The 56,148-nt window shown below is 63.3% G+C and carries 55 protein-coding genes and 1 pseudogene (2 of these 56 running past the window's edge); 25 read left to right on the top strand and 31 right to left on the bottom strand.

Annotated features, from left to right (window positions below; translation table 11 throughout):
- Positions 1-2,028 carry the 3' portion of a transglycosylase domain-containing protein gene (locus tag AC0L2K_RS18965; protein WP_473532034.1) on the top strand. Its footprint begins 225 nt before the window's first position, so the window shows 2,028 of its 2,253 coding nt (coding positions 226-2,253); its start codon lies off the left edge, out of view; its stop codon occupies positions 2,026-2,028.
- 104 nt (positions 2,029-2,132) lie between these two features.
- Complete coding sequence (locus AC0L2K_RS18960) at positions 2,133-2,885, top strand: SDR family NAD(P)-dependent oxidoreductase (protein WP_027153080.1); 753 nt, start codon at positions 2,133-2,135, stop codon at positions 2,883-2,885.
- A 66-nt stretch (positions 2,886-2,951) separates the two neighbouring features.
- Here the strand turns inward: AC0L2K_RS18960 and AC0L2K_RS18955 are convergent.
- Positions 2,952-4,720 (bottom strand): annotated as a pseudogene (locus tag AC0L2K_RS18955) (cation:proton antiporter domain-containing protein).
- 198 nt (positions 4,721-4,918) lie between these two features.
- A complete protein-coding gene (locus tag AC0L2K_RS18950; RefSeq protein WP_027153079.1) occupies positions 4,919-5,368 on the bottom strand; it encodes a baeRF12 domain-containing protein in 450 nt (149 codons plus the stop codon).
- Between the two features lie 437 nt (positions 5,369-5,805).
- On the opposite strand from AC0L2K_RS18950, the gene cysG reads away from it, so the two are divergent.
- The 6 genes from cysG (at position 5,806) to AC0L2K_RS18920 (ending at position 11,496) form a co-directional block, all read left to right on the top strand.
- Positions 5,806-7,257, top strand: a complete 1,452-nt coding sequence (cysG, locus tag AC0L2K_RS18945) for a siroheme synthase CysG (protein ID WP_473532033.1) — start codon at positions 5,806-5,808, stop codon at positions 7,255-7,257.
- Entirely contained in the window at positions 7,254-7,559 is a 306-nt protein-coding gene (locus tag AC0L2K_RS18940) for a DUF2849 domain-containing protein (protein ID WP_023797424.1), read from the top strand. The genes cysG and AC0L2K_RS18940 overlap by 4 nt, the downstream gene beginning before the upstream one ends.
- A 47-nt stretch (positions 7,560-7,606) precedes the next feature.
- Positions 7,607-9,277 carry a nitrite/sulfite reductase gene (locus AC0L2K_RS18935; RefSeq protein WP_023797425.1) on the top strand — a complete coding sequence of 557 codons (1,671 nt, stop codon included), beginning with the start codon at positions 7,607-7,609 and terminating at the stop codon, positions 9,275-9,277.
- The gene (locus AC0L2K_RS18930) at positions 9,252-10,016 is read left to right on the top strand and encodes a phosphoadenylyl-sulfate reductase (protein ID WP_128173486.1); all 765 of its coding nucleotides are present in this window, start codon (positions 9,252-9,254) and stop codon (positions 10,014-10,016) included. The genes AC0L2K_RS18935 and AC0L2K_RS18930 overlap by 26 nt, the downstream gene beginning before the upstream one ends.
- A 188-nt stretch (positions 10,017-10,204) precedes the next feature.
- A complete protein-coding gene (locus tag AC0L2K_RS18925) occupies positions 10,205-10,741 on the top strand; it encodes a DUF934 domain-containing protein (protein WP_473532032.1) in 537 nt (178 codons plus the stop codon).
- Positions 10,742-10,875: 134 nt separating this feature from the next.
- A complete protein-coding gene (locus AC0L2K_RS18920) occupies positions 10,876-11,496 on the top strand; it encodes a DJ-1/PfpI family protein (RefSeq protein WP_473532031.1) in 621 nt (206 codons plus the stop codon).
- A gap of 140 nt (positions 11,497-11,636) precedes the next feature.
- On the opposite strand, the gene AC0L2K_RS18915 is transcribed toward AC0L2K_RS18920, so the two are convergent.
- Together AC0L2K_RS18915 and AC0L2K_RS18910 are read right to left on the bottom strand one after the other, a co-directional pair.
- The gene (locus AC0L2K_RS18915) at positions 11,637-12,659 is read right to left on the bottom strand and encodes a fatty acid desaturase (RefSeq protein WP_128171074.1); all 1,023 of its coding nucleotides are present in this window, start codon (positions 12,657-12,659) and stop codon (positions 11,637-11,639) included.
- 134 nt (positions 12,660-12,793) lie between these two features.
- On the bottom strand, positions 12,794-13,027 hold the full coding sequence (locus tag AC0L2K_RS18910) for a hypothetical protein (protein WP_023797430.1): 234 nt from the start codon (positions 13,025-13,027) through the stop codon (positions 12,794-12,796).
- A 239-nt stretch (positions 13,028-13,266) separates the two neighbouring features.
- Between AC0L2K_RS18910 and grpE the strand changes: the two genes are divergently transcribed.
- On the top strand, positions 13,267-13,902 hold the full coding sequence (grpE, locus tag AC0L2K_RS18905; protein WP_091595557.1) for a nucleotide exchange factor GrpE: 636 nt from the start codon (positions 13,267-13,269) through the stop codon (positions 13,900-13,902).
- A 119-nt stretch (positions 13,903-14,021) separates the two neighbouring features.
- Positions 14,022-14,654 carry a trimeric intracellular cation channel family protein gene (locus tag AC0L2K_RS18900; RefSeq protein ID WP_023797432.1) on the top strand — a complete coding sequence of 211 codons (633 nt, stop codon included), beginning with the start codon at positions 14,022-14,024 and terminating at the stop codon, positions 14,652-14,654.
- 100 nt (positions 14,655-14,754) lie between these two features.
- Here AC0L2K_RS18900 and olsB read toward each other — a convergent pair whose 3' ends face one another.
- The 11 genes from olsB to sppA form a co-directional block, all read right to left on the bottom strand.
- Positions 14,755-15,642: a l-ornithine N(alpha)-acyltransferase gene (gene olsB / locus AC0L2K_RS18895; RefSeq protein WP_084833614.1), complete on the bottom strand. Its 888-nt coding sequence runs from the start codon at positions 15,640-15,642 to the stop codon at positions 14,755-14,757.
- Between the two features lie 165 nt (positions 15,643-15,807).
- Positions 15,808-18,096 (bottom strand): ATP-binding protein, encoded by a 2,289-nt coding sequence (locus AC0L2K_RS18890; protein ID WP_473532030.1) that lies wholly within the window; start codon positions 18,094-18,096, stop codon positions 15,808-15,810.
- A gap of 192 nt (positions 18,097-18,288) precedes the next feature.
- A complete protein-coding gene (acuI, locus tag AC0L2K_RS18885) occupies positions 18,289-19,278 on the bottom strand; it encodes an acrylyl-CoA reductase (NADPH) (RefSeq protein ID WP_023797435.1) in 990 nt (329 codons plus the stop codon).
- A gap of 53 nt (positions 19,279-19,331) precedes the next feature.
- Positions 19,332-19,844, bottom strand: coding sequence for a signal peptidase II (gene lspA, locus AC0L2K_RS18880; protein WP_473493279.1), 513 nt, complete (start codon positions 19,842-19,844; stop codon positions 19,332-19,334).
- A gap of 2 nt (positions 19,845-19,846) precedes the next feature.
- Positions 19,847-20,698 carry a TrmH family RNA methyltransferase gene (locus AC0L2K_RS18875; protein WP_473532029.1) on the bottom strand — a complete coding sequence of 284 codons (852 nt, stop codon included), beginning with the start codon at positions 20,696-20,698 and terminating at the stop codon, positions 19,847-19,849.
- Positions 20,699-21,736, bottom strand: a complete 1,038-nt coding sequence (locus AC0L2K_RS18870) for an RsmD family RNA methyltransferase (RefSeq protein ID WP_473532028.1) — start codon at positions 21,734-21,736, stop codon at positions 20,699-20,701.
- An 89-nt stretch (positions 21,737-21,825) separates the two neighbouring features.
- Positions 21,826-22,311 (bottom strand): DUF1772 domain-containing protein, encoded by a 486-nt coding sequence (locus tag AC0L2K_RS18865; RefSeq protein WP_287064736.1) that lies wholly within the window; start codon positions 22,309-22,311, stop codon positions 21,826-21,828.
- A 145-nt stretch (positions 22,312-22,456) separates the two neighbouring features.
- A complete protein-coding gene (gene lhpI / locus AC0L2K_RS18860) occupies positions 22,457-23,431 on the bottom strand; it encodes a bifunctional Delta(1)-pyrroline-2-carboxylate/Delta(1)-piperideine-2-carboxylate reductase (protein WP_128247352.1) in 975 nt (324 codons plus the stop codon).
- A gap of 134 nt (positions 23,432-23,565) precedes the next feature.
- On the bottom strand, positions 23,566-23,898 hold the full coding sequence (locus tag AC0L2K_RS18855; RefSeq protein WP_027153064.1) for a LapA family protein: 333 nt from the start codon (positions 23,896-23,898) through the stop codon (positions 23,566-23,568).
- An 81-nt stretch (positions 23,899-23,979) separates the two neighbouring features.
- Positions 23,980-24,264 carry an integration host factor subunit beta gene (locus tag AC0L2K_RS18850; RefSeq protein ID WP_023797441.1) on the bottom strand — a complete coding sequence of 95 codons (285 nt, stop codon included), beginning with the start codon at positions 24,262-24,264 and terminating at the stop codon, positions 23,980-23,982.
- A gap of 68 nt (positions 24,265-24,332) precedes the next feature.
- Positions 24,333-25,286 (bottom strand): signal peptide peptidase SppA, encoded by a 954-nt coding sequence (gene sppA / locus AC0L2K_RS18845; protein ID WP_473532027.1) that lies wholly within the window; start codon positions 25,284-25,286, stop codon positions 24,333-24,335.
- Positions 25,287-25,608: 322 nt separating this feature from the next.
- Between sppA and lptC the strand changes: the two genes are divergently transcribed.
- The 6 genes from lptC to ptsN all read left to right on the top strand — a co-directional run bounded on the left by lptC (position 25,609) and on the right by ptsN (position 30,991).
- A complete protein-coding gene (gene lptC, locus AC0L2K_RS18840; protein WP_473532026.1) occupies positions 25,609-26,322 on the top strand; it encodes an LPS export ABC transporter periplasmic protein LptC in 714 nt (237 codons plus the stop codon).
- The gene (locus AC0L2K_RS18835) at positions 26,309-26,935 is read left to right on the top strand and encodes an LptA/OstA family protein (protein WP_473480973.1); all 627 of its coding nucleotides are present in this window, start codon (positions 26,309-26,311) and stop codon (positions 26,933-26,935) included. Before lptC ends, AC0L2K_RS18835 begins: the two co-directional genes overlap by 14 nt.
- The gene (gene lptB / locus AC0L2K_RS18830; protein WP_287064733.1) at positions 26,935-27,753 is read left to right on the top strand and encodes an LPS export ABC transporter ATP-binding protein; all 819 of its coding nucleotides are present in this window, start codon (positions 26,935-26,937) and stop codon (positions 27,751-27,753) included. The genes AC0L2K_RS18835 and lptB overlap by 1 nt, the downstream gene beginning before the upstream one ends.
- A 286-nt stretch (positions 27,754-28,039) precedes the next feature.
- Complete coding sequence (gene rpoN, locus AC0L2K_RS18825) at positions 28,040-29,566, top strand: RNA polymerase factor sigma-54 (protein WP_473532025.1); 1,527 nt, start codon at positions 28,040-28,042, stop codon at positions 29,564-29,566.
- A gap of 269 nt (positions 29,567-29,835) precedes the next feature.
- Positions 29,836-30,420 carry a ribosome hibernation-promoting factor, HPF/YfiA family gene (hpf, locus tag AC0L2K_RS18820; protein ID WP_023797447.1) on the top strand — a complete coding sequence of 195 codons (585 nt, stop codon included), beginning with the start codon at positions 29,836-29,838 and terminating at the stop codon, positions 30,418-30,420.
- Positions 30,421-30,526: 106 nt separating this feature from the next.
- Positions 30,527-30,991, top strand: a complete 465-nt coding sequence (gene ptsN, locus AC0L2K_RS18815; RefSeq protein ID WP_023797448.1) for a PTS IIA-like nitrogen regulatory protein PtsN — start codon at positions 30,527-30,529, stop codon at positions 30,989-30,991.
- Positions 30,992-31,082: 91 nt separating this feature from the next.
- Here ptsN and AC0L2K_RS18810 read toward each other — a convergent pair whose 3' ends face one another.
- Both AC0L2K_RS18810 and AC0L2K_RS18805 read right to left on the bottom strand, forming a co-directional pair.
- Positions 31,083-31,340, bottom strand: coding sequence for a BQ00720 family protein (locus AC0L2K_RS18810; RefSeq protein ID WP_023797449.1), 258 nt, complete (start codon positions 31,338-31,340; stop codon positions 31,083-31,085).
- A gap of 63 nt (positions 31,341-31,403) precedes the next feature.
- On the bottom strand, positions 31,404-31,829 hold the full coding sequence (locus AC0L2K_RS18805; RefSeq protein ID WP_473532024.1) for an Hsp20 family protein: 426 nt from the start codon (positions 31,827-31,829) through the stop codon (positions 31,404-31,406).
- A 143-nt stretch (positions 31,830-31,972) separates the two neighbouring features.
- Between AC0L2K_RS18805 and AC0L2K_RS18800 the strand changes: the two genes are divergently transcribed.
- Positions 31,973-32,914, top strand: a complete 942-nt coding sequence (locus tag AC0L2K_RS18800; protein ID WP_023797452.1) for a nucleoside hydrolase — start codon at positions 31,973-31,975, stop codon at positions 32,912-32,914.
- A 240-nt stretch (positions 32,915-33,154) separates the two neighbouring features.
- Here AC0L2K_RS18800 and AC0L2K_RS18795 read toward each other — a convergent pair whose 3' ends face one another.
- From AC0L2K_RS18795 to AC0L2K_RS18775, 5 genes are all read right to left on the bottom strand, one after another.
- Positions 33,155-33,769: a LysE family translocator gene (locus AC0L2K_RS18795; protein ID WP_128173494.1), complete on the bottom strand. Its 615-nt coding sequence runs from the start codon at positions 33,767-33,769 to the stop codon at positions 33,155-33,157.
- A 113-nt stretch (positions 33,770-33,882) separates the two neighbouring features.
- On the bottom strand, positions 33,883-35,331 hold the full coding sequence (locus AC0L2K_RS18790; RefSeq protein ID WP_473532023.1) for an amidase: 1,449 nt from the start codon (positions 35,329-35,331) through the stop codon (positions 33,883-33,885).
- Between the two features lie 5 nt (positions 35,332-35,336).
- The gene (locus AC0L2K_RS18785; protein ID WP_473532022.1) at positions 35,337-36,248 is read right to left on the bottom strand and encodes a ribokinase; all 912 of its coding nucleotides are present in this window, start codon (positions 36,246-36,248) and stop codon (positions 35,337-35,339) included.
- Positions 36,249-36,394: 146 nt separating this feature from the next.
- Positions 36,395-37,273: a methylated-DNA--[protein]-cysteine S-methyltransferase gene (locus AC0L2K_RS18780; protein WP_128247361.1), complete on the bottom strand. Its 879-nt coding sequence runs from the start codon at positions 37,271-37,273 to the stop codon at positions 36,395-36,397.
- 221 nt (positions 37,274-37,494) lie between these two features.
- Positions 37,495-37,989 (bottom strand): DUF2244 domain-containing protein, encoded by a 495-nt coding sequence (locus tag AC0L2K_RS18775; RefSeq protein WP_091595586.1) that lies wholly within the window; start codon positions 37,987-37,989, stop codon positions 37,495-37,497.
- A gap of 22 nt (positions 37,990-38,011) precedes the next feature.
- Here AC0L2K_RS18775 and nth point away from each other — a divergent pair, with 22 nt between their 5' ends.
- Complete coding sequence (gene nth, locus AC0L2K_RS18770; RefSeq protein WP_128169893.1) at positions 38,012-38,815, top strand: endonuclease III; 804 nt, start codon at positions 38,012-38,014, stop codon at positions 38,813-38,815.
- On the opposite strand, the gene AC0L2K_RS18765 is transcribed toward nth, so the two are convergent.
- Complete coding sequence (locus AC0L2K_RS18765; RefSeq protein WP_128247362.1) at positions 38,809-39,264, bottom strand: DUF2214 family protein; 456 nt, start codon at positions 39,262-39,264, stop codon at positions 38,809-38,811. The two genes, nth and AC0L2K_RS18765, sit on opposite strands and share 7 nt — an antisense overlap.
- 140 nt (positions 39,265-39,404) lie before the next feature.
- Here AC0L2K_RS18765 and AC0L2K_RS18760 point away from each other — a divergent pair, with 140 nt between their 5' ends.
- Both AC0L2K_RS18760 and AC0L2K_RS18755 read left to right on the top strand, forming a co-directional pair.
- Complete coding sequence (locus tag AC0L2K_RS18760) at positions 39,405-39,635, top strand: YdeI/OmpD-associated family protein (RefSeq protein WP_128247363.1); 231 nt, start codon at positions 39,405-39,407, stop codon at positions 39,633-39,635.
- Between the two features lie 201 nt (positions 39,636-39,836).
- Positions 39,837-40,376, top strand: coding sequence for a GNAT family N-acetyltransferase (locus tag AC0L2K_RS18755; RefSeq protein ID WP_128169895.1), 540 nt, complete (start codon positions 39,837-39,839; stop codon positions 40,374-40,376).
- A gap of 51 nt (positions 40,377-40,427) precedes the next feature.
- On the opposite strand, the gene AC0L2K_RS18750 is transcribed toward AC0L2K_RS18755, so the two are convergent.
- Positions 40,428-41,213 carry an IclR family transcriptional regulator gene (locus tag AC0L2K_RS18750; protein WP_128169896.1) on the bottom strand — a complete coding sequence of 262 codons (786 nt, stop codon included), beginning with the start codon at positions 41,211-41,213 and terminating at the stop codon, positions 40,428-40,430.
- Positions 41,214-41,405: 192 nt separating this feature from the next.
- Here AC0L2K_RS18750 and AC0L2K_RS18745 point away from each other — a divergent pair, with 192 nt between their 5' ends.
- The 5 genes from AC0L2K_RS18745 (at position 41,406) to AC0L2K_RS18725 (ending at position 46,642) form a co-directional block, all read left to right on the top strand.
- A complete protein-coding gene (locus tag AC0L2K_RS18745; RefSeq protein WP_473532021.1) occupies positions 41,406-42,383 on the top strand; it encodes a Bug family tripartite tricarboxylate transporter substrate binding protein in 978 nt (325 codons plus the stop codon).
- A 129-nt stretch (positions 42,384-42,512) separates the two neighbouring features.
- The gene (locus tag AC0L2K_RS18740) at positions 42,513-43,049 is read left to right on the top strand and encodes a tripartite tricarboxylate transporter TctB family protein (RefSeq protein ID WP_023797463.1); all 537 of its coding nucleotides are present in this window, start codon (positions 42,513-42,515) and stop codon (positions 43,047-43,049) included.
- Positions 43,050-43,053: 4 nt separating this feature from the next.
- Positions 43,054-44,577 (top strand): tripartite tricarboxylate transporter permease, encoded by a 1,524-nt coding sequence (locus AC0L2K_RS18735; RefSeq protein WP_091595598.1) that lies wholly within the window; start codon positions 43,054-43,056, stop codon positions 44,575-44,577.
- 15 nt (positions 44,578-44,592) lie between these two features.
- The gene (locus tag AC0L2K_RS18730; protein WP_287196178.1) at positions 44,593-45,777 is read left to right on the top strand and encodes a CaiB/BaiF CoA transferase family protein; all 1,185 of its coding nucleotides are present in this window, start codon (positions 44,593-44,595) and stop codon (positions 45,775-45,777) included.
- 13 nt (positions 45,778-45,790) lie between these two features.
- Positions 45,791-46,642 (top strand): citryl-CoA lyase, encoded by an 852-nt coding sequence (locus AC0L2K_RS18725; RefSeq protein WP_023797466.1) that lies wholly within the window; start codon positions 45,791-45,793, stop codon positions 46,640-46,642.
- On the opposite strand, the gene AC0L2K_RS18720 is transcribed toward AC0L2K_RS18725, so the two are convergent.
- The 7 genes from AC0L2K_RS18720 to AC0L2K_RS18690 all read right to left on the bottom strand — a co-directional run.
- The gene (locus AC0L2K_RS18720; RefSeq protein ID WP_128173503.1) at positions 46,618-47,127 is read right to left on the bottom strand and encodes an NUDIX hydrolase; all 510 of its coding nucleotides are present in this window, start codon (positions 47,125-47,127) and stop codon (positions 46,618-46,620) included. The two genes, AC0L2K_RS18725 and AC0L2K_RS18720, sit on opposite strands and share 25 nt — an antisense overlap.
- 128 nt (positions 47,128-47,255) lie before the next feature.
- Positions 47,256-47,552 carry a hypothetical protein gene (locus tag AC0L2K_RS18715; RefSeq protein ID WP_473523542.1) on the bottom strand — a complete coding sequence of 99 codons (297 nt, stop codon included), beginning with the start codon at positions 47,550-47,552 and terminating at the stop codon, positions 47,256-47,258.
- Positions 47,553-47,873: 321 nt separating this feature from the next.
- Entirely contained in the window at positions 47,874-49,328 is a 1,455-nt protein-coding gene (locus tag AC0L2K_RS18710) for an HlyD family type I secretion periplasmic adaptor subunit (RefSeq protein WP_473523543.1), read from the bottom strand.
- On the bottom strand, positions 49,325-51,085 hold the full coding sequence (locus tag AC0L2K_RS18705) for a type I secretion system permease/ATPase (RefSeq protein WP_473523544.1): 1,761 nt from the start codon (positions 51,083-51,085) through the stop codon (positions 49,325-49,327). Before AC0L2K_RS18705 ends, AC0L2K_RS18710 begins: the two co-directional genes overlap by 4 nt.
- Positions 51,086-51,163: 78 nt before the next feature.
- Positions 51,164-52,405, bottom strand: coding sequence for a CAP domain-containing protein (locus AC0L2K_RS18700; protein WP_287230406.1), 1,242 nt, complete (start codon positions 52,403-52,405; stop codon positions 51,164-51,166).
- A 590-nt stretch (positions 52,406-52,995) separates the two neighbouring features.
- A complete protein-coding gene (locus AC0L2K_RS18695; protein ID WP_287239819.1) occupies positions 52,996-53,688 on the bottom strand; it encodes a response regulator transcription factor in 693 nt (230 codons plus the stop codon).
- 10 nt (positions 53,689-53,698) lie between these two features.
- Positions 53,699-56,148: the 3' portion of a DUF4118 domain-containing protein gene (locus tag AC0L2K_RS18690; protein ID WP_473532020.1), read on the bottom strand. It continues 268 nt past the right edge of the window; only the last 2,450 of its 2,718 coding nucleotides appear in the window; its start codon lies off the right edge, out of view — the gene reads right to left on this strand; its stop codon occupies positions 53,699-53,701.

The following is a 56,148-nucleotide window of genomic DNA, read 5'->3' as shown; positions in this document are numbered from 1 at the left end:
GTGCTGGCCATCTGGGGCGGAATCGCCGCCGCCGGCATCGTCGTCTATTACGGCGCGAAAATGCCGGCGGCCACCACCTGGGCCATCCCCGACCGCGCGCCCAATATCAGGATCGTCTCGGTCGACGGAAAACTGCTCGCCAATCGCGGCATGAGCGGCGGCGAAGCCGTCGGCCTGCATGAAATGTCGACCTATATTCCCGAGGCCGTCATCGCCATCGAAGATCGCCGCTTCTATTCGCATTTGGGCATCGACCCGATCGGTCTGTCCAGAGCCATGGTGGCCAACGTTGTCGGCGGGCGTTTTTCGCAGGGCGGCTCGACGCTGACCCAGCAATTGGCGAAAAACCTGTTCCTGACACCCGATCGCACGCTGGAACGCAAGGTGCAGGAAGTGCTTCTGGCGCTCTGGCTCGAGCACAAGCACACCAAGGACCAGATCCTCGAAATGTATCTCAACCGGGTCTATTTCGGCTCCGGCGCCTATGGTGTCGAAGCGGCCTCGCGCCGCTATTTCGGCAAGAGCGCGCGCGACGTCACGTTGCCGGAGGCCGCGCTCCTCGCCGGCCTGTTGAAAGCGCCGTCGCGACTGTCTCCGGCGCGTGACCCGAAGGCCGCCGAGCGGCGCTCGCAGCTTGTTCTCGCCGCCATGCGCGACGAAGGCAAGATCAGCGCCAAGGAACTGACCACGGCGATGAGCGCGCCGGCGTCGCGGGTGGCATCCTACTGGACGGGCTCGGAAAACTACGTCGCCGACGCCATCGTGGAAGAACTGCCCGACCTGATCGGCGACGTGCGCGGCGACATCATCGTCGACGCCACCGTCGACCTGACGCTGCAGAAGCTCGCCGAACAATCGATCCGCCGGCTGATCGACGGCAGCGGCAAAAAGCTCAATGCCAGCCAGGGCGTGCTGGTGTCGATCGACAATTCCGGCGCGGTACGCGCCATGGTCGGCGGCTATGATTATTCGACCAGCCAGTTCGACCGCGCCTCGGAGGCGCGCCGCCAGCCCGGCTCGGCGTTCAAGCCCTTTGTTTACATGGCGGCGCTGGAAGCCGGCCGCACGCCCGACAGCGTGCGCAATGACGCGCCGATCAAAATTGGCAAATGGACGCCCACCAATTACGGCGGCAAGTATTTCGGCAAGGTGACGCTGGCGACGGCGCTGGCGAAGTCACTGAACTCGGTGGCCGCCCAGCTGACCATGGAAGTCGGGCCTGACGCGGTCGTCGAGGCGGCGCATCGCATGGGTGTCCAGTCCGACCTCACGGCCAACACCTCGATCGCGCTCGGCACCTCCGAAGTGACACCGCTGGAACTGACGTCGGCCTATGTCCCCTTCGCCAATGGCGGCTACCGGCCGGATGTCCATTTCATCCGCCGCGTGACGACAGCCGGCGGCAAGGTGCTCTACGACAACAATGGCGGCGCCCCGCGCGTCATCAAGCCCGAGATCGTCGGCATGATGAACTCTATGATGATGGGCACCGTTGAAATCGGCACTGCCAGGAAGGCGGCCTTTGCCTGGCCGGCCGCCGGCAAGACCGGCACCAGCCAGAATTCGCGCGACGCCTGGTTCATCGGCTATACCGCCAATCTCACCACCGGAGTCTGGTTCGGCAATGACGATGGCGGTCCGATGAAGAAGGTTACCGGCGGCGCGCTGCCGGCGCAGGCCTGGCATGAATTCATGGTCGCCGCGCACGAAGGCGTGCCGGTGCGGCCGCTGCCCGGGACATGGCGGTCGACGCCTGCCGATACGATCGTGCAGGACGAATTACCGCCCAACACGGCGCAACCGGCGCCGGTGCCGTCCGCTTCGGTTGGCCAATCCGCGCCGTCCGCCCAAAAAGCGTCGCCGCCTCGCGCTGTGCGTCCCGCCGAAACGGTCGATGCCGGCGGCTTCGGCATGCCGGGCGGTGGCGGCACCACCGCATCGATCAAGCGCCCGGTGCCGCCCGCCGATGTCGGCGGCCCGGTCAAGAAGCGGCAGACCTCGATCCTCGACATCCTCACCGGCGGCTGACCCCTCGTCATCACTGCCGTGTTCCGCTACATCTGCGATTTAAAAGTGCTAGAGCGTACTTTGTGCGTCCAAAGGGACGCACGTCGCCCTAGAGAGATCGCGAAATGGCTGAGACCGACACCAGAAAGACCATCGTGCTGACCGGCGCCAGCCGCGGCATCGGCCATGCCACAGTCAAGCGCTTTTCGCGTGAAGGCTGGCGCGTCATCACCTGCTCGCGCCAGGCCTTTGCCGAAGACTGCCCGTGGCCGGCCGGTCCGGAAGACCACATCAAGGTCGATCTCGCCGACCAGGAGGATGTCGGCATCGCGATCTCGGAAATCCGCCATCGGCTGGAAGCGCATGGCGGCCAGCTCCATGCGCTGGTCAACAATGCCGGCATCTCGCCGAAGCTCAAGGACGGCAACAGCCGCATGAATTCGATCGACACGCCGATGCATGTCTGGCGCGACGTGTTCCAGGTCAACTTCTTCGCACCGATCATGCTGGCGCGGGGATTGTTCAGGGAATTGGCGTCGGCCAAAGGCTCGATCGTCAACGTCACCTCGATCGCCGGTACCCGCGTGCACCCCTTCGCCGGCACCGCCTATGCGACGTCGAAGGCCGCGCTCGGCTCGCTGACGCGCGAAATGGCGCATGATTTCGGCCCGCACGGCATCCGCGTCAACGCCATCGCACCCGGCGAGATCGACACGGCGATCCTGTCACCGGGCACGGAAAAGATCGTCGAGACGATTCCGCTACGGCGGCTGGGAACCACGGCCGAAGTCGCCGACATCATATTCTTCCTGTGCTCGCAGCAGGCTTCCTATGTGACGGGCTCGGAAATCCACATCAATGGCGGCCAGCACGTGTGAGCTTTTTCACCCTTACCCTCTCTAGTTCTTCACGGGGAGAGGGTAAGGGTGAGGGGCGGCGCCGGCTTAGGCTGCTGAAGGCGCTTTCGGTGCCGCCAAAACCTCTTCCACGATCCCACGCGCGATCTCACGCTCGCCCATGATGACCGTATCGGCTCCGAGGCCCTTGAGATGCTCGACCTCGGCATCGGAGTGGGCGCGGGCGATGACGTTGATCTTCGGGTTGGCGGCGCGGGCGCGCAGCACGATCTGTCCCGCCTCGAAGGCGTTGGGGATGGCGAGGATCAGCCGCTTCGCGCCCTCGGGATTGGCTGCGGCGAACACCTCGCTATTCGCGGCGTTGCATGACACGGTTTCGATGCCATCGTCCCTGAGCTTCGCCAGCGTCTTGTCGGCATCCTCGATGACGAGGAAGGGCAGGGCGGCCTTCTTCAAGGACGCGCCGACGAGGCTGCCGACACGGCCATAGCCGACCAGGATGGAGTGGCCGGTAAGCGGTGTCCTGGGCGGCGGGCCATCCTCTTTCACAGGTGCCGCAACCGAAGCCAACTGGCCTGGCTCCGTCGCGGGGCCGATCGGCTTTGCCTCATCGAGCGACGCCGCCTTGCCGGCGCGCCTCTCCAGCCATGGTTTCATCCAGTCGACGGCAAGGAACATCAGCGGGTTGAGGACGATCGACAGGATAGCACCGGCGAGGATGAGGTCGCGTCCTTGTTCGGGCAGCAGCTTCAGCCCGACGCCGAGCTCGGCCAGAATGAAGGAGAATTCGCCGATCTGGGCCAGGCTTGCCGAAATCATCAACGCGGTCGCGATCGGATAACGGAAGGCGACGACGATGACGAAGGCGGCCAGCGATTTGCCGATGACGATGATGGCCAGCGTCGCCAAGATCGGCCAGCCATTGCTGACCAGGCTGAACGGGTCGAACAGCATGCCGACCGAAACGAAGAACAGCACGGAAAAGGCGTCGCGGAGCGGCAGCGATTCCTCGGCCGCCCGATGGCTGAGTTCGGATTCGCTCATGATCATCCGGCAAAGAACGCGCCCAGCGCCAGCGAGACGCCGAATAGCTTGGCCGCGCCGAAGGCGACCCCGAGCGCGATGGCCAGCACCGCCAGCCGGAACAATTCACGCGACCCGGTATGGGCGACGTAGTGCAGGATCCAGGGGATGACCCGGCGGCCGACCACCAGCATAACGACGACAAAGGCCGCGACCTTGGCCAACGTCATGCCGACGATGCCCCAGACGCCGAAGCTCGCCGGCAGCGACAGCAGACTGCTATGGCTCTCCACTTGCTGCTGGCCACCCAGCACGCCGGCCAACGCCGGCAGCAATACCAGCGCCAGCACCATGGCCAGATCCTCGACAATCAGCCAGCCGACGGCGATGCGGCCGCGCTCGGTCTCGATCAGCCGCCGCTCCTGCAAGGCACGCAGCAGCACAACGGTCGAGGCGACGGAAAGCGCCAGCCCGAACACCAGCCCCGCGCCCATCGACCAGCCGAGCATCCAGGCAAGGCCGGCGCCGAGCGCCGTCGCGAAGCCGATCTGCACGATGGCGCCGGGCCCGGCGATGGCGCGGACCGACAACAAGTCCTTCAGCGAGAAATGCAGGCCGACGCCGAACATCAACAGGATCACGCCGATTTCGGCCAGTTCATTGGCGAGGCCGGTATCGGCGACGAAGCCCGGCGTGTTCGGCCCGACCAGGACGCCGGCGACGAGGTAACCGACCAGCGGCGGGATGCGGAAGCGATTGGCAATTGCGCCGAAGACGAAAGCCAGCCCCAAACCGGCGACGATGGTGGCGATAAGCGGCGTGTCATGCGGCATTGTCTATGGAGCGCCTTTCAAAATTACGATGTCGGAAATGCACCGCCCGAAGCAGCCGCCTTGCAATATGGCGGCCCGGATGGCCGCGCGGCAACCCGCAAATGCCATGGATCGACGACAAGGGTGGCAGAAGGCGGGTCGCCTCGGGCTGGCAATGGTTGCTGCTAAAACGAGATGGCCTGCGCGCCTGATGCCCGATCAGGCGGCCTGCAGCAGGTTTTCGATGTCGACGATGGTGTGGTTGGTCAGCGTCTTGGGAATTTCCGCTGTGATTTTCTCGGCAACTTCCTTGTGCAGTTTTCGACGCATGTCACCCAGTACCTGCGGCGGTGCGATCAGCACCATCTCCTTGAAGGCGCCGCGATGCGCGAGCTTGTACAGCCGCTCGGCAACTTCGTCGGCGAAACGCTCCTTGCCGAGGCGATGCCAGTCAGTGTCCTCGACTGCGCTGCGGTGGACGGATGGGCCGTCGCTGTACCGACCCGGGCGGTCCGAACCTTGCTCTCGCGTTGCCGGATTTTCCTGTTCCATCTCCTGCACGACCTGAAGGTCGGGATATTGGGTGTCGCCGCGGTTCTCGAGGAACAGTGCCTTCTCGCCGTCGGCGACCACGACCCACAGTCCGCGTTTCAGCTTGAGGTTGTTCACCGGAGCGCTCCTTTTTCTGTTTTTCATGGTTTTCCAGGCCCCGTCTCTGGAGCCATTGCCGCAGCTGGACAGCCAGGCTCGGATTCGCACAGGCAAACGCGCGCCGAGGCAGGAATGTTCCGGTGACGACAAGCACGGCGAGCAAGCCAACCAACGGGGATGACGGTGCTCAGCGCATGTCGGCTTTAATCTACTAGATTGGTAGAATTTAGAAAAAAGTCTTTTGTAATATCTCTCGCTTGTCGCTAGAACGGCCGCAGATCAAGGCTCGCAACAGCGGCTTGGATCCGCTCCACTCGTGGGTGTGGAATTTTTTTCTCCTGCCTCTGGTGCTTGCGGAAAAGCGATTGCTTCGCACGAAGCGATGCGCGAGTGCGTTCCTTCTGTTTTTTCGCGCCCGCGCGTAAAACCGACAGCGTATTCAGGATTCCGCTCGTATGCCGCAGGCCCCCGCCAAGCTCAACGCCTTTCCCGTCTTTATGCGGGTTGCTGGCGAAGCTGTGGCCATCGTCGGCGGCGGCGAGGAGGCTCTGGCCAAGGCGCGGCTGATCGGCCAGTCGAGCGCCGTCTTGCGCATCATAGCCGATGCCCCCGAGCATGATTTGCTGGCCTTCATCGCCGCGAATGGCGCCGTCCACATCGCTGCCGCCTATGAGGCCGCGCATCTCGAAGGCGCGGTGATGGTGTTTGCTGCCAGCGGCAACGAGGCGCTTGACCGCCGCGTTGCCGAGGATGCGCGCCGGCTGGGCATTCCGGTCAATGCCGTCGACCGGCCGGAGCTGTGCGATTTCTTCACCCCGGCGCTGGTCAACCGCGCGCCGGTCGCCATTGCCATCGGCACGGAAGGGGCCGGACCGGTGCTTGCCCAGATGCTGCGCAGCCGCATCGACCGCATGCTGTCGCCGTCGCTCGGGCCGCTTGCTTCGCTTGCTGCCTCGTTGCGCGGCACTGTTGAGAGATTGCTGCCGAAAGGCAATGCCCGCCGCCGCTTCTGGAGCGAGTTTTTCGGCGGCGCGCCGGCCCGCGCCATGGAGGCTGGCCAGCTTTCGCAGGCGCACGGTGCCGCCGTCGACCTGTTGCTTTCGAACGCGCCGGCATCGGGTCACATTGCCCTGGTTGGCGCGGGTCCCGGCGCCGAAGACCTGCTGACGCTGCGCGCCCACCGGCTGCTGATGGAAGCCGATGTCATCGTCTATGATGCGCTGGTGCCGGAGGCGATCGTCGCCATGGGCCGTCGCGACGCCGAGCGTCTGCCGGTAGGCAAACGCAAGGGCTGCCACACCAAGAGCCAGGCCGAGGTCAATGCGCTGCTGATCGAGCTCGGCCGCGACGGCAAGCGGGTCGTGCGGCTGAAATCCGGCGATCCGCTGGTGTTCGGCCGGGCGGGCGAGGAAATGGCAGCGCTGCGCGATGCCGGCATCGCCTATGAGGTGGTTCCGGGCGTCACCGCGGCCTTCGCCGCCGCCGCCGATTTCGAGCTGCCGCTGACGCTGCGCGGCGTGTCGTCGTCGATGGTGTTCACCACCGGCCACGACCTCAAGGGAAATTCGCTGCCCGACTGGGCCAAGCTCGCCATTTCTGGCGCCACGGTCGCCGTCTATATGGGCCGCTCGGTCGCCGCCGAGGTTGCCGGCCGGCTGATCGAGGCCGGCCTGTCGCCGGATACGGCGGTCGCCGTGGTCGAGAATGCCAGCCTTGCCAACCGCCGCCGTTTCCACGGCACGCTCGCCGACCTGCCGTCGCTGGAGATTCGCGCCGACCTTACCGGTCCGGTCATGACCATCATCGGCGATGCGGTTGCCGGCGCCAATTTTGAACGTTCCGAGCCGCTGGCGGCACACAGGCATGAAGGCGCGGCCCAAACTGCCGCCGAAGGAGCTGAACGATGAAAGTCCTGACTGCAAACCGCCTCGCCGACGGCGAAGCCGTCTGGTACGCCAATGGCGGCTGGGCCGAGACCATCGACAATGCCGATGTCGCCTATGACAAGGCGGCTGAAGACCGGCTGGAGGCGATCGGCGCCACGGCCTCTGCCAATAATGAAGTGGTCGACGTCAATCTGATCGACGTGACCGTCGCCAATGGTGTCGTCGAGCCGGTCCGGCTGCGCGAAAAGATCCGCGCCGCCGGCCCGACCAACCGCAACGACCTGGGCAAGCAGGCCCGCCCGGTAGCCGCCCGGGCGGCGTAAACGACCACATTGAAGACAACGGGCGGACGCGCCCGGAAAGACCAGACATGTACCGTTACGATGAGTTCGATCACGATTTCGTCCAGGCCCGCGTCGCCGAGTTCAGCGATCAGGTCGCGCGGCGGCTTGCCGGCGAGATCACCGAGGATCAGTTCCGGCCGCTGCGGCTGATGAATGGCGTCTACCTGCAGTTGCACGCCTACATGCTGCGCATCGCGGTGCCTTACGGCACGCTGAACAGCAAGCAGTTGCGCATGCTTGGCCACATCGCCCGCAAATACGACAAGGGCTACGGCCATTTCACGACGCGCCAGAACATCCAGTTCAACTGGCCGGCGCTGTCGGACATTCCGGCGATCCTGGCCGATCTGGCGAGCGTCGAGATGCACGCCATCCAGACCAGCGGCAACTGCATCCGCAACGTCACCGCCGACCACTTTGCCGGTGCCGCCGCCGACGAGGTGGCCGATCCGCGTCCCTATGCGGAAATCCTGCGCCAATGGTCGTCGGTGCATCCGGAATTCTCGTTCCTCCCGAGAAAATTCAAGATCGCGGTGACCGGCGCGGAGCGCGACCGCGCCGCCATCCAGACGCATGACATCGGCCTGCATTTGAAGAAGAACGCTGCCGGCGAACTCGGTTTCGCCGTCTATGTCGGCGGCGGCCAGGGCCGTACGCCGATGATCGCCAAGAAGATCCGCGACTTCCTGCCCGAGGCCGACCTTCTGTCCTATTGCACGGCGATCCTGCGCGTTTACAACCTCTACGGCCGCCGCGACAACAAATACAAGGCGCGCATCAAGATCCTCGTCCACGAGACCGGCGTCGAGGAGATCACCCGCCAGGTCGAGGCCGAATGGCAGCAGCTGAAGGATGCGGATCTAAAACTGCCGGAAGCCGACATCCGCACCATCGATGCCTATTTCGCACCACCGGCGCTGGTCGAACGGCCGGAAGGCGACGAGGCCGTCAAGCTCGCCCGCCTCGATTCGAAGAGCTTTTCGGAGTGGCTCGACCAGAACGTGGTGACCCACCGTCACCCCGATTATGCCGCCGTGACCATCTCGCTCAAGGCCATTGGCGAAGCGCCGGGCGACGCCTCCGACAGCCAGATGGAAGCGGTCGCCGACCTTGCCGAAAAATATGCTTTCGACGAGCTGCGCGTCAGCCATGAGCAGAACCTGATCCTGCCGCATGTCGCGCGGGCCGACCTCAAGGCGGTCTATGACGCGCTGGTCGACATCGGACTGGCGACGGCCAATTCCAACCTGATATCAGACATCATCTCGTGCCCGGGCCTCGACTATTGCGCGCTGGCCACGGCGCGCTCGATTCCGGTGGCGCAGGAAATCTCGCGTCGTTTCGCTTCGCTAGAGCGGCAGCGCGAGATCGGCGAACTGAAGCTGAAGATTTCCGGCTGCATCAATGCCTGCGGCCATCACCATGTCGGCCATATCGGCATCCTCGGCGTCGAGAAGAAGGGCGCCGAACTCTACCAGGTGACGCTCGGCGGCTCGGCCGACGAGAACACCTCGGTCGGCGAGATCATCGGCCGCGGCTTCAGCTCGGCAGAGATCACCGACGCCATCGAGCAGATCGTCGAGACCTATCTCGGCCTCCGGCTCGACAGAAACGAAAAATTCATCGACGCCTACCGCCGTGTCGGTCCCGCGCCGTTCAAGGAGGCGCTCTATGCTGGCGAAGCCAAGGCCGCTTGATCGTATTGTCGACGCCGAGGCCGGCATCGCCGCCGAAGCGGCGGGGCTCGATGCGCTCTATGGTCATCTGAAGCCGCTGGAGATCATCGAGCGGTCGGCCCGGGAATTCTTTCACGGTGAAATCGCCGCAGTTTCGTCGTTCGGGGCGGATTCTGCAGTGCTTCTGCACATGATCGCCAAGATCGACCGGACGCTGCCGGTCATCTTCCTCGACACCGGCAAGCACTTCGAGGAGACGCTCGGCTATCGCGACGCGCTGGTTGCCGATTTCGGGCTGACCGATATCAGGGTGATCACGCCCGAAGAAGCGGCGCTCGAACGGATCGATCCGGCCGGTAATCTGAACGAAACCGACACCGACGCCTGCTGCGGTGTTCGCAAGGTCGAGCCGCTGGCGCGCGGCGTCGAGCCGTTCCGCGCCTGGTTCACCGGCCGCAAGCGTTTTCAGGCGACGACGCGAGCATCCCTGCCGGTGTTCGAAGCGGTCGGCTCGCGCATCCGCATCAATCCGCTGGCGCATTGGACGACATCAGACCAGGCCAACTATATGCGCGCGCATGCGCTGCGTGAGAATCCACTGGTCGCCTATGGCTATCTATCGATAGGCTGCTTCCCGTGCACGCAGCCGGTGCAGCCGGGCGAGGATGCACGCAGCGGCCGCTGGGTGGGGCACGCCAAGACAGAGTGCGGCATCCATTTGTCGGGGCTGGAGAAGTCGCTGACCGACGCATCGCTTTAGGGTATGTCGATATTCAGGTGAGGCTGGCCTTGCGAATGGCGGCTTCCTGCGCTTCCGGTGCTCACGTACCCAAAGTACGCTCCGCTCCGGTTCTCGGAAGCCACCATTCTCGGCTCGGCCTGTCCTGAATCTCAACACACCCTCGAGCGTTTTCAACTTTAGAATTTTGGGGACTTGGGAATTTCTCGATGAGTGAATCGATAGTGAAAAACGCCACCCGCCTCTGGACCCCGACAGGTTTTAGCGAGGACGAGTGGAGTCATGCCGAGAGCGCCGACGCACTGTCCGGCAATGGCCGCTTCATCCTGCCGCTGCAGGTGTTTCTCGACCTCGATCCGGCGGTGCGCCGGTCGGCGAAGGAGCGCCTCGGCGTGCTGCTTCAGCCCGGCGATCAGCTCGAAAAGATCGCGGACCTGCTCGACCAGATATCGCTGGTGGCGCTGGCCTTCCCGGCTTTCAGTGACGGCCGCTCCTTCTCCAAGGGCGAACTGCTGCGCAGCCGCTACCGTTTCGAGGGCGCGGTCCGCGCCACCGGACAGGTTCTGGTCGACCAGCTTCCGCATATGCTGCGCCTCGGCTTCGACGAGTTCGAAGTAACAAATCCAGTGTTGCTGAAACGGCTCGAGGAAGGCCGCACCGGCGGTCTGCCGCTGTCCTACCAGCCGACCGTGAAGCCGGAGGCCAAAGGCCCCAAATATTCCTGGCGGCGGGTGCGCACCGGTTGATCTCCCCACCGAGCAAGTCGCATCTGGTCGGACCACTTTGCCGATTCAATCTTTTATTTTCGGCATCCGCCCCTTAAGATACGGCCTATTATTTCGTGATCCGAAATAATTCGCCACCAAGGGAGGAACCGGGAATGGCTGGTAAGAAGATATTGATGCTCGTTGGCGAGTTCAGCGAGGAATACGAGATTTTCGTCTTTGAACAGGCCATGCATGCGGTCGGCCACACCGTGCATGTCGTGTGTCCCGACAAGAAGGCAGGCGATATCCTGAAGACGTCGCTGCACGACTTCGAGGGTCACCAGACCTATACGGAAAAGCTCGGCCACGACTACATCCTCAACAAGACGTTTTCCGAGGTCAATCCGGCTGAATACGATGCCGTCTATGCGGCAGGCGGGCGCGGGCCGGAATATATCCGCATCGACAAGCGCGTGCAGGCGCTGGTGCGGCATTTCCACGAGACCGGCAAGCCGATCTTCACCATTTGCCACGGCGCGCAGATCCTGATGGCGGTCGACGGCGTGCTGCGTGGCAGGGAAGTCGCGGCGCTGCAGTATTGCGAGCCGGAAGTCACGCTCGCTGGCGGCACCTACATCGATGTCGCGCCGACCGGCGCCCATGTCGACGGCAATCTGGTGTCGGCCAAGGGCTGGCCGGGGCTGGCCGCCTTCATGCGCGAATGCCTGAAAGTGCTTGGCACCGAGATCCACCACGGCGAGATCCTGATGCGCGAGGAACGCAAGGCGGCTTGAGTCGGGCCTTGGAAACCGCCGCACCTGTGGTGCGGCGGCTCTACAGCGCCGCGTCCTTTTGGGACGCGCAAAGGACGCTGTAGAACTTGATTCTGCGCATGATCCTTCCGAAAATCGATTTCGATTTTCGGGTGATGCTTTTACGCAGTCATCCGCGCTTCGCGAAACGACACCAGCTTGCTGCGGCTCTCATCCCACAGCGCCAGCTTGACGCAGCGCAGGCTGTCGAGAAGCGTGACGCGGCCGATTTCGCGCAGTTCCGGATAGTCCCTCAGGACCTCCTGGAGCCGATAGCACGGCACCTTGGCTGAGAGGTGATGCACGTGATGGACGCCGATATTGCCGGTGAACCAGTTCAGCACCGGCGGCAGGTCATAATAGGACGAGCCGTGCAGGGCCGCATGCTGGAACTCCCATTCGGAGTCCTTTGCCCACTCGGTCTCCTCGAACTGGTGCTGGACGTAGAACAGCCAGATGCCGGCGGAGCCGGCGAGAACGACGATGGGCAAGTGGACAACCAGGAACGCTTCGAGGCCGACGAACCAGACAAGGGCGGCGGCGGCGACCGCGATGGCCGCGTTGGTGGCCATCGACGACACCCAGGGCGTGAGGCCGCCTCGCATCATGCCGACTGGCAGTCTCTGTTCAAAGATGAATAGCCAAATAGGGCCGAGGCCGAACATGACGAGCGGATGGCGGTAGAGGCGATAGGCAAGGCGGCCCCGCCAGGACATTTGCCGATATTCCGCGACAGTCAGCGTCCTGATGTCGCCCGTGCCGCGCTCATCGAGATTGCCGGCGCTGGCGTGATGGGTTGCGTGGGCACGCCGCCAGCAATCGTAAGGCGTCAAGGTCAGGATGCCCAGCCCGCGGCCGATCCAGTCGTCGGCGGTGCGATTGGCGAAGAACGAGCCGTGGCCGCAATCGTGCTGGATCATGAAGATCCGCACCAGAAAGCCGGCGGCCGGAAGGATGAGGATCAGACCCCACCAATGGCCATAGGCATAGGCAGCCGAGGACAGTGCCCACAGCGTGGCAAAGGGGATGAGGGTGATGGCAAGTTCGACGGCGCTGCGCCGCCTGTCAGGTTTCTTGTAGCGCGCCAGGATCTTCAACCAGGCACGCTTGCTGTTCGCTACAGCTTCGGGGGAAATCATGTTCATCAGGAAGCATAGACGGACCATTTCGTCGCCGCAAGCCAGGCATCACGCAAAGTTACTGCGGGTAATTGTCGCGCGACGCGCAAGCTGCGGCAAAAGGCATGCCAATGGCGCGCAGCGACAGGCGTGTGTGTTGTCTATCGCCGGTTGCCACCGGCGGCTACGCTGCTTTCGATGCCGTCCAGGCGGTCAAGCAATTCCCTGAAACGATCGGGAATGTCGTTCTCCGTCCGGAACGCCGGCAACGCGCGCAGAAAGTGCATCGTTGCCTCGGTGCCGAACTGGCGCCTGATGCCGGCCGCCAGCCTTTCACGTCTTTCGTCATCGTTGGGGGCGCCATTCTTACGGTCGCCGTCGTTGCGGGTCGCCATCTCAAAATCCTGTGTCGGTTTCGAAACTCTTCCAGCAGACGAATGGTTCCCCTATCGCAGCATCTTGGCAAGCAAAGCCGGTGGTTACAGTAAAATTTGAATTAATATCGAAAGGTCCCCATGATGCGTCGTCAAAAGCGCGAGCGGCCTGTCCAGTATCGCTTGCCCCTTGATTTTTGGCCGCCAAACCTCGATATCGGGCACAAAATCCACATCATTTGAAATGACGGGAAACGGCGATGAGCGACCAGGCAAAAGACGAACGCGCGCCCGATGAAGCCGAGACGGCCGGGGCTGCCACCGAACACACGCAAGGCAGCGCCGACGGCGACTATGAAGCGCTTGTGCGGCTGCTGAAGGAAAACGACGAGTTGAAGGACCGCGCGCTCCGCGTCGCAGCCGAGATGGAGAATCTGCGCCGCCGTACCGCCCGTGACGTGCACGATGCACGCGCCTATGCGGTTGCCAATTTCGCCCGTGACATGCTGTCGGTATCGGACAATCTGCGCCGCGCACTGGATGCGATCCCGGCTGAGTCCAAGGCGTCAGGTGATGCCGGTTTGAAGTCACTGATCGAGGGCGTCGAGCTCACCGAGCGCGCCATGCTATCGGCGCTCGAGCGGCACGGAGTGAAGAAGCTCGAGCCGGAAGGCGAGAAATTCGACCCGAATTTCCATCAGGCGATGTTCGAGGTGCCCAATCCGGAGGTGCCGGCCAACACGGTGGTCCAGGTCGTGCAGCCAGGCTATTCGATCGGTGAGCGGGTGTTGCGGCCGGCCATGGTCGGGGTTGCCAAGGGCGGTCCCAAGCATGTGGCAAGCGAAGCGCCGGTCGAGCCAGGGCCGGTGAATGAGCAAGCTGAGAAGGATGCGTAAGTTAAGGGAATAGGGCAGTAGGAGCAGTAGGGGCAGTAGGGTAAAGGAGCCGTACCAATCGTACGGCTTCGTGCTATTCATACATCCCTATTCACCCGCTCTCCTACTCCGCTATGCCCTTGAACCCGATCGAGCTTCTCGACTATGCCGGTGTCGCCGTCTTCGCGGCGACCGGTGCGCTGGCCGCTTCGCGCAAGCAGCTCGACATCATCGGCTTTCTGTTCCTGGCCAGCGTCACCGGCATCGGCGGTGGCACGTTTCGTGACGTCATCCTCAATCTGCCGGTCTTCTGGGTTACCAACTCTGGCTATGTGCTGATCTGCGCGGTGGTGGCGATGCTTGTCTTTTTCGGGGCGCACCGTCTCGAATCCCGCTGGAAATTACTGCTCTGGCTCGACGCCGTCGGCCTCGCCGCGTTTTCCGTGATGGGTGCCGCCAAGGGCCTGGCCATCACCGGCTCGCCGGTCGTGTCCGTTGTTACCGGCGTGCTCACCGCCACGTTCGGCGGGATCTTGCGCGACCTGCTGGCCGGTGAGGCTTCGGTGCTCTTGAGACCAGAAATCTATGTCACCGCCGCCCTTGCGGGCGCCATCCTGTTTACAACAGGCGATCTCGCCGGACTGCCGCCGCTCGCCTCGGGCCTGGTGGGCTTCATAGCCGCTTTCTGCGTGCGTGGCGGCGCGCTTAAGTTCGGCTGGGCCTTTCCGTCCTACAAGAGCCGGCCCGGCCGGCGGCCGGAAGATATTCCGTGAAATGAGGGCGAGTAGCGAATAGGGACAACGATCCGCAGCGAATTGGCGGAACTCCCGCTACTCGCTACTCGCTACTCCCTATTCGCTACTCATTGGAATCTCATGCGGCGAAGCGCTGGGCTTCCCCGCCATAATAGCTGACGTAGCGGGCGCCGATCTCCTTGACCGGCATCACCACGAACACGTCGACCGTCGAGAATTCGCGGTCGATGACGCAGCCGTCGCCGATGCGCGCGCCGACGCGCAGATAGCCCTTGACCAGCGGTGGCATCGCCGCGATCGCGGCCTTGGCGTTGACCGCCTCGATCGGCATCAAATCCATGGAACAGTAGCGGCCGGCGACGGCGCGCACGTCCCAGGCCGAATTCGTCCGGCAGTGATGGGCGAGATAGGTCAGCGCTTCGGCGTGTGCCGCCGGCACGGTGCCGGGGAACGAGGCGCAACCGGTCATCACGCCGATCCCATAATGGTTGATATAGGCCCAGATACCTTGCCAGAGCGCCTCGATGGTGCGCTTCGAGCGGTATTCCGGCAAGACGCAGGAGCGGCCGAGCTCGAGGAAACGCTGGCCGGGATGGCGGGCGATAAGATTGGTCAGCTCAAACTCGCCCTCGGAATAGAAGCCGCCGGCCGCTGCCGCGATCTCCTGCCGCAACAGGCGGTAGGTGCCGACAATGCGGCGATGCTCGGGACCGGACAGCGAGGTGTCGAAGACGAGCAGATGATCACAGAGCGGATCAAAATGGTCGGCGTCGCGGCGGTCCTGCACCTGAAACAGGGTTTTCTTGGCGCCGAGCTCGTCATAGAACACCCGGTAGCGCACTTCCTGCGCGGCGGCGATCTCGGCCTCGTTGCGTGCGAGCCGCACTTCGAGGTTGCCGATACGGCCAAGCGCTTCGCCTTTTATGACAGCATCGACGTTGCGCCCGGTGAGCAAAGCACCCCTGGCGTTCGGCCGAGCGTCACATTCCGGCATAACTGTATGCACGAGTGATTCTCCTTCGAGCCATCCCTCTTGGCACGGGGATACGGCGTAGGTGCAACAGGATTGTGACAGTACCGTGATACGGCCCTGCCGGCAATACTTCGTCGGCTGGGCAACCCTTCAACCGGCTATGTTCTGCAGGTAAGCCAGGCAAGGATAGCCGGCGGATCAAGCGGCCACGTGACCCTCGACCGCATGGACAAGCGCGTCGGGGTCGAGCGGCTTGGTGACGAAGCCGCTGGCGCCATGGGCGAGCACTGCGTGGCGGGTCGTTTCCTGACTGTCCGCCGACAGCACCATGATCGGAACCGGCGACACGGCGGTTTCCTCCTCGTGCCGGCGGATGGCGGCGATCGCGTCCAGCCCGTCCATGACAGGCATGTGCAGGTCCATCAGCACCACGTCGAAGCGGCACTTGTGGTCGGTGCCGGTGATGGCCTCGACGGCGGCCTTGCCGTTGCCGACCAGTTTCACGCGATGCCCGGCCTTTAGCAGCGTGGCACGGGCAAGCATGGCGTTGATGTCGTTATCCTCGGCGATCAGCACGGACAGGCCCCGCCGCCGGCCGCCAATGGCGCGGGCGGTTGGTGCCCCGCGCTTTTCCGGCTGCGGCTGGGTGAGGGCAGGCACGCTGCTGGTCAAGAGCACGCGAAGCAACGTTTCGCCACGCACCGGCCTTGCCAGAAAGGTGGCGTAGCCGCTGGCGCGGAACTCGCCCAGCATGCCGCGGTCGGTTGGCGCGATCAGTGTGATCGCCTCGCAATCGGCAAAGCCGCTCTGGCGAAGGCGCTTGAGCAACCTGCCGTCGCCTTCCTCCATGGCCGCATCGACCAAAAGCGCGTCGCAGCCTTCGGCGAAGGACGCTGCCTGGGCGGCGGTGGTGGCCAGATCGACCTTGCCGCCATTGGCGCGGATGGTGCGGGCGATGGCGTCGGCCTCGATGGCATTCTTCGACAGGATCACGGCGCGCCGCCCTGACAGCGCATCCCGACGGCTCTGCGGCGGCTCGGTGGCCGATATTGCAGGGATTTCGAAGACGAATTCCGAACCCTGGCCGAGCTGGCTCGACACCGAGATCGTGCCGCCCATGGCGATCACCAGGCGCCTGGAGATGGCAAGACCGAGCCCGGCGCCGCCATGCGCGCGAGTCGACGTGCCGTCAGCCTGTTCGAATTCCTCGAAGATGCGCTCCAGGTCGTCCTCGTGCAGGCCGGGACCGGTGTCGGTGACGGTGAAGCATATGCGGTCGGTGGTTTCGGTGCGGGCACGAGCGATGCTCACCAACACGCCGCCGCTGTCGGTGAACTTGATGGCGTTGCCGATGAGGTTGAGCAGCACCTGCCTGACTCTTCCAGGATCGGCTGATATCATCTGCGGCACGTCGGGTTCGACATGGCAGCCAAGGCCGATGTTCTTGGCGAAGGCACGCGCCGCCAGGAGTTCTACGATGTTGTCGGCGATCTCGCGCACCGACATTGGCTGCGGTTCGGGATCGAAGCGGCCGGCCTCGATCTTGGAATAGTCGAGCAGGTCCTCGATCAGCGCCAGCAGCGCGCTGGCCGAGGTCGAGATGGCGCCGACATAGGTCCGTTGTTGCGGCGAGAGCCCGGTGTCCGCCAGCAGCTTGGCCATGCCCATGATGCCGTTCATCGGCGTGCGGATCTCGTGGCTGACGGTGGCGAGGAAGCGCGATTTGGCCTGGCTTGCATATTCGGCTCGCTCGCGGGCGGTGATCAGCGACGTTTCGGCGTGCTTGCGGGCGGTAATGTCGCGGGCGATGGCGCGATGCGAGACAGCACCGCTCTCCTTGTCGCGCACGGACAGTTCGATCCATGAGAACCAGCGCGGGCCGCTCGGTGTTCTAATGGCGACGTCGGTGGAGCTCAGGCATTCATGATCGGAAAAAGCGGCATCGGGAACGATGCCGACGTCGATGCCGAGGTCGGCCAGGGCCTTGCCGGCAAGGTCGCGCTGGTCGGCTCCGACAAGCTCGGCGAAAACCTTGTTGGCATAGACGATGTGGCCGTCACGGTCGCGATGGACGACGAGATCGCCAAGCGCGTCGATCAACCCGCGAAAGCGTTCCTCGCTCTCCTGCATCTCCCACACGCGGTCGGCCAGGCTCTCAACCTCGGCGCGGCTGCGCGCTGCGGTCTCGCCAAGCAGCGCAACCGTGCGGCGCGCCGTGCGCCTGGCACGCACATGCACGGCAAGGCCTGCCATGCCAGTCGACAAAAGCCCGACGGTGATGAAGATCGGCGCGCCGGTCAGATGCGACAGGCCCGCCAGCACGACGATGGCGACGAGCATCAGGAACGGCAGGCCTTCGCGATTGGCGGCGGGCAATTCAGGCGCCAGTGGCGGCGCCGCGATATGCTGCCGGCTTGGCGCCTCCGGGCCGATCCCGTCGACGTTTTCGGCGCTCTCTGTTTCTCTGATGCCGGATTCCGTGACCATGCGGAAACCCTTGCCAGACAGAGATTATGGAAAATTGCCGCGGATCGTTCGAATTTTAGCGGTCGCGCGGTTTTTGCCTCTCCGCTCCTGAAGCGCGTCGCGTTTGGCCGGCCTCATACGAGGCGCTTCACCGCTGCACACCCTGGGTCATACTTTTGCTCGACATGCATCAAAAACCGGAGAAGGAAGAGCTCACATGTCCACCACCACGCGACCGCGGACCTTGCCCTCGACGATATCGTGCGCGGCGTCGATGATGCCATCGAAGCCAATGGTCGTGGACAGTTTGGCGAGCTTCTGGAGGTCGAGGTCCGTGCCGATGCGGCGCCACGCCTCCATGCGGACCGTTTTTGGCGCCATCACCGAATCGATGCCGAGCAGACAAACGCCGCGCAGGATGAACGGGGCGACGCTCGTCGGCAGATCCATGCCGCCGGCCAGGCCGCAGGCGGCGACGGCGCCGCCATAGGAGGTCATCGAAAGGACGTTGGCCAGGGTGTGACTGCCGACCGCGTCGACGCCGCCGGCCCAGCGTTCCTTGGCGAGCGGCTTTGCCGGCTGGGCAAGCTCGTCGCGCGAAATCACTTCCGAAGCACCCAGGTCGGTCAGGTATGGACTTTCAGCGCTGCGGCCGGTCGAGGCGGTAACGTGATAGCCGAGGCTGGACAGAATCGAAACCGCGACCGAGCCGACGCCGCCGGCCGCGCCCGTCACCACGACGGGGCCGCGTTCCGGCACGATGCCGTGCCGTTCCAGCGCGATAACGCAAAGCATGGCTGTGTAACCTGCCGTGCCGACCGCCATCGCATCATGCGGGCTCATGCCCTGGGGCAGCGGCACCAGCCAGTCGCCCTTGACACGGGCGCGCTCGGCATAGGCGCCAAAATGCGTCTCGCCGACGCCCCAGCCGTTCAATATGACCTTGTCCCCCGTGCGCCAGTCGGCATGGGAGGACGAGATCACGGTGCCGGCGAAATCAATGCCCGGCACCAGCGGCCAGCGGCGGATCACCGGCGCCTTGCCGGATATGGCGAGGCCGTCCTTGTAGTTCACCGTCGTCGCCTCGACGGCGACGGTGACGTCGCCTTCCATTAGGTCGGCTTCGGTAAGGTCGGTGATCGCGACCGACTGCTTCTTCTCGGCGTCGCGCGAAACGAGGATGGCTTTGAAGGTTTCGGGCATGTCTTCTCCTCGGGCTTCTTGAATGGGACACTGTATGGCGGCAGAAGGCCAGGTCAATCGCTTGAGGGCTTGGCCTCACGCCGCCAACCAATGAGTTCGTCGAGGACGACCACCACCGCGCCGACCGCGATGAAGGCGTCGGCGAGGTTGAAGATGGCGAAGGACCATATTGGGGTGTGAAACAGGATGTAGTCGATCACGTGACCATAGGTAACGCGGTCGAACAGATTGCCGAGCGCGCCGCCGACGATCAGCGCAAAGCCGATGCGGGTAAGCACGTGGCCGGGCGGAGTTCGGGCCGCGAGATAGAGCACGAAAGCGACGACGAAAGCGGCGATGACCACCAGGCCAGTGTCACCGAAGGACGAAAACATCGAGAAGGCGATGCCGGTGTTGTAGGTGCGATACAATGCCAGGAACGGGACAAGATCGACCTTTTCCTGAAAAGGGAGGCCGGTCTCGACCAGATATTTCACCCACTGGTCGAGCGTCACCGCGGCGGCGACCAGCACGACGTAGGGCAACCAGGATTTTGCCGTTGGGGATTTCACCGTTCGGGATGTCACGGTCAGGCGCCCTCCGGGGCAAGTTTCAGCGCGCCGCGCCGGATCTCGAACAGCATGATGCCGGTGGCCACCGCGAGATTGAGCGAATCGGCCCGACCGGACTGTGGAATCCGCAGCAATCTGTCGCAGCTTTCGGCCAGGCTTTCGGGCAGGCCCTGCTGTTCGTTGCCCATCATCAGCAGCACCGGGCCTTTGGAAAAGTCGACCGAACGGTAATCGACCGCACCCTTCAGATGTGTGCCGGCAACAAGGCCAGGAAAGCTTTTTCGCCACGCAAGGAAGGCCTCCGGCGTCGCCTTGGTGACCGGCACGGCGAAGATCGAGCCCATCGTGGCGCGCACGGTCTCGACGGAAAAAGGATCGGTGGTCTCGCCGACCAGGATGATGCCCTTGGCGCCAACGGCATCGACGGTGCGGATGACGGTACCGAGATTGCCGGGATCGCGCACGCGGTCCAGCGCCACCCAGACATCGCCGTCTTGAGCGCGGATGTCCTTCAGCGGCAGGAACTTTTGCGAAAAGACGCCGACCACCATTTGCGGGTTGTCGCGGCGGGTGATGGCGACGAGCACTTTTTCCGAAACTTCGAGCACGGTGCCGCCGGCGGCAACCGTGCGTGCCGCGACCTTTTCGACCGCCGCGTTGCCGCGTCCGGCTTTGGCGAAGACCAGCGTCCGGATCGACCACCCGAGGTCGAGCGCGTCGATGACCAGCTTCAGCCCCTCGGCCATGAATGCGTTCTGCTGGTCGCGGTATTTCTTCAGCGAGAGCGCCTTGATGTCCTTGATCAACGGATTGGCAAGGCTGGTGACTTCCTTCACCTGCCCTGGCGCGCCGACGTGCCGCTCGCTCATTCAGGCCACCCAGCGCGAAAACAGCGAGGTGGACAGCGCCCGGCCGGCGGATTTCTCGCGGATAATCAGTTCGCCGGATTCGACCGTGCCGCCCATGCCGGCAAAAGTGTCGCGCATCAAGGCATGGATGGCGAAGAAGGAAGCGCGGATCGAATAGGCGGTCAGCACGACAGCGAGCGGCTTCGGCGTCAGGACCGAGCGGCAGAGGTCGGTCAGAGCAGGCAGATCCTCGAACAATTGCCAGACCTCGCCCCTGGGGCCACGGCCATAGGCGGGCGGATCGAACAGGACGATGTCGTAACGGCTGCCTCGGCGCTCCTCGCGCTCGGCGAATTTTAGGGCGTCGTCGACGATCCAACGGATCGGCTTTTGCGACAGGCCCGCCATCTCCTGGTTCTCCCTGGCCCAGCCGATCGCCTTCTTGGAAGCATCGACATGGGTGACCTCGGCGCCGGCGCGCGCCGCCACCAGCGAGGCAAGGCCGGTATAGCCGAACAGATTCAGCACTTTGACCGGCCGCTTCGCCGCCGCGATCAGCCCGGCCATGTGATCCCAGTGCGAGGCCTGCTCGGGGAACACGCCGACATGGCGAAACGAGGTGAAGCGGCCGAGATAATCGATGCCGTCATGCTTCATTGGCCAGGTTTCGCCGAGCGGCGTCCTGGGGAAACGCCAGCGGCCGATGCCTTCCTCGTCGGTGTCGCCGGTGAAAATGGCGTCGGCGCGGTCCCAGTCTTTGGCCGGCAACGCTTTTTGCCAGATCGCTTGGCCTTCAGGCCGAACGATGCGATAGGGGCCGTACTGCTCGAGCTTCTGTCCGGCACCGCTGTCGAGCAACGCGTAGTCGGCGTTGGGCGCGACTTCGAGGATCAGCGGCAGGTGTTCGGCGGGCAGGGCGCCGTCGCGGCGGGAAAGGACGCGCGGCGCGGCTATCGGCTCGGTGCGGTGCGATGCTGTGCCGCTTCCGCGCGGTTCCGCCCCGCCCTTTGCGAGTTGATGCGAGCGGCTGTCGCGGCGTTTGTCGCGAAAAGGTTTCAAGAAGAGCATCTCCTGGGCGACGTGGCCCGCTTCTGCCACAGCACATTCACCGGCGCAATCAACGCAGTCGCTGGACATTCGCGAAACGGTCAGCCGCGCTTGATGAAGAGCAGGGCGGCAACCAGCGATACGAAGCCGACGGCCTTGAAGCCGGCGACGATCATATGGCCGGTTTCCCAACGCAGCCGGATCGCTTCGAAATTCTCCGGAATCGGCCCAGGCACCCAGGTGGCCAGAATATCGTTCGCCGGCTTGACGAGAGCAAACCACATCGCAAGAGACACCGCATAGAGTACGGCAGCGGCCAACGCGTACCAGAACGCCGGTCGGTCATTGCGCAGCATCCAAGCGAGCAGTCCCGGACAGCCGATCGCGGCCAGGTCCAGTGGCGCGCCAATGACGGCAAACAGCTGGAACTGGGCGTTGAAGACAGTGGCCTCGCGCCAGAGAGAGGGCGACCACTTCGTCAGCCGAGGAGCCGATTCCAGGACATGGGCGAAGGATGGTCCAAGGCTGAGCGCCGCGACAACGGCGGCCAAGATGGACCAGAACAACAGGAACCCGCGTATCTCCATAACGCCCGAACAACGGGGTGACGCCGGAGACGTTCCCCGTCGGAAGGGAGTAAAGGGAGTAGGGGAGTAGGGGAGTAGGGCATAAAGCAGTAAGTGAATAGGGAAAGATGGCTTGCACGAAGCCGATCCAATGGTACGACTCCCCCTACTCCCCTAACTTCCCCATCGCCTTGTACACCGCAATGCCGGCGGCGAGGTCTTCGAGGGCTGCGCCGACCGATTTGAACAGCGTGATCTCACCGGGGCTCTGCCGGCCCTTCTTCTGGTCGCGTGCCAATTCATGCAGGTCGGCGACGATGGCTTGCGCCTCCAGCACGCCCGAGGCCAGCGGCTGGACGATGTCGCCCGCTTCCTTGGTGGCGCCGGCCCGGGTGTCAACGTAGACGCGGGCGCGCGCAATCGCATCGTCGTCGCTTTCGCGCATGGCCGGCGTGAAGCCGCCGACCAGATCGACATGGGTCCCCGGCTTCAACAGCGCGCCCTTGATCAGCGGCGTGGTCGTGATCGTCGCCGACGAAACGATGTCGGCCTGGCCGAGTTCGGCGTCGAGATCGCTCGCGGCGGTGGCCGCAAAGCCCTCGGCGCGCAATTCCGCCGCAACCTTTTCTGCATTGGCGGGCGTGCGGTTCCAGATGCGGATGACGGTGATCGGCCGCACCGCGCAATGCGCCCTGGCGAGGAACGGCGACAGCGCGCCGGCGCCGACCACCAGCAGCCGCGAAGCGTCCTCGCGGGCCAGATAGGAGGCTGCCAGCGCCGACGCGCAGGCCGTGCGCCACTGCGTCAGCCGCTGGCCGTCGATCATGGCTTCAGGCTCGCCGGTCGCACCGTCGAGCAGGAGGTAAAGCCCCATCACAGCGGGTTTGCCCACGGCGTTGTTGTCGGGCGACACGGTGACGATCTTGACGCCGATATGGCCGCCTGCCGACGAGCCGGCGGCATTGAAGTCGGTCCAGGCCGGCATCAGGAGCAGGGTCGAGGCCGCGCCGTCGGGCCGTTCGACCGTATGGTGGTGCCTGACCGGCTGTACCGCGCCATCGCGAAAAGCCGCGCGCAGCGTTTCGACCAGGCCGGGAAAGGTCAGCGCCTGATCGACCTCGGCCGCCGAAATGCTCAGCATAAGAAACTCCGTCGAGAGAAATACGCCTGACGCATGACCGCGAAATCAGAAGCGATTTTCTGCAAAGATCATGCGCAATCAAAAATGGTACAGCGTCCTTTGCGCGCCCAAAAAGGACGCGCGGCGGTTCCGGCTCAGCCCGTCGGCTTCGGCAAGGAGGGGCCTTGTTGCGCGGCCGGTGCCCGGCTGACCGCCTGGCGCAAGTTCTCGGCCTCGACGCCGCGCTGGCGCGCCAGCTTGCGATAGCGGCCCTGCTTGATCCAGGTCGCCAGGCTGCCGACGATCATGCCGATGGCGAGGGCCAGGAACAGGAAGATGAAAAGCGGCAGCGTCATCGTCAGCGCCGGATTGCCGGGGTTGAATGGGTCCAGGGTGAAGGCAACCGGATCGCGGTTGGCGACCGCCAGCGCAATCAGAATGACGGCCAGCGGCACGAAGACCACGATGAGCATGAAACGATTGAACATAGAATTTCCTGTCGAAGGCGGGCTCTACCAAAGGCCGGGCCTCCTGAAAAGGCCGGCATGGCGCATGAGCCCGCGCGGCGCTTATTTGCCGCTGTTCAGCCTTTCACGCAATTCCTTGCCGGTCTTGAAGAACGGCACCCATTTCTCCTCGACCTCGACGGATTCGCCGGTACGCGGATTGCGGCCGGTGCGGGCGGGGCGGTTTTTCACCGAGAAAGCGCCGAAACCGCGCAGTTCGACCCGGTTGCCTTCGGCAAGCGCGTCTGTGATCTCGTCGAAAATCGCGCCGACAATGTTTTCGACGTCGCGCAGGAAAAGGTGCGGGTTGCGTGTGGCGATGATCTGCACAAGTTCGGATTTGATCATGAGAAGGCTCCCCGTGAAAACACTGCGGTCAAATTATGAGGATGATTTTATTTGCTTTTTCACTCGTCTCAAGGGTGCCAGACGGAAACCAGACCGTCAAGAAACAAGCGATCGGCACCAAGTTCGTGAATGATGTCGCCGCCATAGTCGGGCAGGCCGAGCGCACTGCCGATGGTTCGTGCCATCGCCTTCGAGAACAGGAAGCCGCCGCTTTCCGCGTCCTTCCACTCCACCACCTTGAGCTTGGCGTCGATGCCCTTGGTTGCGAGCCAGTCGATCGCTTCGGTCTCGCCGCCGACCGCGTCGACCAATTTGTTGGCAACGGCCTGCCGGCCGGTGAAGATCGATCCGTCGGCCAGCGCCAGCGCCTCCGGTTTGGTCATCTTGCGGCGTTCGGCGACGATGCCGACGAACCAGTCGTAGCTGTCGAGGATGAGCTTGCGGACCATGGTGCGCTCGTCGTCATTGGTCGGTTTGAAAGGCGATGGCGAAGCTTTCAACGGCGAGGATTTCACTTCCTCGAGCTTGACGCCGAGTTTGTTCATAAGGCCGCTGACGTCCGGATACTGGATCAGCACGCCTATCGAGCCGACAATCGACGATTTGCGCGCGACGATATAATCGGTCGCGGTGGCGATCATATAGCCCGCCGATGCGGCGAGCGTGCCGACCTGGGCCACCACCGGCTTCTCGGCGGCCAGCTTGCGCACTGCCTCGTAGATCGATTCGCCGCCGACGGTGGTGCCGCCCGGTGAATCGATCGACAGGATTACAGCTTTCACCCTGGAGGATTGACGGATGGCGTCCAGTTGCTTGATCAGGTCGTCGTCTTCGGTGATGGTGCCCTCGATCTTGACCTTGGCGATATGGTCGATCGCCGCGCCAGTGAAGTCATCGCCGTAAATCCAGGTCGAAAAGGCAATCAGCCCGGCTGCTGCGACAACAAGCGCTGCAACGCGCCAGAATGTCAGCTTGCGGCGCAAGCGGCGGCGGTCGATCAGGTCGTCGGCTCTCAGTACCATGGTCAGCCTCATAGTCGGTGGGAGCAGATGCTTTTAAAGCAACCGCCCGCGCCCGGCTACCGATTCCTGACGAGCTTGCGCCAAAAGACAAGGTCTCGACGTTGGCGAGACGGCGTTTCGAGAGAACATAAAAGACCAATCCACAGCCCCTAACGCTGTCGGCCCGTATCTGGTATGACGTGCAAGTTGTGCCGGTTTCATTTTCGTTTGTGCAACAGCAACCGTCACACTTTTGCGGTTTTCCTCCGCTTGTGCTTGCTTGATGGCGCCGGCATCCCACCTATAGGGGTGCTTGGCGGCAGGGGTTTAGAAGAAAGCAGTTATGTTAGCGCGACCGATCGAACCGACCAACACCGAGACGGAGTTGGCTTCCCCGGACGTAGGCCCGGCGCGAATCGACGCCTTCGGCATCGCCCAGCGCCATTCGCGCCGCGTGCGTATCTTGAAGCTGGCGGTGCCGCTGGTCGCTGCCGCGATCGCGGTCGCCGTCCCGGTCTATTCCTATCTCGTGGCACCTGGCTCAATCCAGGTCCAGGCCGACGCCAGCGCGTTCGCCAATGGCAAGCTGGTGATGGCCAACCCCAAGCTCAACGGGTTCACCAAGCAGAAACTGCCCTATTCCATGACGGCTTTGCGCGCCATACAGGACGTGAGCCAGCAAGGTATCATCAATCTGGAAGGCATCGACGCCAAGCTGCCGATATCAACCGACAATGTGGCGGCCATCAATGCCCCGCGCGGTAGCTTCAATCGCGATGGCAACACGATGAGCCTGACCAGCGATGTCACCATAACCACCACAGATGGCCTGGCGGCAAAGTTCAAATCGGTCTTTCTCGACATGGGCAAAGGCACTATGAAGACGAACGATCCGGTCGACGTCAGCCGTGGCGGGTCGCGGATTACCGCGGATTCGATGTCTGTCCAGGACAACGGCAAGATCGTGGTTTTCGAGAACAGAGTGCGTGTCAACATCGATCCCGCCAGCTTGAAGGCGGCAGAGGCAATGAGCGGAGAATCCAATGCGGTTCAGTAGTTCGACACGGCTCGTGGCCGCGGCTTCGGCGTTGCCGGCCGTAGGGCTGGCCGCCCTGGGGCTGGCTTTGGGGCTGGCTTTGGCGGCGGCGCCGGCTCTGGCGCAGTCCAGGACCACCAGCCAGCTGTCGGGCCTCAAACTGTCCGGCGACAAGCCCATCCAGATCGAAAGCGACAAGCTCGAGGTCCGCCAAGCGGACAGCGTCGCCGTGTTCACCGGCAATGTAAACGTCGTCCAGGGTCCGACCTTGCTCAAGGCCGGCAAGATGACGGTCTATTACGTCAAGGACCCGGACGCTGCCGCCAAGGGTGAGCAGGCCTCGGGTGCCGCGATGACCGGCTCGGCCGACATCGACCGTCTGGAGGTCGCCAACAAGGTCTATATCAAATCGGACGACCAGGTCGCCACGGGCGACAGCGGCACCTTCGACATGAAGACGGAAGTGCTGGTGCTTTCAGGCAGCAAAGTCGTGCTCTCGCAAGGCGATAATGTACTGGTCGGCTGCAAGCTGACCGTGCAGATGAAGAGCGGTCTGGCCCAGGTCGACCCCTGCGGCGGTGGACGCGTCATGATGTCGATCACGCCGCCGAAGTCGGGAGCGGCGAACCCCTGATGGTCGACGTAGCATCGCTGTTGGCGCGTCTTCCAGGACGCGCCAACAGCAAAATTGCGGCACCGGCCGCGATTAGCCTCGATCAGGTAAAATTCAAGGGAACCTTGATCGCCAAAGGGCTGACCAAGAGCTACAAGGGCCGCAAGGTGGTCAGCGGCGTGACCATCGGCGTGCGCGCCGGTGAGGCGGTCGGACTGCTCGGTCCCAACGGCGCCGGCAAGACCACCTGCTTCTACATGGTCACCGGCCTGGTGCCGGTCGACGAAGGCACGATCGAAATCGACGGCTTCGATGTCACCTCTATGCCGATGTACCGCCGCGCCCGCCTTGGCATCGGCTACCTTCCGCAGGAGGCGTCGATCTTTCGCGGCTTGAGCGTCGAGCAAAACATCCGTGCCGTACTCGAAGTGGTCGAGAAGAGCCGCAAGGAGCGCGAACGCATTCTCGACGAACTGCTCGAAGAGTTTCACATCAGCCATCTGCGCAAAGCCCCGTCGCTGTCGCTTTCCGGCGGCGAGCGGCGGCGCCTTGAAATCGCGCGCGCCCTGGCGACCCGCCCCGCATACATGCTGCTCGACGAGCCTTTCGCCGGCATCGATCCGATCGCCGTCGCCGACATCCAGCAACTGGTGCGCCATCTGACGGCGCGCGGCATCGGCGTGCTCATCACCGATCACAATGTCCGCGAGACGCTCGGCCTGATCGACCGCGCCTACATCATCCATGCCGGCCAGGTGTTGACCCATGGCCGGGCCGACGAAGTGGTCGCAAACCCGGATGTGCGGCGGCTTTATCTCGGTGAGGGGTTTACACTCTAAAGCGCATCGCGTTTGACCTCACGCGACGCGCTTTAGGTTGTTGTTTGGCATGTCGTCATCGCAAAACCGCTGCACACTTTTGTGCGACATGCATTAAGCGTGAAAATTTCTGTCCAGACGCGGTTTTTGACGCGAGACAGAGCTTTTTCTTCGATTTCTCGTCGGAATACGCACGGACAGGCGAGTTTTGATCGCCGTCGCCTTGACAAGCAAAAGCCGGGCCAGTTTCTATGCCGAACTCCTTCCGGCAGTCCGGATCCGTAGACAGGGCGTTTGAAACCGAACCATGGCGTTGGCGGCAAAACTACAGCTACGACAGTCCCAGTCGCTGGTGATGACGCCGCAACTCATGCAGTCGATACGGCTGCTGCAGTTCACCCACATCGAGCTGGAACGCTTCATCGACGACGAGATCGAGCGCAATCCTTTGCTCGAGCGCGCCGAGCCGCAAGACGATGCCGTCAGCGACCAGGCGCAGAAGATCGATGCCGCACCGGAAACGGCCACCGCCGGCGACTGGTTCGAGAAGGAAACGGCGTGGAGCGCCGAGGCGATCTCGGAAAAGCTCGATACTTCGCTGGAAAACCTGTTTCCAGACGACCCCGGTACCAGCGAGCGGCTCGGTCCCGACCTGACGGCCCAGTGGAAATCGGCATCCGGCAACGGTTCCGCATCCTCTTCCGACGGTTTTGACGTCGGAGACATGGCGGCCGGAGCCATCACGCTGCGCGAGCATGTCGCCGAGCAGGTCGCGCTTGCCTTCGCCGACCCGGCAGCACGCCTGATCGCCAGCGAACTGGCCGATGGCCTCAACGAGGCCGGCTACATGCGCGCCGACATGGCTGAGATCGCCACCCGTCTCGGCACCGACAGAGCGGCGGTGGCAAATGCGCTCGCGGTCTGCCAGACATTCGAGCCCACCGGCCTCTTTGCCCGCGACCTTGCCGAATGCCTGTCGCTGCAGCTTGCCGTCCGCGACCGTCTCGACCCTGCGATGAAGGCTTTGATTGCCAATCTCGAACTCCTGGCCCGGCGCGATTTCCAGACCCTGAAACGGATTTGTGGGGTCGATGAGGAGGATCTGCTCGACATGCTGGCCGAGATACGTGCGCTCGATCCGCGCCCGGGGATGGCGTTTTCGGGCGGCGCCAGCGACGCGATCATCGCCGATGTCGAAGTGCGTGCGGCCAATGACGGGAGCTGGGTGATCGAACTCAACCCCGAAACGCTGCCGCGCGTGCTGGTCGACCATATCTATTTCGCTCGGGTTTCGCCGCATGCGAAAAATCAGACGGAAAAGGACTTCCTGGCGGAGTGCCTGCAAAACGCCAATTGGCTGACGCGCAGCCTCGATCAGCGGGCGAAGACTATCCTCAAGGTTGCCTCAGAAATTGTGCGCCAGCAGGACGCCTTCCTCGTCCATGGCGTGCGTCACCTGAGGCCGCTCAACCTGCGCACGGTGGCCGACGCCATCGGCATGCACGAATCGACCGTCAGCCGGGTCACCGCCAACAAATACATGCTGACGCCGCGCGGCGTGTTCGAACTGCGCTATTTCTTCACCGCCTCGATCGCTTCGTCGGGTGGCGGTGACGCGCATTCGTCTGAAGCGGTGCGCGACCGCATCAAGCAGTTGATCGACGAGGAGAAACCTACCGACGTGCTTTCCGACGACGCGATTGTGGATATGTTGCGGGAAAGCGGCGTCGATATCGCCAGGCGCACGGTCGCCAAGTATCGGGAGGGCATGAATATTCCCTCGTCGGTGCAGCGGCGGCGTGAAAAACGCGCTTTGGCCAGCGCCGGACGCTGATCTCTGACTGAATTTTCGACAGCTTTCGCACTTCATTGACAAGCCGCAATGAAGTGGCTAGAAGCCCGCCCGCATGGGACGGGCTACTGCCCGCATGCGGATGGTCCGTCACGACGTTGGCCACGGGACGGTCAAGAAGGCGGCTTGTGATCAATCGGAAAAGTTCGGATTTAAAATCGGCGCAAGTGACGCCGCAAAGCTTGTGCGCTCAGACCACGGGTATAAACTCGGGACAGTTTGAAGCCTGAGCAAGGAAGGTCAGTATTCAGATGACGCTGCGCATATCAGGAAAACACATGGATATCGGCGATGCGTTCCGTACGCGCATCAACGACCGTGTCGGAGAGGTGATCGGGAAATATTTCGATCGGGGCTTTTCTGGGCAAATTGTAGTCGTCAAATCGGGATCGCGCTACACGGCCGATTGCATGATCCGGCTGGATTCCGGCGCTTCGCTGCAGGCGACCGGTGAAGCGCAGGACCCGACGCTTGCTTTCGAGGCGGCGGCGGATCGCCTCGAGACCCGCCTTCGCCGCTACAAGCGTCGGCTGAAGTCGCATAATTCAGGCAACGCCAATGGCGAACCCACCGACGTCGCCTATACGGTGATGGCGCCGCTTGCCGACGATGACGAGGAAATGCCGGAGAATTTCGCGCCAGCCATCGTCGCCGAATCAACCATGACGCTGCGGACCATGTCGGTGGCGTCAGCCGTGATCGAACTCGACACCAAGGACAGCCCGGTCCTCGTCTTCCGCAACGCCGGAAACGAGCATCTCAATATCGTCTATCGTCGGCCGGACGGAAACATCGGCTGGATCGACCCGTCTACGACCAAGGTCGCGCAGGGCTAACGGCCAAGGCCGCACTGGGCTGACGGCCAAGGCCGCACTGGGATAAGGCACCAGCCGCACGCGAGAGTGAGGGCTGGCGACGGCAGGCGAACAAGGGATTTCAAGTATGGACCTGAGCGATCTTATCAACGTTCCGGCAATCTTGCCGGCGTTGAAGGCGAACTCCAAGAAGCAACTGCTGCAAATGCTGTCCGAAAGGGCGGCGGCGATTGCCGGCATTCCGGAACGGGAGGTGTTCGACACCATCCTGCAGCGTGAACGGCTGGGCTCGACCGGTGTCGGCAACGGCATTGCCATTCCGCATGGCAAGCTGGCCGGGGTGAAGCGGATCGCCGGGGTTTTCGCCCGGCTGGAGACGCCGGTCGATTTCGAGGCGCTGGACGACCAGCCGGTCGATCTGGTGTTCCTGCTTTTGGCGCCCGAAGGCGCCGGCGCCGACCATCTCAAGGCGCTGTCGCGCATTGCGCGGGTGCTGCGCGACGCCGACACGGTGGCCAAGATCAGGGGCACCCGCGACGCCGCCGCGATCCATGCGCTTTTATCGGATACACAAGCCTCGCACGCGGCCTGAGTTTTTTCGATCAGTTCGGTTAAAGGGCCGCCGCGAGCGGCCCTGTCCGTTCTAACCAGATCGCTGCGCCGTCTTGTTAGTGGATCGCGACTTAGTGGATCGCGACGGGGGTCAGGTCGTTTTCCAGGGCGCCGGCCAGCGCCCGCTCGCGAGCGTCGGAAAGCAGGATCGGCTGGCCGTTGGCGGCAAACAGGGCCCACAGTTCCAGCCCGGGCGCGATTTCGCCGAGGCCCGGGAAACGGCCGCGCAGATCGTCGCTCGAGATTTTCCTGAGATAGGCGACCGAGCCTTCGCCGAGATGGGCGAACTCGCCGCTGGTCATGATAAGATTTTCGTCAGTTCTGGTCATTTAAGCCTCCGTGCTGCGAGGACCCCGTTCAAGGCCGCCTCGCATGAGAGCAATCGGTAAAAATCAGTCTTTCACCGATATGTTTATTTTCCGTACCAGCCGTTCGGACTCGGGCCGATCGAGATCGATCGACAAAAGACCGTTCTTCAGCCCCGCCGCGATCACCCGCATGCCGTCGGCCAGCACGAAACAGCGCTGGAACTGGCGCGCGGCAATGCCGCGGTGCAGAAATTCGCGCTCGGTGTCATCGTTCTGACGGCCGCGCACGACCAACTGGTTCTCCTCCGTGGTCACATCGAGATCGTTTTCGGCGAAACCGGCGACAGCGAGTGTGATACGCAGCCTTTCGGCCTTGCCGTCGGCACCGCTGAGGCGCTCGATGTTGTAGGGAGGGTAGCTGTCGCCTGACTTCGCCAGACGCTCCAGGGTCTTTTCCATGGCGTCGAAGCCCAGGAGAAGCGGGCTGGAAAAAGGCGTCATTCGACTCATGTTACACTGTCCTCTCAAGAGCGACATAAAGCGGAAAAACCCGGATGGCATTTTTCCCGATGGTCTTGATATGGTCCGCCCGGCGGTCGAGTTCAAGCCGTCAAAAGCCCCGCCCAAAAAGACTCCCTAAACAAGGAATTGAAATGCCCCAATCTCGCAAGATCATCATCGACACGGATCCCGGCCAGGATGATGCCGTCGCCATATTGCTGGCGCTCGGCAGCGCCGAGCTGGAGATCGTCGGCATGACCGCCGTCGCCGGCAACGTGCCGCTGAGACTCACCGAAAAGAATGCACGCAAGATCTGCGAGCTGGCCGGCCGGCCTGACATCAAGGTCTATGCCGGCGCCATCCGGCCGCTGGCGCGCGAACTGGTAACCGCCGAGGAGGTGCACGGCGAGACCGGGCTCAACGGACCGCAATTGCCCGAACCAACCATGGAGCTGCAGGCCCAGTACGCAGTCGATTTCATCGTCGAGACGCTGATGAAGGAAGAGAGCGGCACGATCACCCTGTGCGCACTCGGCCCGCTCACCAACATAGCGCTGGCGCTGATCCGCGAGCCGAACATTGCGCCGCGCATCAAGGAAATCGTGCTGATGGGCGGCGGCTTCTTCGAAGGCGGCAACGTCACCCCGACCTCCGAATTCAACATCTATGTCGACCCGCATGCCGCCGATGTCGTATTCAAATCCGGCATTCCGATCGTCATGATGCCGCTCGACGTCACCCACAAGGCGCTGACCACGGCCAAGCGCACCCAAGCCTACCGCAAGCTCGGCACCAGGGTCGGCACGGCCACGGCGGAGATGCTGGAATTCTTCGAACGATTCGACGAAGAGAAATACGGCACCGACGGCGGTCCGCTGCATGACCCTTGCGTCATCGCCTATCTATTGAAACCCGAGCTGTTCAGGGGCCGCAACTGCAACGTCGCTGTGGAAACCGCCTCGGAACTCACCATGGGCATGACCGTGATCGACTGGTGGGGCGTGACCAAACGGCCGAGCAACGCCATGGTGATGCGCGACATCGACCACGATGCGTTGTTCGCGCTGCTGCTGGAAAGGCTGGGCCGGCTTTAGGGCCGCTTCCTTCTCCCCTTGTGGGGCCTTGTGGCCCGAAGGGCGGGCGAGGCCCGTGACTCGCCCCGGGCGGGGGATCGGCGTGCAGCGCCGAGACGGTTGAGGGTGTTGGCCGGAGCGCTGTTGGTGCCAAGCTGGAACACCCCTCATCCGGCCGCGGAGCCTGTCCTCGGGCTTGCCGGAGGCAAGACCCGTGGGCGGCTACCTTCTCCCACGAGGGGAGAAGGAAAAGAGTGCCGCTCACTTCGCCTTTGAAAACGCCAGCCACAGCCCGCCGCCGACCAGAAAGCTGCCGCTTATCCGCGACAGCAGCTTGACGCGGCCGGCCGAAAGCAGGCGTCCGGCGCGGCCGGCGGCCAGCGCGTAGGTCGAATCCGATACGGCGGCAAAGATCATGGCGGTGAGACCCATGACGCCGATCTGCAACCCATAGTTGCCGTCAGGGGCGATGAACTGCGGAAAGAAGGCGCCGAAGAACACCAGCGTCTTGGGATTGCTGATCGCCACCAGCAGGCCCTGCAGGAAGAAGCCGCCGCGCGGTGTCTTTACCGATCCGTCGGCGTTCAGCTTGCCCTTGGAGCGGAACATCTGCACACCCATCCAGATCAGATACGCGGCACCGATCAGCCTGACCCATTCGAACCAATGGCCCATTCCCGCGATCAGCGAGGTCAATCCGATGCCGACAATGGCGATCATGATCGCCAGTCCGGCCTGTGTGCCAGCGACGTTGGCGAGGCCGGCGCGAGAGCCATGGCGGATGCTGTTGGCGATGATCAGCGTGACCGTCGGTCCGGGTACCAGGATGATGACAAGGCAGGCGACGAGATAGGTGGCATAGAGTTCCAGCGACATGGTTTCCTCAACAGTATGCGGCTTTGCGACACGGCTGACCGCGATCAATGCATGACAGTAACGCGGCTGCAAGCCGGCAGGAGATGTCGCCGGCAACCTTGACCTGGATTATTTTAGGCTCCAGCCAGCCACGGCAGCGTCGTCTCGTAGGCTGCCGCCGCTCTCAGCACGGCCATGTCACCGCGCGGCCGCCCGATCAATTGCATGCCCATCGGCCTGCCGCTGCCATCGAAGCCGGCCGGTACACTGACCGCCGGGCAGCCGCCCAGCGTGGCGAGCGCTGACACCTGCATCCAGCGGTGATAGCTGTCCATGGCACGCCCGGCCACTTGGGTCGGCCAGTGGGTGAGCACATCGAAGGGAAAAACCTGGGCGGTTGGCAGCGCGATCAGGTCGAAGCGGTCGAAGAGTGACAGCAACGTTCGATGCCAGGACGAGCGCCTCACCGTGGCGGCGTGGATCTGCGGCGCCGTGAGTTGCAGCGCCTGTTCCACCTCCCACACGGCCTCCGGCTTCAGAAGAGCGCGTTTCAAGGGATCGTCGTAATGCGCCTTGAGCGCACAACCGCTGCTCGCCTGGCGCAGCGTCACGAAGGCCTGCCACAGCGCTTCGAAATCGAAATCCGGCACCAGCGCTTCGGTCTGAAAGGATGCCGCGGCGATCCGGCCGAGAGCGGCCTCGCAAAGACTAAGGATGCCGGGTTCGACCGGCAGATGACCACCGAGATCGCCGAGCCAGGCGATGCGGCCGCCGGCCGTCGGCGTTTGCAGTCCCTGCAGGAAGCAGCCCTGTTTGTGATGCGAGAGCGGCGCGCGAGGGTCGTAGCCAGCCTGCTCGTCGAGCAGCAACGCCATGTCGCGAACGTTGCGGCCCATCGGCCCTTCGACGCCCATCTGGGCGTGGAAGACGTCAAGCTCGGGGCCGGCCGGGACAAGTCCCTGCGACGGACGGAAGCCATAGACGTTGTTGTAGGCGGCCGGGTTGCGCAGCGAGCCGCCAAAGTCGCTGCCGTCGGCGACAGGCACCATGTCGAGCGCCAGTGCGACCGCCCCGCCGCCGCTCGAACCGCCGGCGGTCAAGGCCGGGTCGAAAGCATTGAGTGTCGAACCGAACACCGTGTTGTAGGTGTTGGAGCCCAGGCCGAATTCGGGAACGTTGGTCTTGCCGATGATGATGGCGCCGGCCTTGCGGATGCGCTCGACGAAGAAATCGTCTTCCTGCGGCACGAAATCGGCGAAGATCGGCGAGCCGAAGCTGGTCCTGAGGCCCTTGGTCTGCGCGAGATCCTTGATGGCGATCGGCAGACCGAACAGCGGTCCGGCATGCCCAGCATGCGCCAGATGGGCGTCTGCCCTGTCGGCCTCGCGCAAGATGTCGGCACGGTCGCGCAGCGAGACGATGGCGTTGACCAGCGGGTTTACCGCGTCGATCCGGTCGAGGAATGCCGTCGCCACCTCGCGCACCGACAACCGCCTGCGCCCGATCGCCTCGGCAAGATCCACGGCGGACAGGCGGCAGATATTGCCGGCAGGCGGCACGGCGTGTTTTGTGGCCGGACGCATGGCTCTCACCTGGCTGGCGTGTTTTGGAGCGCCGCCTCGACGTCCTTCGCTAGTGGGATCGCCGGCTGGGCGCCGGGCTTCAGGCAAGCGAGCGAACCAGCGGCTGCAGCACGGGCGAGCGCCTGGTCGAGCGGCAGGCCCGATGACAGCCCGGCGGCGAAATAGCCGCAGAACGTGTCGCCAGCGCCGACCGTATCGACCGGAGTGATGTTAAACGCCGGAACCATCAGGAGATCGGCTGGCGTGGCGGCCAGAACGCCGTCACCGCCGAGCGTGACGACTATTGTGCGACCGGTCGTCCCCGCGAAATCGCGCATCCGCGCCGGGCGATCGCGGCCGCTCAGCGACAGCGCCTCGCCATAGAGGTCGAATTCGGTTTCGTTGGCGACGACATAATCGGCCTTGCCGAGGAAGGCGGCCGCCTCTGCGCGGAACGGTGCCGTGTTGAGCACGGTAACCGCGCCTGCCGCCCGTGCTGCGTCCAGTGCTGCATCGACAGTCTGCAGCGGGATCTCCTGCTGCAGGAGCACGACATCGCCCTTCTTCATGAAAGCCTTGGAGAGGTCGCCTGTGACGACCGAATCATTGGCGCCCGGCACCACCGCAATGACATTCTCGCCGTCGTCGGCGACCATGATCAAGGCCGTGCCGGTCGAGGCGAAGGTTTCACCGACACCGGACAGGTCGATCTTGCCGTCCCGCAACAGCGCCAGCGCTTCGGTGGCGAAATTGTCCTTGCCGACCGCGCCGACCATGCGCACCTTGGCGCCGGCACGCGCGGCGGCCAGCGCCTGGTTGGCGCCCTTGCCGCCGGGTGCGGTGGCGAAACCGGAGCCACGGACCGTCTCGCCCGGTGCGGGCAAGCGGTCGACATTGGCGATAAGGTCGAGGTTGATCGAGCCGACAACGATTATCAAGTGGTGCCTCCCTGCTGACTGCGGGAAGCTACTCCGTAAGGCCGCCGCTTGCCAGACCGCACGATCTAATCGCGTCAGGTTTGAACGCGCTTCTCAGCGCAACTCCAGGCGTCGGCGGCGCCGACATCGACAATTGGCGCGCGATTTCAGGATCCGACCTGTCCCGCTTCCCAGCCAAGGATGGCGCGTTTGCGGGTCAGGCCCCAGTGGTAGCCGGTCAGCGCGCCGGACTTGCCGAGAGCCCGGTGGCACGGCACCACGAAGGACATCGGATTGGCGCCGACCGCGGCACCCACCGCCCGGCTGGCGCTCGGTGCGCCGATGCCGGCAGCGATCGAGGAATAGGTGCAGGCCTTGCCCATCGGGATGCGCAGCAGGGCCTCCCAGACGCGGACCTGGAAGTCGGTGCCGATCAAGACGACGCGCAGCGGCTGGTCGGGGCGCCACAGCGCCGGATCGAAGATGCGCGCCGCATAGGGCGCCGTCGCGGCCATGTCCTCGATATAGTTTGCGTTCGGCCAGCGGCCGGACATGTCGGCGAAGGCCGCACGCTCGTCGCCGACATCGCTGAAGGCGAGGCCGGCAAGCCCACGATCTGTGACCATGATCAGGGCGATGCCGAAAGGCGAGATATGATAGCCGTAGCGGATCGTCAGCCCGGCGCCGCGCGTTTTGTAGTCGCCCGGCGACATCGCTTCATGGGTGACGAAAAGGTCGTGCAACCGGCCGGGGCCCGACATGCCGACCTCGAAAGAAGCCTCGAGCAGCGGCATGCCGGAATCGAGCAGTTTGCGCGCGTGGTCGAGCGTGACCGCCTGCAGAAACGCCTTGGGCGACAGGCCGGCCCAGCGGGTGAAGAGCTTCTGCAACCCGGTCGGTGTCTCGCCGACTTCCTCCGCCAATATCTCGAGCGACGGCTGGTCACGATAGTCAAGGCTGATCTTCTCGATCGCGCGCCGAACAACTTCGTAGTCACCGCCTTCGGGTGTGATGTCTTTCTTCAGAATAGCTGTCTGTGCATTCATCGGGCCATCTCCTTGATCGTGAATATCGTCCTTCGCGGCTCCGATCACCACCCGAAACTTGCCTTCTCGTCATGTGCATCCAGATAGATTTGGCTTCGAGCAAGGAGCCGACGATGGCTGGCGAAAACGTGCATCCCACCAAGGAGAAGTAGACGCTGCCGATTACCGTTTATGGCAAGGCACCGCAGAACCGGTTCGCGAACGAGGCGGTTCGCTCACATTCAGCGCGCTTTCGCGGTCGCCAGGGCGCGCGAAAAGGCTGACGCAAAGCTCTCGCGGTCATCGGGATTGAGAAAGCCGCCGATCGGCACATTCTGGCCTTGTGCTTCCACCGCCATCCTGGTGATGCCGATTTCGGCGTGGCGGGCGACCGAAAAACGCGCCCAGAACGGATTGAAGCGATGGGCTTCCGATTTGCCTGATGGCGCGGTCTTGCGGATGTCGAGGCTGGTGCGCGAGACCGACACCTCCTCACGGGCGCGGGCGGCACGATAATTGGCGCGAAAGGCGATGTAGACGGCGATGACGTCGAGACCCAGGAAGCCGAACACCGGCCAGGCGCCGCGCGACAGGAAAAACGCTCCGGTGACCAACGAGCCGAACAGCAGAGCGCCCATCAGGATGGCAAAGCCGGTTTTGCCCAGCGAGCGATGCGGTATCAGCAACGCCTGGAAGAATGGCTCGTCGGCCTGAAATGAGGCGTTTGTGTCGCTCATGCCGGGATATTATAGGAAGGGGATGACGAGCCCCAAGTCCAAAAATTCCTCTACACCCAAAAATGAACTGCTCCCCGGCCGACGCGACGGTGCGAACGCCAAACCGCGTGCCCGGCCGGTGCGGTCCGATTCGCGCTACAGCCCGGCCGAAGTGCACGAGATTTTCCGACGCTTTTCCGTTCAGCGGCCCGAGCCGAAGGGCGAACTCGAACACATCAACGCCTTCACGCTGCTGGTGGCGGTGGTGCTTTCGGCACAGGCGACCGATGTCGGCGTTAACAAGGCAACGCGGGCGCTGTTCAAGGTCGCCGACACGCCGCAAAAGATGCTGGCTCTCGGCGAAGCCAAGGTCGGCGACTATATCCGCACCGTTGGGCTCTGGCGCAACAAGGCCAAGAACGTCATCGCGCTGTCGGAGGCGCTGATCCGCGATCATGGTGGCGAGGTGCCCGACGACCGCGATCAATTGGTCAAGCTGCCGGGCGTCGGGCGCAAGACCGCCAATGTAGTGCTCAACATGGCCTTCGGCCAGCACACCATGGCGGTCGACACGCATATCTTTCGCATCGGCAACCGGCTGCGGCTGGCGCCCGGCAAGACGCCGGAACAGGTCGAGCAGGGGCTGTTGAGGATCATTCCGGACGAATACATGCGCCATGCGCATCACTGGCTGATCCTGCATGGCCGCTATGTCTGCAAGGCGCGCAAACCGGATTGCCCGATCTGTGTCATCGCCGACATCTGCAAGGCCGAGGAGAAGACGAATGATGTTCCGGCGCCGCTGGTCGAAATTGCGCCGCTCGAACCGGTAAGCGAAATTCAGTAGCCGTAGCCGCGCGCGATCGCCGCTGCGAAGACCGGGATCAGCAGGAAGATCAAGGCTTCGGCGCGGACATAAGTTCGAACGGATGCAAGTTGTGCCGCCGGCACTTGAAAGCCGGGGCTGGCCGAGGCCTGCCTGCTCCAGGACGCAAAGCGGACCGTCGGGACGATCGACAGCAGGCCGACGGTGACGAAGGCCACCATCTTTGCCCAGAACGCCCAGTTGTAGACGTAGAATTCCCAACCCTTCAGGCCGTAGATGACGCGTCCGATGCCGACAACGATGATCAGCATGGCGATGATGCCGTAATGGCGATCGATGCCGACAAGCCGCCGAAGCGTCGCGGCGGGCAGATCGCCGCGGATCAGGACAAATTCGGCGCCGATGATGCCGGCCAGTGAAAACACCAGCAGATGATGAAAGATGGCAAGCAGAAGATCGGTGGTATCCATGCCCTTTTCCCTCCGTCGGACGGCACAGCGGACGCTGAATCAGTTCATGCGAAGGGTAGCATCGTTCGGCAAGATTCCCATGCCGGAGCTGGAGTTCGCGACTACGTTGACGCCAAATCCTGACAGCCTAAGTTTTGACCATGACCAGGCTGAAACGCGCCTTGAACCCAATGCCGGACGACATCCGAACCGCTTTGACAAAGCAGGGTTTGATGGCGGCCTATGATGACAGACCGGATTATCAGAAGAACGACTATCTCGGCTGGATCGCTCGTGCCAAACGCCCCGAGACAAGACACAAGCGGCTCGACCAGATGCTGGACGAATTGAAGCGTGGCGGCGTCTACATGAACATGCCGTGGCGCGGCTGAAATCGCGCTTGTCAGGTCACAGTTTCCCGCGGTCGAAGCGCCTCGACCTCGTTTCTCGCGCTGGAAGATGATCTGCCCTGTCCTGGCTCTTGTTGGACATTTGGGCGACATGCATGAGGCACCGGCAAAGAAACACTTTGAATTTGCGCATGATCGTTTCGGAGGCGGTTTTTCGGCGATCATGCGCCGCGAGGCAGAGTTATGGGAAATCCAGGAGCAGCCAGTGCACCGGTCATCGAGACGAAGCGAACCATCTTGCGGCCACACCAGCTCGATGATTTCGATGCCTATGTTGCCATGTGGGCCGATCCGGACGTCACCCGCTTCATCGGCGGCAAGCCGCGCACGCGCGAGGAAAGCTGGATGCGCTTCCTGCGTCATGCCGGCCTGTGGTCGCTGCTGGGCTACGGCTTCTGGGCGATCGAGGACAAGGCATCCGGCCGTTTCATCGGCGAGGCCGGTTTCCACGATCTGAAGCGCGACATGGTGCCGTCGATCGAAGGCGTTCCTGAAGCCGGTTGGGCGCTGGCCCCGAGCGCACATGGCCAAGGGTTCGCCAGCGAAGTCGTCGGACGGGCTCTCGCCTGGGGCGACGAGGCATTCGGGCGTGCAAGGACTGTCTGCATCATCGATCCGGAAAACTCCGCTTCGCTGAGCGTCGCGGCCAAATGCGGCTACAGCGAAGTGTTGCGGACCACCTATCACGACGACGCGACGATCCTGCTGGAACGGCAGCCCTAGGGCGTTGCGGCCTGTCATCCGGTGGTTCTGATCGGGCCGAATCGAGGCTTTCTAGGCCTGCCGCTTCAGCACCGGGCCTTCCGCTTCGGCCTTTAGGGCCGCCTGTTCGAGCATCGAGGCGTCTTCGCCGAAAGCGCGGGTGGCGCGCGCGGCCGCCTCGATCAGCGGATTTTTCATGCGCTGCAGAAAGGCCGCGTCGACGCGCGTGCTCGGGCCGGACAGCGTCAACGCACCGAGCAGGATGTGCCCCGGCCCGAACACTGGTGCCGAGACGCCCGCCGTCTCGGGGTCGCGATCGCCGACCGACAAACAATGGTAGGTTTTGCGGATCGTCTCGTATGGTTCGCCCTGCTGACCGGAAAACGCCGCAAGCACGCGGCCGCCTGTGCCGGCCAGCAGGGGCAGCACGTCGCCTTCCCGGATGGTGTAGCGGATGGGATGCTTGGACTCGACGCGGTAAAGACAGGTGCGCACGTCGCCCGAACGGACATAGAAAGCGACGCTTTCCCAGCTTCGCTCGGCCAGATCGCGCATGATCGGCAGCAGTATGTCGATCGCCACCACCGAACGCTGGTATAGGGCGCCCAGCCGAAAGGTGGCAGGGCCGACACGGTAGCGGCCGTCGTCGAGACGCTCCAGCAATTGCCCGCGCAGCAACGAGTTCGCCAGCCTCAGGATCGTGCTCTTGTAGAGGCCGGTGCGCGCCGCGATTTCGGCCAGGCTGAGCGAGTGCTCGGCAGCAGCGAAAGCGTCGAGGATGGCGATCGCACGATCGAGCGCGGCAACGCCGTTGGTCGACGCAGGCTTGGATTGTGTTACGGTTGTCCGCTTGACCACGTCGTTGCGTTCCCAGTTGGACAGAAGGGCCGATCGGAACAATTGTGCCGCATCCGGAAAGTTCTGTCCAGCAGAATGCCATTCCGGTTGACAGAACGATGCAAAGACTGCATGAATTTTTGTCGAGCGGGTCTGAATTCAGGCTACGTTGCTGGCAGGCACCGGAGGAGGTGTCGTGATTGGAGGAACCCCATGCTGAACAGACGCAGATTTTTAACGAGCACCGCCGCTGCCGGCGCCGCCGGTTTCGCAGCGTTGCATCTCTCGCCCGCTTTCGCGCAGGACGCACCGCAGATCCAGATCTTTGTGCCGGCAGCGCCCGGCGGCGGCTGGGACCAGACGGCGCGCACGATGGACCAGGTGCTGCGCAGTGAGAGGCTGATCTCCGGTTCGCAGATCACCAATGTCGGCGGCGCCGGCGGCACAGTCGGCCTGCCGCAATTCATCAGCCAGTGGAACGGCAAGGGCAATTCGCTGATGGTTGCCGGCATGGTCATGGTTGGCGCCATCATCGCCAACAAATCGGCCAATAATCTCACCGAGGTCACGCCGATCGCCCGCCTCACCGGCGAATTCGAGGCGCTGGTGGTGCCGGCGGCTTCGCCGTTCAAGACAGCAGCGGATTTCGTCGCCGCCCTCAAGGCCGATCCGACCAAAGTGCCGGTGGCTGGCGGTTCGGCCGGCGGCTCGGACCACATATTGTTCGGCCTTATCGCCAAGACGGCCGGTGTTCCGGCAGCCAACCTCTCCTACGTGCCGTTCGCCGGCGGCGGCGAGGCATTGTCGGCGCTTCTCGGCAACCAGGTCGCGGCCGGCATCTCCGGCTACGGCGAGTTCTCCGAACAGGTCAAGGCAGGCGCGCTTCGGCTGCTTGCCATTTCCGCGGACAAGCGCCAGGAAGGCATCGACGCACCGACGATGAAGGAAGCCGGCATCGATGTTGAACTGTTCAACTGGCGCGGCGTCTTCGCACCGCCGGGCGTTTCCGACGCCGACAAGGCGGCGATGATCACGCTGGTCGAGACGATGGCCAAAAGCGAAGCCTGGGCCACCGAATGCAAAAACCGCAACTGGACGCAGATCCTGCTCACCGGCGACGACTACGCGAAATTTCTCACCGAAGACACGGCTAGGATCGCAGCCATCCTCAAGGACCTCGGCCTTGCCTGATGTCCCCGGAGAGGGGCGGTCTGCACTGCCCCTTTCCGATGTTCGCCAGCCGCATGGACATACGATCCGGCGCGAGTGAAACTGCGATGAGGTCGGCCGTGGGAGACCGGCTATCCAGGGAGGATGATCATGAGCACCAGCGACCAGCAGGCGGCGCGGCCGCGCCTTGCCGTGCCCGAATTGCTGATCGGCATCGGGCTTCTTGCCTGCGCCGGCGCAGTGGCCTGGCAGACTCTGTCGATTCCGGTGTCGCCGCTCTACTCCAAGGTCGGCCCGACCGTCTTCCCCTACATCACCATGGTCGGCATGACGATCCTTTCCCTGCTGCTGATCGTCGCCGCACTGCGGGGCGGCTGGCAGCCGGAAGAAGAAAAGGAAACCCCGACCGACTGGAAGGCGATGGGCATCGTCGCCGTCGGACTGGTCGCGAATCTTGTTCTGATCCAGCCGCTTGGCTTCACCGCAGCCTCGGTGATCATGTTCGTTCTCATCTGCCACGGATTCGGCAGCAGACATCCGCTCCGTGACGTGCTGCTCGGCCTGATCCTGGCGCTTGCCGCCTATTTCGGCTTCGCCAGGGCGCTCGGCGTCAACATCGGCGCCGGCTTCATCGAGAACCAGCTGAACACGGGTCTCGATTCGATTATCCGTATGTTGAGAGGCTGAAGCCATGGAAACGCTTGGCCATCTCGCGCACGGATTTTCGGTCGCTTTCACGCCGGTCAATCTCATGTGGTGCCTGCTCGGTACGACACTGGGGACAGCGATCGGTGTGCTACCCGGCCTCGGACCGGCACTGACCATCGCGCTGCTTTTGCCGATCACCTACCAGGTGGCGCCGGAAGCGTCCTTCATCCTGTTTGCCGGCATCTATTACGGCGCCATGTATGGCGGTTCGACGACATCGATCCTGCTCAACACGCCGGGTGAAAGCGCGACCATCGTCACTGCGCTGGAAGGCAACAGGATGGCCCGTTCCGGCCGCGGCGGCGCGGCACTTGCCACTTCGGCGATCGGCTCCTTCGTCGCCGGTACACTCGGCACGCTGGGCGTCGCCTTCCTGGCCCCGGTCGTCGTCAAATTCGCCCTGTCTTTCGGCCCGGCCGAATATTTCTCGCTGATGGTGCTGGCCTTCATCACGGTTTCGGCGGTGCTCGGCTCGTCGTCGGTTCGTGGCCTGACCAGCCTGTTCATCGGCTTCGTCATCGGCATGATCGGCGTCGACCTGCAGACCGGGCAACCGCGCTTCACCTTCGGCATGAGCCAATTGCTCGATGGCGTCGACGTGATCGTCGTCGCCGTCGGCCTCTTTGCGGTCGGCGAGACGTTCTACATGGCCTCGCGCCGCTATGCCGGCAAGGACGAGATCGTGCCGCTGAAGGGCTCGCTCTATATGACGGCGGCCGAATGGGCACGCTCGTGGAAGGCTTGGCTGCGCGGCGCCCTGCTCGGCTTCCCGATCGGCGCGCTGCCGGCCGGCGGCGCCGAAATCCCGACCTTTCTGTCCTATGCAATCGAGAAAAAGCTCTCCAAACACAAGGAGGAGTTCGGCACAGTCGGCGCCATCGAAGGCGTTGCCGGGCCGGAAGCCGCCAACAACGCATCGGCCGCCGGCGTGCTGGTGCCGATGCTGACGCTTGGGTTGCCGACCTCGGCGACGGCCGCGATCATGCTGTCGGCCTTCCAAAGCTATGGCATCAATCCCGGGCCGATGCTGTTCATGACGCAGGCCAATCTGGTCTGGGGGCTGATCGCCAGCCTGTTCATCGCCAACATCATTCTCGTCATCCTCAACCTGCCGCTGATCGGGTTGTGGGTGCGGCTGCTGAAAATCCCGGCGCCGCAGCTCTATGCCGGCATCCTGGTGTTCGCCACGGTCGGCACCTACGGTATTTCTCAATCGCCGACCGACCTCGTGATCCTCTATCTGCTCGGCGGGGCCGGGTTCCTGATGCGGCGCTTCGATTTTCCAACGGCGCCGGTCATCATCGGCATGATCCTCTGGCCGCTCGCCGAAACGCAGTTCCGCCGCGCGATGACCATCTCGAACGGCGACTGGTCGGTGTTCTACAAACATCCGCTGTCGCTGACACTGCTGACGCTGGCGTTCATCGGGCTGATCGGGCCGCATGTCTACGCTTACATCGAACGCCGCCGCATGCGTGGACCGGAACACGTGCCGGGCGATGCCTGACCTGTTTGTGACATCATGACCGATCTGCTGTCCGGCATCCGCGTCCTCGACCTGACCAATGTTCTGGCTGGCCCCTACTGTGCCTATCAGCTGGCGCTGCTCGGGGCCGATGTGATCAAGGTCGAGGCGCCGCAAGGCGGCGATCTGGCGCGCCAGCTCGGCGGCTCGCCGGAACTCAACAGCACCGGCATGGGCGCTTCGTTCCTGGCGCAGAACGCCGGCAAACGATCGGTGGTGCTCGATCTCAAGAAAGAGGCCGATCGCGAACGCTTCCTCGATCTGGTCGCCTCCGCCGACGCGCTGGTCGAGAATTTCCGCCCCGGCGTGATGGATCGGCTGGGGCTCGGCTATGCCAGGCTGAAAGAGGTCCGCCCCAGTCTTGTCTATTGCGCGATTTCGGGCTTCGGCCAGACCGGGCCGATGCGCGACAATCCGGCCTACGACCAGATCATCCAGGGTCTTTCGGGCATCATGAGCATCACCGGCACAGCGCAGACCGCGCCGCTGCGTGTCGGATACCCCGTCGCCGACACGCTGGGTGGGCTGGTCGGGGCGTTCGCCATCACGGCGGCACTTGTGAAGCAGAAGACGACAGGCGAGGGCGCTTTCCTCGACGTGTCGATGCTCGAATGCACGCTTTCCGCGCTGGGCTGGCCGGTCTCCAACTATCTGACGGCAGGCGTCGAGCCGCAGCCGATGGGCAACGAGAACATGACGGCGGCACCTTCCGGCACGTTTCGCACCGGCGACGGTCTGCTCAACATCGCCGCCAACAAGCAGGAGCAGTTCGTCACGCTCTGCCGGCTGGTCGGGCTGCCGGAGCTGGCGTCGGACCCGCGCTTTGCCGAGCGCGAGACGCGCAAGCGCAACCGCATCGCCTTGAAGGCGCTGATCGAGGATGCCCTGGCGAACAGCTCGGCCGCGGCCTGGGAGGAGACGCTCAATCGCGCAGGCGTGCCGGCGGGCAGGGTGCTGACGATCCCGCAGGTGCTGGCCGAGCAGCAAGTGATCGAGCGCGACATGACCACCCGTTTCGATAGCATGCCGAACATCGACCGACCGCTGACCGTCGTGCGCGGCGGGTTCATGGTCGATGGTGCAGCACCGTTGCCGACCAAGCCGCCGCCGGCGCTGGGCGAGCATATGGACGAGGTGTTTGCCAGTCTGCCGCCGCGCGTCAAGAAAAGGGCGCAGGCATGAGCGACGCGAGAACATGAGCAACGTTGAGAAAAAAACCGGCCGCGAGCGCGGTGAGGAATGGTGGCAGACCGATATCATCGAAATGCGCCCTGGCGTGATCCGGCTGCGTGGCTATGAGATCCAGGACCTGATCGGCCGCGTCAGCTTTCCGGCGATGATCTGGCTGATGCTGCGCGGCGAACTGCCTGGCGAGGAGCAGGCGGCGCTGCTCGGTATCGCGCTGGGGGCGGCCGTCGACCACGGGCCGCAGGCGCCGTCGATCGCCATTGCCCGCATGGCGGCCACCTGCGGCGTCGGCATCAACAGCGCCATGGCTTCAGCCATCAATGTGCTTGGCGACGTGCATGGCGGCGCCGGCGAGCAGGCGCTTGCCTTCTACGGCGACATCGCCGCGGCACTGGACGCAGGCGTGACGCTTGCCGATGCCGTCGCGTCGCGGCTCGATCGCTTCTTCGCCGAGGAAAAATCCTATGTGCCGGGGCTCGGCCATCGCTTCCACCCGGTCGATCCGCGGGCGCCGCGTCTCATCGAGCTGACCCGCGATTTTGCCGCGCGCGGCGTCGTCAGCGGACGTTTCGCCGACATCGCCGAGGCTGTTGAGGCCGAGGTCGCGCGGCGCAAGGGCAAGAAGATCCCGCTCAACATCGACGGCGCCACCGCCGTCATCTATGGCGAGCTCGGCTTTCCGCCGCCGCTGACACGTGGCCTTTTCGTGCTGTCGCGCTCGGTCGGCATCTTGGCGCATGCGTGGGAACAGTCGCAACAGAGCGACCGCAACAAAGGACCACTGCCGCGCGAATGGTTGTGGGCCTATACCGGCACGCCGGTCCGGTCTTTCCCTCAGGGAGAGGACGACGCCAAATGAGACCTTGGTTCAAGTTCGCCAGCGGGCGCTGGCTGGGGAATTTTCAAGTTCTTCAGCAGCGTTGAAAGTTCGGGCTCGTCGATAAGCACGGCTGCGTCTTCCGGCGCCAGCCATGCCCGCTGCCGCCTTTTGGCTTCCTGCCAGTTGGCCAGTTCCTCCGTCACCGCCAGCAGGTAGACAGTGACGTCGACGCGGACGAAGCGGTTCGTCAGCCGCTTCCAGTAGGAATAGGTGCCGGCCGGCTGCTTCAGCGTCTTGCCGAGGACGCCGGCTTCCTCCCGCGCTTCGATGGTGGCTGCCTTGCGCCCACTCTTGCCCTTCATCGGCCAGCCCTTGGGCACGATAAAGCGCCTTGTCGATATCGAGGTGACCAGCATCACCTCGACGCCGCCATGCCTGCCCAGCCGAAAGGGAATTGCCGCGACCTGGCGGATCCGCTCGCCCTTCCTCGCCTTGCGCACGACCTTCTTCTTGGTGGCTGCCATTGCCGACGATCCAATCAGGGCAGTGCCCAAGCGCAAAGGCACGTTGCGAAATCAAAACCGCCTTTGATGCTACTTTAAGTAGAGCGGCGTTCAAGCATATCAGCTAAATAAATGAAAACGCCGGGCCATCAGCGGCAGACGCTGATGAAGCGGCTGCCCGATCGCCGCAACTGGCAAGTAGGCGCCATCTGCGGCACATCTGGCCGTTGCGGCACGACCACGCGATCCTGGGCACGGAACTGCTGTTGCTGCTGCTGAAATTGCTGCCGTCGCAGCCTGTTCTCCAGCATCTGCAATTCGCCTTGCAGGACCACGGTTTTGCGATTGGCGGGAGCGACGTTCTGCGCGGAGACAGCCGCGCCCGACAGCATCGCTGTTGCCAGGGTTGCCGACATCAAGATCGTCGAAAGGCGAAGCGGCGACATCCATCCATTCCCTTACGAAACAGAACCTTGCGATTATATAGGGCGTTTGTCTGATGATGCCATGGATTAAAACCCCACGCCGGAGCGGAATTGGCTGACTAGCCAGTCAGGGCGCAAAGCCCGTCGACCGATGTGTGCTGGCAAAGGGCACCAATACGAGGCCGACGACAAGAAGCTGGAGGGCATCGTGCAGTTCCATGCCTTTCAGGCCTGGATTGGATAATTTGAACCGCAACATCGCACAGTTGAAAATCGCGGCACGGGCGGCGCTGCGTTCCCCGGAGCCTTTGGCCACGGCACGGCGATAGCCCAGCTGCGCGACTATTCGCGGAATGCGCGGCTGATCTGGTCGGTCAATGGCTTCATCAGAAACGAGATGACGGTGCGATCGGTCGTGCGCATGAACGCCTCCACCGGCATGCCCGGCTTGAGGCTTTCCGGATCCAACGAGCCAAGCTTGCCTTCGTCAAGCCTGATCCGCACGCTGTAGTAGGATAGTCCGTTCCGCTCGTCTTCGACGAGGTCGGGAGAAACCGTTGCTACATGTCCTTCGAGTTCCGGCGTGACCTGCTGGCTGAACGCCGACAGCCGCAGATGGACAAGCTGGCCGGGCTGGACCTGATCGATGTCTTGAGGCGCGATGCGTGCGTCCACAGTCAATTCGTCAGCGGTCGGGACAATCATCATAATTGGCTCGCCGGTCGTGACGACGCCGCCGACCGTATGGATCGCAAGCTGATGCACCCGTCCGTTCTGGGGTGAACGAATATCGGTCTGTCTAAGCAATTCCTCCGCGGCGATCTTTCGCTCTGCCAATTCTGTGGTTCGAGCCTCCGTTTCGCGTAATTCTTTCGCGACCTCGCTGCGCCAATCCTGCTGGATCTGGATGATGGCCATTTCTGTTTCGCTGATTCTGCCGTTCGCTTCGGCTATCGCAGCGACGAGTTGGCCGCGCCCTCCCTCGATCTGAGCCTCGCCCCGCTCCAGGTCCAGGAGTCGCGACCGCTGGACGAGTTTCTTTTCCCAAAGGCCCCTGACGCCCTTGATCTCGTCGCGGACCAACGCAATCTCGTGCTCCTTGGCCGCCCTTTGTGCCTCGAGGCCCGCTATCTCCTCCTTGAGCTGGCTCACCCGTTGCCTGCGTTGCTCGATTTGGGCACGGTAAGCTCCCCGGCGCAAAGCGAAAAGTTTCTGCTCCCCGCCGATCACACGCGCCACATGTCCAACAGAGGAGCGGCTGGTGAGATCCTCGGAAAAGGCTATCGCCTCGGCACCCTCACGCTCCGCTGTGAGGCGTGCCCCCCGCGCCGAGAGTTCGTCCAGGGTATTGGTTATGACGGCGAGATTGGCGCGTGTAAGCGTGTCGTCGAGACGGAGCAAAATATCGCCTGCTCTGACTTCATCGCCGTTGCGCACGTTGATCTCACCCACAACGCCGCCACTTGGATGCTGAACCGCCTTGACGTTGGATTCCACTGCGATATGGCCGGTAGCGATGACGGCGCCTGACAATTCCGTCGTTGCGGCCCATGCACCAAGGCCGCCGACAAGCAGCGCCACGGTTGCGGCGCCAAGAAGCATATACCGGCGAAGGGATAAGTCGTTCTGCGTCGGCTGCGATCGCACATCGGTAGGGAGGTTAGCCCGAACGAACAGCAGCCCGCCGATTTTGCCCTTGACGCCGGCCAGATGGCTCGCTCCGGCACGAATATGCGGAATCATCCCCCTCACGCCGTTACGCGCGCCAAAGAACGATCGATCATGAAATAACGTCATCCTGATGCCTTTTCCTCCGGGGCAACTGCTTGAAGCGTTCCCACGGAGGCACTCCGCGTCGTGCCCCCGACGACCAGATCCCTCGCCCCAAATGCGTGCTGACGGCCGGAGTCGAGAACAAGTAAAAGGTCCACTGCCGCCAGGGCGCTTGGACGATGGGCGATGACGACAACCACGCCGTGCCGCTGTTTGACTGCAAGGATCGCCTGGGTCAAAGCCTGCTCGCCTCCAGCGTCCAGATTCGAGTTCGGTTCATCCAAAACAACGAGGAAAGGATCACCATAAAGCGCGCGGGCCAGTCCGATGCGCTGCCGCTGTCCTGCTGAAAGCGATGCGCCGCCCTCGCCGATCTCGGTCTGATATCCGCGAGGCAAGCGCAGGATCATTTCGTGCATGCCCGCGGTCTTGGCCGCCGCGATAATGGTTGCCGGATCCGGAGAAGGATCAAAGCGGGCAATGTTTTGAGCAATGGTACCTGCGAAAAGTTCGACATCTTGCGGCAGATACCCGATGTGCCCCCCCAGTGCCTCAGCCGGCCACTGTTCGATGGCGGCGCCGTCCAGGCGGATTTTGCCGCGCGCTGCCGGCCAGACGCCGACGAGCGCCCGCGCCAGTGACGATTTGCCCGATGCACTCGGACCGATGACACCGAGCGCGGAGCCGGCGCTCAGCGAAAACGTAATGTCCTGTACAACAAAACGGCGCTCGCCTGGCGGAACGACGCCGATCCCTTCAACCGAGAGTTCGGTCCGCGGCGGCGGCAGCTGCAAGCGATCCTCTGTGGCGGGGAACTCCCTGAAAAGTTCGCTCAGCCGATGCCAGCCTTGTCTAGCGGCAAGAAAGTTCTTCCAGTGCGCAATTGCGAGTTCGACTGGCGCCAGCGCTCGCGCGGTGAGAATAGAACTTGCGATGATGATGCCAGGCGTGGCTTCCTGGCCGATCACCAAATACGCTCCGATCGCGAGAACGACTGATTGCAGCAGCATCCTAAAGCCGCGGGAGAGCGCGCCGAATGAACCCGTGACATCGCTGGCGCGCATCTGCGCCCGCCTGTATTTGCCGTTTGCTTCCGCCCAGCGCGAGGCCATCGTGGATCTCATGCCCATCGCTTCGAGCACCTCGGCATTGCGGATGCTTGCCAGTGCGATATTGCTGCGCGCTCCGGCATATCCAGACATTTCAGTTGCTGGATGGCGGACAGTTTTCTCCGTGAGCACGGTCAATGCCAAAAGCAGGATCGCCCCAATCAGCGCAGCCAGGCCGAGCCAAGGATGGAAGGCAAAACAGAGCGCGAGATAAAGCGGCATCCACGGCAGGTCGAAAAGAGTGGCGGGACCACCGCTGGCCAGGAAACCGCCGATTTGATCGAGATCGCGCACCGGCTGCATGCCCTCGCCCGAACGGCCTCTGGCCAAGGGCAATTGCGACATCACGCGGTAGGTCCGCTCACTCAGGCGCTCGTCCAGTCCGCTGCCGATACGCGCCAGCACCCGGCCGCGGATCGCGTCGAGTGCACTTTGAAAAACATATAGAATCGAAATCAGCAGGACCAGAGCCACCAGCGTCGGCACGCTACGGCTGGGCAGGACCCTGTCGTAGACCTGCAGCATAAACACCGAGCCGGACAACATCAGCACGTTGATAAGGCCGCTGAAAGCCGCCACCGCCAAAAAGGCGCGCCGGAAATGCGCCAGGCAGGCAGCCAATTCGGACTTCGCCCTCGGCGGGCGGAGCTTCTCTGAACCAGATTGTGACATTGATGTCCCCTCGATCAACCGCATGCGTCAGCAGGCGATGCGGGCCCATAACTGCAGGCCCGCATCGTCCGGCATTGGCTACGCGGCCTGATCGGCGATCACGCTGTTGTTATGCGCAGACAGTTGCTCGATGAGTTTCGCAGCCAGCGCGTCGGCATCGCCCGCTTGCGTATGTGCATACTCTGCCCAATCAAAAGCCGGTCTCGGATCGCCCGCATTTGCTAGCGCGGTCGACGCATTGTCCCGGACCTGCTCGATAGCGTCGTCGAGTTGGCCCCGAGCGTTCCCGAGTTGTGGAAACACGATGTTATCGCCGTCAAGCGCCACCTGTGCACCACTCTCCTTAGCCGTGCCAGGCGTTCCTTCAGCCTCCTCATGTTCGGCCAGGGTCTGGTCAGACCGGAAGTTTACGCCCTGTTTGCCGAAGAAGGTTGCAAGCCACTGGGAGCCAGAATTCGGCTGCCCAGAATCCGGCGGCGTTGTCGGGGCCGGTTCAGCTTGCGCCGTTGGTGTCGGGGCCGGCTCAGCTTGCGCCGTTGGCGTTGGTTCCTGCTGCGGCGCCGGATCGGAAACTGCCGCCGGTTCATCCTGAACGGCAGCGACGGCTCCCTGCTTCGGATCGACGAGATCGAGTTTGACGTTCTTGCTCCCGACAGAGACGGTGCGCGTCGAAGCTTCGATGCCCGCCCCCGAGAAGGTTACTGTGTAGGTGCCGGGCTTGAGCGCGAGGTCGTAGCCGCCGGCGCCCATGGTCTTCGTCGTAAACGTCGCGCCCGTCGAACTCTTCGCTGTGATGGTGAGACCGGATAGACCTTCACCGGGATCGTAGAACCTATCCCCGTCCTTGTCGTCGATCGCCACACCGGTCAGGAACAGGTCTGATCCGGTCTTGGCGAAATTCTCCGCCACGAAACCGCTGGAGCGCCCCCGGTAATCGCCAACCTCGAATCCAAGACCTACCTCGCGGAAGTTCCCGTTGAGGATGTTGGCACGATGACCCGGGGAGTTCATCAGGTTGTTGTGCAGGAGCAGAATCTCGTCATTGTAGCCCGTCGGTGACCTGGTCGTAGCCCATGCGATGTTCTCTCCTGTCGCCCAGGAGCCCGTTAGGGTGTAGCCGGCAGCCTTCATACGCTGGGTGGGCGAGGACCCTCCCGACCCCGTGTGAGAAAAGGTGTCGGTTGCAAGCATCCATCTGCTGTGCCCCTCAGCCGCCTCGCTGAGATCATTATCGAAGGCCAGCGGCTGCACGCCGGCCTTAGCCCTCTCCGCGTTGATAAGTTCAAGTAGATATTGTTCATGTGCGCTATGTTGCGGCATTAGATCGTCGCTCCACTGTTTCGTTTTTGGACGGTCCCGCCAAGCTGTAGAATTTCCCAATCACGCTTGGTAAAAGCCGACTGTGGCTAACCTGCGGCAAGCAGCTGTTAACCATGATTTTGTTAAAGAGAATTTGTGGGGATGCGATAACACGAAATTTCATATTGTAATGCAACCAGCAAGTGTGACATTCAATTATGCGCGTTCTCGCGATGCGCGACGTGCGCGCCAGGCCGTGACGAGTTGAGAGTGGCGGCCGCGGCTATGCCGCCGGCAAGAGGTCGGGCTCTCGTCCTTTACCCGCATGCTGCCGGCATCCAGATCGGGACGGCGCCCGGTCCGGTCCCCGAACGCCTCGCGTCGACCATTGCCATTAACCGAAGGTTGTTCGCCGATCCTGGACATCAGGGACCCGTGTGGCTGGGCCGTCTCGATCGCTGTCAAGATCGTTAAACGAAAAGCTGATCAAGTCGGCTTCGCCGTGCAACCGGGACGCTTGGTTGTGGAGCGCTGGATCAGCTGCAACAGGCGGCTGATGGTAGACGCGCGCCCCGCAGTGGGGTTAGACGGGCCCGCCCGCGGCCCTCGCTTCAGTCGACTTCGCGCAGGCGGTATCCTACGCCGGTTTCGGTGGTGATGTAACGCGGCTGGTCGGGCGTTTTCTCGATCTTTTGCCTGAGCTGCCGCACATAGACCCTGAGATACTGCACGTCGGTCGAATCGCCCCAGACCTGCTTCAAAAGAAACTGGTGGGTGAGAACCTTGCCGGCGTGCTGCACGAGGATGCGCAGGATGTCGTACTCCTTCGGCGAGAGCTTTATCTCCCTGTCCTCGATCATGACGATGCGCTTCACCAGATCGACCGTGAGATCGCCGGTGTGGAAGACCGGCTTCTCGCCTTGCTGCTGGAACTTGTGGCGGAGCGCCACGCGGATGCGCGCGACAAGCTCGTTCATGCCGAACGGCTTGGTGATATAGTCGTCGGCGCCGAGATCAAGTGCCGAGACGATGCCGGCCTCGTCGGTGCGGCTGGAAAGGATGACGACGGGAACATCCAGGCCGTCGTCCCGCCATTTGCGCAGCAATTCGTGACCGCCCATGCCGGGCAGGCCGAGATCGAGCAGGATCAGGTCCGGCTTTTCCGTCTCCACGAGTTCGATCGCCGTCTTGGCGTTCGGCGCCTCGCTGATCGCATAGCCCTGGCTGCCAAGGCCGACGCGGAGCAGCTTGCGGATCGGCGGTTCGTCATCGACGACCAAAATCCTGACGCCCAGGTTCGTCATGGCAAGTTCGTCATGGCAGGTCATCCATGCCGGGGTCGCCCACATGTTGGTCTGCCGCTACCGGCATCCTGATGGTAAAAACCGCACCCGGGCGGTCGGTCCTGTTGGCCGCCGAAATCGTCCCGCCCATCGCCTCGATGAAGCCACGGCAGATCGAGAGCCCGAGCCCGGTGCCGGCACGGACCTGATCGCCCTTGCGCACCCGGTGGAACGTGTCGAAAATGCGCTCCAGATCCGCTGGCGGAACGCCTGGCCCCTCGTCCATGATCTGCAGCATGACGGAACCATTGTCGACCCAGCCCTGCAGGCGGATCGTCGAAGCTGGCGGGGCAAATTTAGCGGCATTGTCGAGGAGATTGAACAGCGCTTGCTCGAACAGGACGGGGTCGACCCTCAGCATCGGCAGATCCGTGGGAATGTCCATTTCGGTCTTGTGTTCGCCGATGATTTTTCTGGCTCGATGCAAGGCGGTGCCGACAATGTCGCCGACATAGTGGAACGCGTAGTTCGGCTCCATCGCACCGGATTCGATCTTGGTCATGTCAAGCAGATTGGCGATGAAGCGGTTCAGCCGCTCCGATTCGTCGAGCACGGTCGACAGCAGGTCCGCCCGGTCCGTTTCGGGAAGCGCCGGCGCAAATTCCCGCAATGTGCCGGCGGCGCCCATGATTGCGGCAAGCGGCGTTTTCAGGTCATGGGAAATCGAGGTCAGCAGCGCCGAGCGCAGGCGGTCCGCCTCGGCCTCGAGCCTGGCCCGGTCGACGTCGGCAACAAGCTGGATGCGCTCGATCGCGACCGCCGCCTGATCCGCGAGTGCGTCGAGCAGGCGCTTCTGTTCGGGGGTCAGCAACGGGCCTTGCTTGTCGTTGTCGAGGCCGACGACGCCGACGGCGGTGCGACCGGTGCGCAACGGCAGATACAGGCGTCTTGCTCCGGGAAGCGTGTCGGCGCCGCGGCCTGCGGGGCGATCGTGCTCCCAGGCCCAACGGGCGGCCGCGATGTCGGCCTCGGCCAGCGTGTCGTCGGGTGGGTAACCGGCCTTGACGGTGATCGTGCCGTCTTCCGGCAACAGCAGCACCACGCGCAGCTTCAGCATCGAGGCGATCTGGAAGGCAGTCGCCCAGAGCACGTCGTCTAGCGTGCCGGCGCCGGCGAGCTTCTTCGAGAAAAGATAGATATCTTCCGTGGCGCGTGCCCGCGCGCGGGCAGCGACCGCCTGTCGCTGCACCCGCGCTGTCAGATTGCTGGCAATGACCGCAACAACCAGGAAGGCAGCCAGCGCCACGATGCTCTCCGGGTCCTGGATCGTCAGCGTGTAGCGTGGTTCCAGGAAGAAAAAGTTGAAGGCAATGGCGCTGATGAGGCCGGCATGCAAAGCCGGCCAGAGACCGCCGGTCACCGCCGACGTCAGAACCCCGATGAGAAAGATGATCGCCAGATTGCGGACGTCGAGGAACTGGTGGAGAAGGACCGCGAAGGCGAGCGAGCCAGCAACATAGGCCGTGGCCTTGAGATAGGGCCAGATATCGAATTGCCACTGCTCGTCCGCCACCTTTACGGTCCGTGACGTCGCCTCGTCGTTGCGTTCGTTTCCCGAAATGACATGGACGCTGATGTCGCCGGCATTGCGGATGAGATCATAAGTGAGCGAGCCTTCGATCAATTCCCGCCAGCGCGAACGGGTCGGCCTGCCGATCACGATATGGGTGAAGTTGTTGGCGGTCGCATGGCGAACGATGTCCTGCGCGACGTTCTGGCCTGGAATGGTCGTTACTTCGGCGCCAAGCTGCTCGGCAAGGCGCAGCAGCGTCGCGAGCCGATCCTTTTCCTCCTCGGACATGGCGGCTGAACGAGGGGTATCGACATGAAGCGCCGTCCAGGGAGCGCGGAGCCGGTCGGCCAATCTCCGCGCATAGCGGACGCGGGCCGCCCCGCCCGGACGCGCATCGACGCAGACGAGAACCCTTTCCCCCGCCGCCCAGGGCCCGGGTATGGCGTGGGCCTGCATGTGGGTCAGCAACTGCTCGTCGACGCGCTGGGCGGTGCGGCGCAGCGCCAGTTCCCTGAGCGCCGTCAGATTGCCCGGCGAGAAATAATTCTCGATCGCGCGCCGGGCGGTGCTGGGGATATAGACCTTGCCTTCCTCGAGCCGCTTGATCAGGTCGTCGGGCGTGAGATCGATGATCTCGATGTCGTCGGCCTGGTCGATGATGGAGTCTGGAACCGTCTCGCGCACCCTGACGCGCGTGATCTGCGCCACGACATCGTTCAGGCTTTCGACATGTTGTATGTTGAGCGTGGTGTAGACGTCGATGCCGTGCGTCAGGATTTCCTGAACGTCGAGATAGCGCTTGGGATGGCGGCTGCCCGGTGCGTTGGTATGGGCAAGCTCATCAACGAGGACCAGCGCCGGACGCCGGGCAAGGATGGCATCGAGATCCATTTCCTCGAGGATGCGCC

It is taken from the genome of Mesorhizobium sp. WSM4817 (genome assembly GCF_055811135.1).
Note: the sequence above shows the minus strand (reverse complement) of the source record. Positions and strands in the feature narration are given on the sequence as shown.

Bases quoted from the DNA above. Each gene is read 5' to 3' on its own strand.
- AC0L2K_RS18960 (WP_027153080.1), top strand. From the start codon at position 2,133: ATGGCTGAGACCGACACCAGAAAGACCATCGTGCTGACCGGCGCCAGC.
- cysG (WP_473532033.1), top strand. From the start codon at position 5,806: ATGCCGCAGGCCCCCGCCAAGCTCAACGCCTTTCCCGTCTTTATGCGG.
- AC0L2K_RS18940 (WP_023797424.1), top strand. From the start codon at position 7,254: ATGAAAGTCCTGACTGCAAACCGCCTCGCCGACGGCGAAGCCGTCTGG.
- AC0L2K_RS18935 (WP_023797425.1), top strand. From the start codon at position 7,607: ATGTACCGTTACGATGAGTTCGATCACGATTTCGTCCAGGCCCGCGTC.
- AC0L2K_RS18930 (WP_128173486.1), top strand. From the start codon at position 9,252: ATGCTGGCGAAGCCAAGGCCGCTTGATCGTATTGTCGACGCCGAGGCC.
- AC0L2K_RS18925 (WP_473532032.1), top strand. From the start codon at position 10,205: ATGAGTGAATCGATAGTGAAAAACGCCACCCGCCTCTGGACCCCGACA.
- AC0L2K_RS18920 (WP_473532031.1), top strand. From the start codon at position 10,876: ATGGCTGGTAAGAAGATATTGATGCTCGTTGGCGAGTTCAGCGAGGAA.
- AC0L2K_RS18915 (WP_128171074.1), bottom strand. From the start codon at position 12,659: ATGAACATGATTTCCCCCGAAGCTGTAGCGAACAGCAAGCGTGCCTGG.
- AC0L2K_RS18910 (WP_023797430.1), bottom strand. From the start codon at position 13,027: ATGGCGACCCGCAACGACGGCGACCGTAAGAATGGCGCCCCCAACGAT.
- grpE (WP_091595557.1), top strand. From the start codon at position 13,267: ATGAGCGACCAGGCAAAAGACGAACGCGCGCCCGATGAAGCCGAGACG.
- AC0L2K_RS18890 (WP_473532030.1), bottom strand. From the start codon at position 18,096: ATGGTCACGGAATCCGGCATCAGAGAAACAGAGAGCGCCGAAAACGTC.
- acuI (WP_023797435.1), bottom strand. From the start codon at position 19,278: ATGCCCGAAACCTTCAAAGCCATCCTCGTTTCGCGCGACGCCGAGAAG.
- AC0L2K_RS18875 (WP_473532029.1), bottom strand. From the start codon at position 20,698: ATGAGCGAGCGGCACGTCGGCGCGCCAGGGCAGGTGAAGGAAGTCACC.
- AC0L2K_RS18865 (WP_287064736.1), bottom strand. From the start codon at position 22,311: ATGGAGATACGCGGGTTCCTGTTGTTCTGGTCCATCTTGGCCGCCGTT.
- lhpI (WP_128247352.1), bottom strand. From the start codon at position 23,431: ATGCTGAGCATTTCGGCGGCCGAGGTCGATCAGGCGCTGACCTTTCCC.
- AC0L2K_RS18855 (WP_027153064.1), bottom strand. From the start codon at position 23,898: ATGTTCAATCGTTTCATGCTCATCGTGGTCTTCGTGCCGCTGGCCGTC.
- AC0L2K_RS18850 (WP_023797441.1), bottom strand. From the start codon at position 24,264: ATGATCAAATCCGAACTTGTGCAGATCATCGCCACACGCAACCCGCAC.
- sppA (WP_473532027.1), bottom strand. From the start codon at position 25,286: ATGGTACTGAGAGCCGACGACCTGATCGACCGCCGCCGCTTGCGCCGC.
- lptC (WP_473532026.1), top strand. From the start codon at position 25,609: ATGTTAGCGCGACCGATCGAACCGACCAACACCGAGACGGAGTTGGCT.
- AC0L2K_RS18835 (WP_473480973.1), top strand. From the start codon at position 26,309: ATGCGGTTCAGTAGTTCGACACGGCTCGTGGCCGCGGCTTCGGCGTTG.
- lptB (WP_287064733.1), top strand. From the start codon at position 26,935: ATGGTCGACGTAGCATCGCTGTTGGCGCGTCTTCCAGGACGCGCCAAC.
- rpoN (WP_473532025.1), top strand. From the start codon at position 28,040: ATGGCGTTGGCGGCAAAACTACAGCTACGACAGTCCCAGTCGCTGGTG.
- hpf (WP_023797447.1), top strand. From the start codon at position 29,836: ATGACGCTGCGCATATCAGGAAAACACATGGATATCGGCGATGCGTTC.
- ptsN (WP_023797448.1), top strand. From the start codon at position 30,527: ATGGACCTGAGCGATCTTATCAACGTTCCGGCAATCTTGCCGGCGTTG.
- AC0L2K_RS18810 (WP_023797449.1), bottom strand. From the start codon at position 31,340: ATGACCAGAACTGACGAAAATCTTATCATGACCAGCGGCGAGTTCGCC.
- AC0L2K_RS18805 (WP_473532024.1), bottom strand. From the start codon at position 31,829: ATGAGTCGAATGACGCCTTTTTCCAGCCCGCTTCTCCTGGGCTTCGAC.
- AC0L2K_RS18800 (WP_023797452.1), top strand. From the start codon at position 31,973: ATGCCCCAATCTCGCAAGATCATCATCGACACGGATCCCGGCCAGGAT.
- AC0L2K_RS18795 (WP_128173494.1), bottom strand. From the start codon at position 33,769: ATGTCGCTGGAACTCTATGCCACCTATCTCGTCGCCTGCCTTGTCATC.
- AC0L2K_RS18790 (WP_473532023.1), bottom strand. From the start codon at position 35,331: ATGCGTCCGGCCACAAAACACGCCGTGCCGCCTGCCGGCAATATCTGC.
- AC0L2K_RS18780 (WP_128247361.1), bottom strand. From the start codon at position 37,273: ATGAATGCACAGACAGCTATTCTGAAGAAAGACATCACACCCGAAGGC.
- AC0L2K_RS18775 (WP_091595586.1), bottom strand. From the start codon at position 37,989: ATGAGCGACACAAACGCCTCATTTCAGGCCGACGAGCCATTCTTCCAG.
- nth (WP_128169893.1), top strand. From the start codon at position 38,012: ATGACGAGCCCCAAGTCCAAAAATTCCTCTACACCCAAAAATGAACTG.
- AC0L2K_RS18765 (WP_128247362.1), bottom strand. From the start codon at position 39,264: ATGGATACCACCGATCTTCTGCTTGCCATCTTTCATCATCTGCTGGTG.
- AC0L2K_RS18760 (WP_128247363.1), top strand. From the start codon at position 39,405: ATGACCAGGCTGAAACGCGCCTTGAACCCAATGCCGGACGACATCCGA.
- AC0L2K_RS18755 (WP_128169895.1), top strand. From the start codon at position 39,837: ATGGGAAATCCAGGAGCAGCCAGTGCACCGGTCATCGAGACGAAGCGA.
- AC0L2K_RS18745 (WP_473532021.1), top strand. From the start codon at position 41,406: ATGCTGAACAGACGCAGATTTTTAACGAGCACCGCCGCTGCCGGCGCC.
- AC0L2K_RS18740 (WP_023797463.1), top strand. From the start codon at position 42,513: ATGAGCACCAGCGACCAGCAGGCGGCGCGGCCGCGCCTTGCCGTGCCC.
- AC0L2K_RS18735 (WP_091595598.1), top strand. From the start codon at position 43,054: ATGGAAACGCTTGGCCATCTCGCGCACGGATTTTCGGTCGCTTTCACG.
- AC0L2K_RS18730 (WP_287196178.1), top strand. From the start codon at position 44,593: ATGACCGATCTGCTGTCCGGCATCCGCGTCCTCGACCTGACCAATGTT.
- AC0L2K_RS18725 (WP_023797466.1), top strand. From the start codon at position 45,791: ATGAGCAACGTTGAGAAAAAAACCGGCCGCGAGCGCGGTGAGGAATGG.
- AC0L2K_RS18720 (WP_128173503.1), bottom strand. From the start codon at position 47,127: ATGGCAGCCACCAAGAAGAAGGTCGTGCGCAAGGCGAGGAAGGGCGAG.
- AC0L2K_RS18715 (WP_473523542.1), bottom strand. From the start codon at position 47,552: ATGTCGCCGCTTCGCCTTTCGACGATCTTGATGTCGGCAACCCTGGCA.
- AC0L2K_RS18710 (WP_473523543.1), bottom strand. From the start codon at position 49,328: ATGACGTTATTTCATGATCGATCGTTCTTTGGCGCGCGTAACGGCGTG.
- AC0L2K_RS18705 (WP_473523544.1), bottom strand. From the start codon at position 51,085: ATGTCACAATCTGGTTCAGAGAAGCTCCGCCCGCCGAGGGCGAAGTCC.
- AC0L2K_RS18700 (WP_287230406.1), bottom strand. From the start codon at position 52,405: ATGCCGCAACATAGCGCACATGAACAATATCTACTTGAACTTATCAAC.
- AC0L2K_RS18695 (WP_287239819.1), bottom strand. From the start codon at position 53,688: ATGACGAACCTGGGCGTCAGGATTTTGGTCGTCGATGACGAACCGCCG.